At 55.1% G+C, this 56,497-nt stretch carries 51 protein-coding genes and 2 pseudogenes; 31 read left to right on the top strand and 22 right to left on the bottom strand.

Annotated elements, in window-relative coordinates:
• From Cte04_RS20070 to Cte04_RS20060, 3 genes and pseudogenes are all read right to left on the bottom strand, one after another.
• Positions 1-354: pseudogene (locus Cte04_RS20070) on the bottom strand (TolC family protein); the annotation flags it as partial.
• Between the two features lie 76 nt (positions 355-430).
• Positions 431-814: a hypothetical protein gene (locus tag Cte04_RS20065; protein WP_003080383.1), complete on the bottom strand. Its 384-nt coding sequence runs from the start codon at positions 812-814 to the stop codon at positions 431-433.
• Positions 815-1,274: 460 nt separating this feature from the next.
• Positions 1,275-1,619 (bottom strand): DUF4148 domain-containing protein, encoded by a 345-nt coding sequence (locus tag Cte04_RS20060; RefSeq protein WP_012838519.1) that lies wholly within the window; start codon positions 1,617-1,619, stop codon positions 1,275-1,277.
• A 297-nt stretch (positions 1,620-1,916) separates the two neighbouring features.
• Between Cte04_RS20060 and Cte04_RS20055 the strand changes: the two genes are divergently transcribed.
• Complete coding sequence (locus Cte04_RS20055; RefSeq protein WP_003055071.1) at positions 1,917-2,201, top strand: heavy-metal-associated domain-containing protein; 285 nt, start codon at positions 1,917-1,919, stop codon at positions 2,199-2,201.
• Between the two features lie 40 nt (positions 2,202-2,241).
• Here Cte04_RS20055 and Cte04_RS20050 read toward each other — a convergent pair whose 3' ends face one another.
• Positions 2,242-3,645, bottom strand: a complete 1,404-nt coding sequence (locus tag Cte04_RS20050) for a heavy metal sensor histidine kinase (protein WP_066483269.1) — start codon at positions 3,643-3,645, stop codon at positions 2,242-2,244.
• A complete protein-coding gene (locus Cte04_RS20045; protein ID WP_003052290.1) occupies positions 3,646-4,329 on the bottom strand; it encodes a heavy metal response regulator transcription factor in 684 nt (227 codons plus the stop codon).
• A 365-nt stretch (positions 4,330-4,694) separates the two neighbouring features.
• Between Cte04_RS20045 and Cte04_RS20040 the strand changes: the two genes are divergently transcribed.
• From Cte04_RS20040 to Cte04_RS19915, 26 genes are all read left to right on the top strand, one after another.
• Positions 4,695-6,620: a copper resistance system multicopper oxidase gene (locus Cte04_RS20040; RefSeq protein ID WP_057092295.1), complete on the top strand. Its 1,926-nt coding sequence runs from the start codon at positions 4,695-4,697 to the stop codon at positions 6,618-6,620.
• 25 nt (positions 6,621-6,645) lie between these two features.
• Positions 6,646-7,617 (top strand): copper resistance protein B, encoded by a 972-nt coding sequence (locus Cte04_RS20035; protein WP_003055078.1) that lies wholly within the window; start codon positions 6,646-6,648, stop codon positions 7,615-7,617.
• A gap of 110 nt (positions 7,618-7,727) precedes the next feature.
• A complete protein-coding gene (gene copC, locus Cte04_RS20030; RefSeq protein ID WP_003078546.1) occupies positions 7,728-8,114 on the top strand; it encodes a copper homeostasis periplasmic binding protein CopC in 387 nt (128 codons plus the stop codon).
• Positions 8,115-8,118: 4 nt separating this feature from the next.
• On the top strand, positions 8,119-9,045 hold the full coding sequence (gene copD, locus Cte04_RS20025; RefSeq protein ID WP_003071641.1) for a copper homeostasis membrane protein CopD: 927 nt from the start codon (positions 8,119-8,121) through the stop codon (positions 9,043-9,045).
• Between the two features lie 284 nt (positions 9,046-9,329).
• Positions 9,330-11,849 (top strand): heavy metal translocating P-type ATPase, encoded by a 2,520-nt coding sequence (locus Cte04_RS20020; protein WP_083526773.1) that lies wholly within the window; start codon positions 9,330-9,332, stop codon positions 11,847-11,849.
• A gap of 123 nt (positions 11,850-11,972) precedes the next feature.
• The gene (locus Cte04_RS20015) at positions 11,973-12,296 is read left to right on the top strand and encodes an ArsR/SmtB family transcription factor (protein ID WP_029158336.1); all 324 of its coding nucleotides are present in this window, start codon (positions 11,973-11,975) and stop codon (positions 12,294-12,296) included.
• 46 nt (positions 12,297-12,342) lie between these two features.
• Entirely contained in the window at positions 12,343-12,849 is a 507-nt protein-coding gene (locus Cte04_RS20010) for an arsenate reductase ArsC (protein ID WP_019042276.1), read from the top strand.
• A 121-nt stretch (positions 12,850-12,970) separates the two neighbouring features.
• Positions 12,971-14,260 carry an arsenic transporter gene (locus tag Cte04_RS20005; protein WP_019042277.1) on the top strand — a complete coding sequence of 430 codons (1,290 nt, stop codon included), beginning with the start codon at positions 12,971-12,973 and terminating at the stop codon, positions 14,258-14,260.
• A 25-nt stretch (positions 14,261-14,285) separates the two neighbouring features.
• Complete coding sequence (gene arsC / locus Cte04_RS20000) at positions 14,286-14,717, top strand: arsenate reductase (glutaredoxin) (protein WP_019042278.1); 432 nt, start codon at positions 14,286-14,288, stop codon at positions 14,715-14,717.
• The gene (gene arsH / locus Cte04_RS19995; protein WP_019042279.1) at positions 14,704-15,420 is read left to right on the top strand and encodes an arsenical resistance protein ArsH; all 717 of its coding nucleotides are present in this window, start codon (positions 14,704-14,706) and stop codon (positions 15,418-15,420) included. Before arsC ends, arsH begins: the two co-directional genes overlap by 14 nt.
• A gap of 9 nt (positions 15,421-15,429) precedes the next feature.
• Positions 15,430-16,614, top strand: a complete 1,185-nt coding sequence (locus tag Cte04_RS19990; RefSeq protein ID WP_019042280.1) for an MFS transporter — start codon at positions 15,430-15,432, stop codon at positions 16,612-16,614.
• 19 nt (positions 16,615-16,633) lie between these two features.
• The gene (locus Cte04_RS19985; protein WP_019042281.1) at positions 16,634-17,683 is read left to right on the top strand and encodes an ArsO family NAD(P)H-dependent flavin-containing monooxygenase; all 1,050 of its coding nucleotides are present in this window, start codon (positions 16,634-16,636) and stop codon (positions 17,681-17,683) included.
• Between the two features lie 86 nt (positions 17,684-17,769).
• Positions 17,770-18,120 (top strand): ArsR/SmtB family transcription factor, encoded by a 351-nt coding sequence (locus tag Cte04_RS19980; protein ID WP_034359702.1) that lies wholly within the window; start codon positions 17,770-17,772, stop codon positions 18,118-18,120.
• A gap of 33 nt (positions 18,121-18,153) precedes the next feature.
• Entirely contained in the window at positions 18,154-19,218 is a 1,065-nt protein-coding gene (locus tag Cte04_RS19975; RefSeq protein WP_197565159.1) for an NAD(P)-binding domain-containing protein, read from the top strand.
• A gap of 537 nt (positions 19,219-19,755) precedes the next feature.
• A complete protein-coding gene (locus tag Cte04_RS19970) occupies positions 19,756-20,487 on the top strand; it encodes a DUF3577 domain-containing protein (protein WP_080731525.1) in 732 nt (243 codons plus the stop codon).
• 383 nt (positions 20,488-20,870) lie between these two features.
• A complete protein-coding gene (locus tag Cte04_RS19965) occupies positions 20,871-21,545 on the top strand; it encodes a DUF3275 family protein (protein ID WP_019042162.1) in 675 nt (224 codons plus the stop codon).
• A gap of 453 nt (positions 21,546-21,998) precedes the next feature.
• Entirely contained in the window at positions 21,999-22,283 is a 285-nt protein-coding gene (locus Cte04_RS19960) for a hypothetical protein (protein WP_003054979.1), read from the top strand.
• A gap of 214 nt (positions 22,284-22,497) precedes the next feature.
• Positions 22,498-22,731 (top strand): hypothetical protein, encoded by a 234-nt coding sequence (locus Cte04_RS19955; protein ID WP_019042161.1) that lies wholly within the window; start codon positions 22,498-22,500, stop codon positions 22,729-22,731.
• Between the two features lie 101 nt (positions 22,732-22,832).
• Positions 22,833-23,393, top strand: a complete 561-nt coding sequence (locus Cte04_RS19950) for a hypothetical protein (RefSeq protein WP_019042160.1) — start codon at positions 22,833-22,835, stop codon at positions 23,391-23,393.
• 77 nt (positions 23,394-23,470) lie between these two features.
• Positions 23,471-24,598, top strand: a complete 1,128-nt coding sequence (locus Cte04_RS19945; protein ID WP_019042159.1) for a DUF6094 domain-containing protein — start codon at positions 23,471-23,473, stop codon at positions 24,596-24,598.
• Positions 24,599-25,443: 845 nt separating this feature from the next.
• Complete coding sequence (locus Cte04_RS19940; RefSeq protein ID WP_230629851.1) at positions 25,444-25,740, top strand: hypothetical protein; 297 nt, start codon at positions 25,444-25,446, stop codon at positions 25,738-25,740.
• 223 nt (positions 25,741-25,963) lie between these two features.
• Positions 25,964-26,311 (top strand): hypothetical protein, encoded by a 348-nt coding sequence (locus Cte04_RS19935; protein WP_029158312.1) that lies wholly within the window; start codon positions 25,964-25,966, stop codon positions 26,309-26,311.
• A complete protein-coding gene (locus Cte04_RS19930; RefSeq protein ID WP_019042155.1) occupies positions 26,304-26,555 on the top strand; it encodes a hypothetical protein in 252 nt (83 codons plus the stop codon). The genes Cte04_RS19935 and Cte04_RS19930 overlap by 8 nt, the downstream gene beginning before the upstream one ends.
• A 60-nt stretch (positions 26,556-26,615) precedes the next feature.
• A complete protein-coding gene (locus Cte04_RS19925; protein WP_019042154.1) occupies positions 26,616-27,212 on the top strand; it encodes a hypothetical protein in 597 nt (198 codons plus the stop codon).
• 101 nt (positions 27,213-27,313) lie between these two features.
• Positions 27,314-29,707 carry a DEAD/DEAH box helicase family protein gene (locus tag Cte04_RS19920; RefSeq protein WP_034398723.1) on the top strand — a complete coding sequence of 798 codons (2,394 nt, stop codon included), beginning with the start codon at positions 27,314-27,316 and terminating at the stop codon, positions 29,705-29,707.
• Between the two features lie 301 nt (positions 29,708-30,008).
• A complete protein-coding gene (locus Cte04_RS19915) occupies positions 30,009-31,079 on the top strand; it encodes a CAP domain-containing protein (protein WP_157082201.1) in 1,071 nt (356 codons plus the stop codon).
• A 424-nt stretch (positions 31,080-31,503) separates the two neighbouring features.
• Here the strand turns inward: Cte04_RS19915 and Cte04_RS19910 are convergent, their stop codons facing one another.
• The 12 genes from Cte04_RS19910 to Cte04_RS19855 are packed head-to-tail and all read right to left on the bottom strand — an operon-like array spanning position 31,504 to position 43,665.
• The gene (locus tag Cte04_RS19910) at positions 31,504-32,871 is read right to left on the bottom strand and encodes a type II secretion system protein (protein WP_083526772.1); all 1,368 of its coding nucleotides are present in this window, start codon (positions 32,869-32,871) and stop codon (positions 31,504-31,506) included.
• A 43-nt stretch (positions 32,872-32,914) separates the two neighbouring features.
• Positions 32,915-33,496, bottom strand: coding sequence for a prepilin-type N-terminal cleavage/methylation domain-containing protein (locus Cte04_RS19905; RefSeq protein ID WP_019042149.1), 582 nt, complete (start codon positions 33,494-33,496; stop codon positions 32,915-32,917).
• Between the two features lie 36 nt (positions 33,497-33,532).
• On the bottom strand, positions 33,533-34,657 hold the full coding sequence (locus Cte04_RS19900; protein ID WP_066483265.1) for a type II secretion system F family protein: 1,125 nt from the start codon (positions 34,655-34,657) through the stop codon (positions 33,533-33,535).
• Positions 34,657-36,447, bottom strand: a complete 1,791-nt coding sequence (locus Cte04_RS19895; protein WP_066483262.1) for an ATPase, T2SS/T4P/T4SS family — start codon at positions 36,445-36,447, stop codon at positions 34,657-34,659. The genes Cte04_RS19900 and Cte04_RS19895 overlap by 1 nt, the downstream gene beginning before the upstream one ends.
• A gap of 10 nt (positions 36,448-36,457) precedes the next feature.
• A complete protein-coding gene (locus tag Cte04_RS19890; protein WP_029158309.1) occupies positions 36,458-36,910 on the bottom strand; it encodes a hypothetical protein in 453 nt (150 codons plus the stop codon).
• On the bottom strand, positions 36,897-38,240 hold the full coding sequence (gene pilO2 / locus Cte04_RS19885; RefSeq protein WP_019042145.1) for a type 4b pilus protein PilO2: 1,344 nt from the start codon (positions 38,238-38,240) through the stop codon (positions 36,897-36,899). Before pilO2 ends, Cte04_RS19890 begins: the two co-directional genes overlap by 14 nt.
• Positions 38,241-38,247: 7 nt before the next feature.
• Positions 38,248-40,038 (bottom strand): hypothetical protein, encoded by a 1,791-nt coding sequence (locus Cte04_RS19880; RefSeq protein WP_019042144.1) that lies wholly within the window; start codon positions 40,036-40,038, stop codon positions 38,248-38,250.
• The gene (locus Cte04_RS19875; protein WP_230629849.1) at positions 40,035-40,838 is read right to left on the bottom strand and encodes a TcpQ domain-containing protein; all 804 of its coding nucleotides are present in this window, start codon (positions 40,836-40,838) and stop codon (positions 40,035-40,037) included. Before Cte04_RS19875 ends, Cte04_RS19880 begins: the two co-directional genes overlap by 4 nt.
• An 8-nt stretch (positions 40,839-40,846) precedes the next feature.
• Positions 40,847-41,428, bottom strand: coding sequence for a lytic transglycosylase domain-containing protein (locus Cte04_RS19870; RefSeq protein WP_019042142.1), 582 nt, complete (start codon positions 41,426-41,428; stop codon positions 40,847-40,849).
• A gap of 7 nt (positions 41,429-41,435) precedes the next feature.
• The gene (locus tag Cte04_RS19865) at positions 41,436-42,362 is read right to left on the bottom strand and encodes a hypothetical protein (protein WP_029158308.1); all 927 of its coding nucleotides are present in this window, start codon (positions 42,360-42,362) and stop codon (positions 41,436-41,438) included.
• Entirely contained in the window at positions 42,335-42,907 is a 573-nt protein-coding gene (locus Cte04_RS19860) for a hypothetical protein (protein WP_019042140.1), read from the bottom strand. The genes Cte04_RS19865 and Cte04_RS19860 overlap by 28 nt, the downstream gene beginning before the upstream one ends.
• The gene (locus Cte04_RS19855; RefSeq protein ID WP_019042139.1) at positions 42,904-43,665 is read right to left on the bottom strand and encodes a DsbC family protein; all 762 of its coding nucleotides are present in this window, start codon (positions 43,663-43,665) and stop codon (positions 42,904-42,906) included. Before Cte04_RS19855 ends, Cte04_RS19860 begins: the two co-directional genes overlap by 4 nt.
• Positions 43,666-43,880: 215 nt before the next feature.
• Here Cte04_RS19855 and Cte04_RS19850 point away from each other — a divergent pair, with 215 nt between their 5' ends.
• Positions 43,881-44,849 (top strand): tyrosine-type recombinase/integrase, encoded by a 969-nt coding sequence (locus tag Cte04_RS19850; protein ID WP_245633457.1) that lies wholly within the window; start codon positions 43,881-43,883, stop codon positions 44,847-44,849.
• Between the two features lie 629 nt (positions 44,850-45,478).
• On the opposite strand, the gene Cte04_RS19845 is transcribed toward Cte04_RS19850, so the two are convergent.
• The 5 genes from Cte04_RS19845 to Cte04_RS19825 form a co-directional block, all read right to left on the bottom strand.
• A complete protein-coding gene (locus Cte04_RS19845) occupies positions 45,479-47,062 on the bottom strand; it encodes a phosphoethanolamine transferase (protein ID WP_230629845.1) in 1,584 nt (527 codons plus the stop codon).
• A gap of 252 nt (positions 47,063-47,314) precedes the next feature.
• Entirely contained in the window at positions 47,315-47,659 is a 345-nt protein-coding gene (locus Cte04_RS19840) for a DUF4148 domain-containing protein (protein ID WP_019042316.1), read from the bottom strand.
• A gap of 200 nt (positions 47,660-47,859) precedes the next feature.
• Positions 47,860-51,033 (bottom strand): efflux RND transporter permease subunit, encoded by a 3,174-nt coding sequence (locus tag Cte04_RS19835; RefSeq protein WP_054075962.1) that lies wholly within the window; start codon positions 51,031-51,033, stop codon positions 47,860-47,862.
• A gap of 13 nt (positions 51,034-51,046) precedes the next feature.
• A complete protein-coding gene (locus Cte04_RS19830; RefSeq protein ID WP_059441836.1) occupies positions 51,047-52,396 on the bottom strand; it encodes an efflux RND transporter periplasmic adaptor subunit in 1,350 nt (449 codons plus the stop codon).
• A 22-nt stretch (positions 52,397-52,418) separates the two neighbouring features.
• Complete coding sequence (locus Cte04_RS19825) at positions 52,419-53,696, bottom strand: TolC family protein (protein WP_059441837.1); 1,278 nt, start codon at positions 53,694-53,696, stop codon at positions 52,419-52,421.
• 175 nt (positions 53,697-53,871) lie between these two features.
• Between Cte04_RS19825 and Cte04_RS19820 the strand changes: the two genes are divergently transcribed.
• The 3 genes and pseudogenes from Cte04_RS19820 to Cte04_RS22090 all read left to right on the top strand — a co-directional run.
• Complete coding sequence (locus tag Cte04_RS19820) at positions 53,872-54,564, top strand: heavy metal response regulator transcription factor (RefSeq protein ID WP_003062499.1); 693 nt, start codon at positions 53,872-53,874, stop codon at positions 54,562-54,564.
• Positions 54,561-55,955: a heavy metal sensor histidine kinase gene (locus tag Cte04_RS19815; protein ID WP_083526771.1), complete on the top strand. Its 1,395-nt coding sequence runs from the start codon at positions 54,561-54,563 to the stop codon at positions 55,953-55,955. Before Cte04_RS19820 ends, Cte04_RS19815 begins: the two co-directional genes overlap by 4 nt.
• 221 nt (positions 55,956-56,176) lie before the next feature.
• Positions 56,177-56,456 (top strand): annotated as a pseudogene (locus Cte04_RS22090) (transposase); the annotation flags it as partial.
• Positions 56,457-56,497 lie beyond the last annotated feature (41 nt).

Here is a 56,497-nt window from a genome sequence, read left to right as displayed (position 1 = left end):
GCGGTCGGCTCTTGCACGAGCCGCACCTTCGCGCGCGGCTCGTTTATCGGCGGAGAGCCACTCCTGGCTGACACCGATGCGCTTCATTGTCATGGACTCACGGGTACCGCTGAAGCGGTCTGAGCCGGTAACCGGGAAATTGTCGATGCCGGCCCGCAGCATGGGGTCTGGCAGCTGACCCGCAGCCTGGATGGAATGGACAGAGCCTTGCATCGCCGCCTGGGCTGCGCGGGCTGCTTCGGAGCGTTGGACGGCCAAGCTTATTGCCTGGTCGAATGAAATCGATTCTGCAGCAGCAACGGCCGGCAGAAATACGGCAGCCAAGGAGGCTGCTCGCAAAAAAATAGGGGACATGGAAACTCCGTGGACGAACGAGGGCATTGCCGGCGTATGGACAAGCCACGCCAGCACCAGTCAGTCGACGGAGTGATCAGACTCTGAGTCTGAGAGTAGAGAGAAAAAGAGGGTCCGGAGGCGGTCGAACCTCCAAGGTGATGGGCCAGGACACTGCAAGTGCAGCATCAAATTCGAGCACTAGCGGCAGCTCCAACACCTGCACGATGGCAGGTAATGACGCCACGGGCAGTTTGACTGCTTCGAAGGTCACATCCGGGGCATTGGTGTACTGATGACACAGAACCGGTTGCTGTTGGTCCATACCTTCGCATGGTATGCCGGCCTCCATCCTGGCCGTCATTGCATCAACGCCTTCCTCCTGTGGGCAGACGTAACCCGCCAACGCCAGCTGTGCGAACAGCAGCGAAAGCACCACAAGGACTGCGGTGGATAGGCGGTGAATGCGACTTCGTAGCATGGCAGCAGTTAGTGTAGTCAATCTACCAGGGGTACGCGGTGAAGGCCATACGTTGCTACCGATCTTTAAATGCTACAGATCTTCGGCAAGCCAGTGGTTAACTCGCATCCTAGGAGCAAACGCTACAGCTGTGTCTGAAGGAAGCGCGACACCGTATGCACAACTCAGTTCTGAAGAAGGCGGTGTCCTGTCCCATCCTCAAGTTAATGGATGAGGAAACATGCAATGTGATGCTCGGTAGCGATATCCGCCTCGGTGAGTCCGCGCATCGTTGAACCCAGTGTCGCCCCCCTAAGTGATGATTGCGATCATCTGGGCCGAAATTCTTCCGGGAAATTTGTAGTTCGCTCAAGCTGATGTTCTACATGCAGAGGCCTCTGTTGCTTGAGGCCTCTGCGGTAGATCGGAACAAAAATGCAGGAAAGAGCTGCATCCGCGATGCATGCGTCTTTGATGGAGATCAGCCTGCAAATGATTGGAGGCGAGCATCTCGCGCAGCTGGCGATTCATTACGCGTTTCGTTGATCACTTGCTCGCGGGTTTTGCTCGATCCTGTCTCGGGAGTTCCACGTGGGAAATTGCTTTCACCGTAAGAAAGGCGGCCCTGCTTCATGGCGGCTTCAGTCTCTGCCTTGACTTGAGCTCGGGTTTTCTGGCTTTCAAAGTGCTGCGGATGCACGATCACGCCTTGTTCATTGTTGGCTGGATGCTCGTAGGCTGCAGAGGCCATTCCAGGAAGAGCCAGGGTGACAACGGCAGCAACGCTTGCGAGTACGGAGGAAATGGAGATGCGGTTTTGAGACATGGTTGGCTCCTAAGACAGTTGATGAACACATCTCCTGGACCTTGATCAAGGTGAGGAGAAGATGGGTTGATCTTAGGAGTCGGAGCCCAACAAAATCAGGTCTGTCCGGTGACATTGTTGTCAGCTTTTTCGCGGCAGCTCTTACCCCAAATCTGCATACCAATAAACCCAAAGCGAAAAGTGAAGACCAACGTAGTTGACGTACACAGCGTGCTCCAGTGCATGTGCAGACAGATACTTGACATTCACATCATGTGAAGGATGAAACTTTAGCCACAAGCTTTAAAGGAGTACGTAATGGCTATTTTTCGCATCAATGACATGAAATGTGGTGCCTGTGCCGCGCGGATTCAGCGCTCCATTTTGGCGATCGATGATGAAGCAAAGATCGGAGTGAATGCGCGAGATAAAACGGTGCAAGTCTCTGGCGATCTGAGCGACGCCGACTACATGTTGGCCATCCAGACCGCTGGATACACTCCAGAATTATTGGCGTTAGCCGAAGCCGAGCAGGCAAATGCTGAGAAGCCGCAGACGAAATGCTGCGGCTCAACTTCAGCAAAGACATCTTGCTGCGGATAGTGTCTTCTTGCTTTCAAGAAAAGCCTGTTTTCTGATCTGATTAGGAAGTCGGCTGCGGAGTGGGGAATTTCAAGGTGAAGCGAGTTCGTCCATCGGCTGAAGTGGCGGTAATGGAGCCTCCATGAGCTTCGGCAATTGCTCGGGTGATGGCCAAACCCAATCCGCTACCGTCTGAGTCCGGATGAGCCCTGGAAGGGTCAGCTCGGTAGAAGCGGTCAAATAACCTGGGCAGGACTTTGGGATCAATGTCCTGCCCTGTATTTTCCACAGTGACAAGTGTCCAGGAAGCTGCGGTCTCAATGTCGATGGTGACCATGCCTGCATGCGGCGTGTAGCGCAAAGCATTAGATAGCAAATTACTCACAGCACGATGGAACATCAGTCGATCACCATCAACGAGTCCATCGCCTTTTAACTTCAAATGAATTTGCTTTTCTTCAGCGACAGCCTCGTAGAACTCCAGCAATGCATACGATTCTTGCTGTGCCGAAAATTGCTCCTTGCGCGGCAGGCTTACGCCCCGTTCAGTTTTGGCCAGAAAAAGCATGTCTGACACCATACGAGCCAAACGCTGAAACTCTTCGGCATTAGAGGCAAGAATGTCTCGGTATGTCGCGGCGTCACGCTTGGATGCCAGCACAACCTGAGTCTGCGTCAACAGGTTGCTGATGGGCGTGCGTAGTTCATGGGCCAGATCAGACGCGAAATCTGTCAGTCGCTGAAAATCGTCCTGCAACCGATCCAGCATGCGATTGAGCTCATGCGCCAAATCGGCCATTTCTACGGGTACAGCCTCGACCGGCATGCGTTCACTCATCTTCTGTCCCGTCACAACGGCCGCACGTGATTTCATCTCTCGCAGCGGTGCCAGCCCTTGTCGAGCGGCGAGCCAAGACAGAAGTGAGCACAGCAAAATTGCTGCGATCACATAAATGGCAAAGCTTGTGCGAATTCCGTTGAGGAATTGAATGTGATGCTTGGTGTCTGCTGCGATCAGTACCTTTAATGGTGACGGTGCGTAGGCCGGTAGCGTCTCAAAGCTCAAGATGTGGAATTCTGCGTCTGCATGCCGCCACACCCCAAACGATCCTTCCTTGTCGATAGAAGCCGAGTTGCGATCCGGCACTGCAAAGCCGGATGCGGGCGATTGAAATACGGTTTCTCCTTGGGCATCTTTCACCTGGACTTGAAGATCCTCGTGATAGTTCAGTGCCTCATTTAAACGCCAACGAGCATCATCGACCGACTTGGTGTTCTGGAGAATTTTCTCGATCAAATGGCGCTTGTCCTGAAGCGTCATTCGGTCCAATTCCACGAAATGCTTTTCTGTAACGACTAGGAATAGGCCGCCTAGACCTAGCACTACGGCTGCCGCAACAGCCGTGAAAAATAGTGCTAAACGGCTCGTTAAAGAGAGCTTTCCCTTTCGAGTGAGACGCTGCACCTATTCCTCCTCAGGGACTTCAAGCACATAGCCCATGCCCCTTACGGTCTGGATCAGTTTGATCGAGTGGCCTTCGTCAATTTTGACTCGCAGACGGCGCATGGCCACCTCAATGACGTTGGTGTCGCTGTCGAAATTCATGTCCCATACCTGCGATGCGATCAATGAACGTGGCAGCACTTCACCATGTCGGCGCATCAGCAACTCTAAGAGTCCGAACTCTTTGGCTGTGAGGTCAACACGTTTGCCGTTGCGAGATACGCGGCGACGCAGCAGGTCTAGTTCGAGATCTGCAACAGTCAGAGTAGTACCTTCGTTGGCCGGATGTCCACGTCTAAGAATGATGCGAACTCTGGCGAGTAGCTCTGCGAACGAAAACGGCTTTACCAGGTAATCATCTGCGCCGAGCTCTAGACCTTTGACACGGTCCTCGACATGGTCCCGTGCAGTAAGAAACAGGACCGGCATATGTAGTCCTCGATCACGCAAAGACTGGAGCACCTGCCAACCATTGAGGCCCGGCAGCATAACATCCAAGATTACCAAGGAGTACTCCCCTTGCAAAGCCAGATGTAAGCCGTCTGAGCCATTTGGGACGAGGTCAGCAATGTAGCCAGCCTCGGTCAATCCCTGGCGCAGGTACTCACCTGTTTTAGGCTCATCTTCAACAATCAAAATCCTCATGTACTCGCTCCGCTGCAGTGGACGATCAAGAGTGTGCCGAGTTTGAAGCCCTCTGACATGAAGATAAGAAAAATGTAATGTTCCTGAAATCCTGGCGATAGAAAGGCCAACACTGCCTCGTTGTTCCTTCCTGGGAAGTCATCAAGCGTGGCTAGCAGAGTGAACCTTTTGACTGCATCGAAGGCATTTCTGGATAGAAGCCCTCCGTCGCACCAAACATGACGCGAGCATTACATGAATGTAATGAATGAGTCACTCCTCCGAAATTCAGCACGCCCTAGCATACTGAACATATCGAGCGCTCATTGCATCAGGCAAGCGTCGCCGAAAACGAATTTCTTGGAAGCTCTGGAGGATTTCACCTTATGCCGCGTCATTCGCCATTTTTTGTCACTCCCACTCAAGGGTTCTCTCGTCGGCGCTTCGTTCAGGGGCTGGCCGCAGGAGGCGTTCTGGCGGGCCTGTCAACGCAGTCGCTCATGGCATTCGCACAGCAGAGCTCCACAGTCCGCGGGGCCGCTCCGGTGCTGAAGGGTAACGAGTTCGATTTGGTGATCGCCGAGTCCGCCGTGAACTTTACGGGCAAGCCAGGGATGGCGACAACGATCAATGGATCGCTTCCTGCACCAACCCTGCGCTGGCGAGAGGGGGAGACGGTGACGATTCGCGTCACGAACAAGCTGCGCGAGGCCACTTCTATTCATTGGCACGGCATTATCTTGCCCTACCAGATGGACGGAGTTCCAGGCATCAGCTTTGCGGGCATTCCTCCTGGAGAGACGTTTACCTACCGTTTCAAGGTTCAGCAAAGCGGTTCCTACTGGTATCACTCACATTCAGGCATGCAGGAACTCACCGGCATGTATGGAGCGATCATCATTGATCCCGCAGGACCTGAGACTATCCGTGCAGATCGTGATCATGTCGTGCTCTTCTCTGACTGGACTGACGAAGACCCCATGCGCGTTTTCGCAAAGCTCAAGGTTCAGGGCGACTACTACAACTACAACCAGCCCACGGTCTTTGATTTCTTCCGTGATGCATCGCGTGATGGCGTGTCAGCGGCATTAGACAAGCGCAAGATGTGGAACGAGATGCGCATGAATCCAACGGATTTAGCCGACCTCTCTTCTGCGACCCTGACCTACCTCGCAAATGGCGTCACACCTGCAGGCAATTGGACTGCTCTTTTCCGTCCGGGCGAGCGTGTCCGGCTGCGCATGGTCAACGGCGCGGGCAATACCTTCTATGACGTACGTATACCGGGCCTGAAGCTCACGGTGGTTCATGTTGACGGTGTCGACGTAGAGCCTGTGACTGTCGATGAATTCCGATTCGGCCCTGGCGAAACCATAGACGTGATTGTCGAGCCACGTGATGACGCCTATACGATTTTTGCCCAGTCGATGGACCGAACAGGCTACGCACGCGCTACGTTAGCAGTGCGCGAAGGCCTGCAGGCTCCAGTCCCCGCACTCGATCCCGTCGAATGGCTGGGTATGAGCGACATGATGGGCGCCATGAGCCATGGCAGTTCTGGAGCCGACATGGACATGACCGGCATGTCTGGGATGACCGGCATGTCTGGGATGACCGGCATGTCTGGGATGACCGGCATGTCTGGGATGACGGGTATGGCCGGGATGGCTGGTATGTCGGGGGCAATGGCCGGCATGGATCATGGTGCGATGGCCGGCATGAATCACGGTGGTATGGCGATGGACCATAGTCAGCATGCCAAGCCTGCTGGGAGCTTGGCAGTGCCCAGCACCACCGCACGCCATGCTCGCACTGAATATGGCGCAAGAACAGATATGCGAGTCGATATGGCCCGCACCAATCTTGACGATCCCGGTATCGGTCTGCGCAATAACGGCAGACGGGTGCTGACCTTGGCAGATCTGCATACACCTTCAGGTCCGATGGACTCGCGCGGTCCTGGACGAGAGGTGGAGTTGCACCTGACGGGGAATATGGAGCGATATTCCTGGTCTCTTGATGGATTGGAGTTCGGGCAATCAACGCCTGTTCACTTCCGTCACGGCGAGCGTTTGCGAGTCATCCTGCACAACGACACGATGATGACTCACCCTATGCACTTGCATGGGATGTGGAGTGAACTGGAGAGCCCTGATGGTCGATTCCTCGCCCGTCGACACACCTTGCCAGTACAGCCTGCACAACGCATCAGCTTCTTGGTGACGGCAGATGCTCTGGGGCGCTGGGCATGGCATTGCCACCTGATGTTCCACATGGATGCAGGCATGTTCCGCGAAGTCGTAGTGTCTTGAACAAACCTCACAAGGAAGATCAAAAATGTCCAAAGCACTCCCTATTCGTGCATTGTCCACTGCGCTCCTCGCTCTGGTGAGTATTGCGGCCCAGGCGCAAAGCGACCATTCATCGCATGGCCAAGCGAATATGCAAATGGAAGCACCGGCAAGCCCTGCCACAACTGCAGCTGATCCACATGCAGGTCATGGTGCTATGACTGGCAGCGCTGCAAGCGGCCCTGCGATGGATCACGGCAGCATGCAGATGCAAGGGGGATCCGCACCTCCAGATGCTCGCGACCCACATGGGTATTCCAATGGGTTGACCTTGGGATCGGGCGATTACGCGGTGCCTGGCGTCCCGCGCTTGATGCTTGCGGACGAGCATACCTTTGCCTCGCTGCGTGGTGAGACCCTGGAACGCCGTTTTTCACGCAGAGGTGATGATTCAACGGCCTATGACTTGCAAGCATGGTACGGGACCTCATACAACAAAGCTGTCTTGAAGGCAGAAGGTGACGTCGCCAAAGGAAAGCTCGAAGAGTCTCGCACCGAACTGCTTTGGAGCCGTGCTGCCACAACCTATTGGGATACACAGTTGGGTCTGCGCTTAGACAACGGCGTGGGACCTAGCCGTCAATGGCTGGCATTTGGTGTGCAGGGCCTGGCCCCTTACTGGTTCGAGCTGGAGGCCACAGCCTATGTTGGCAGTGGCGGCAGAACTGCGCTTCGCCTAAATGCAAGCTACGAACTATTGCTGACTCAGCGCCTGATCCTTGAGCCAAGAGCTGAAATGCAGTTTTACGGCAAGGATGATCCAGAGCGGCATATCGGCAAGGGCCTAGCCGAAGCATCTGCGGGCCTGCGACTGCGCTACGAGTTCAGCCGTCAATTCGCTCCATATATCGGAGTGGAACGTGCGGGAAGTTTCGGGCGAACCGCTGATCTCGTTCGTGCCGACGGTGGCCGTGCTCAGCAAACACGTTGGGTGGCCGGTGTCCGCTTCTGGTTCTAGCCTGGCCAATGTCCCCTTCCTAGTTGGCGCGTCCTTGGGAGCGCCAACTCTACAGACCTAGATTCGACATCTGTTTTCAAACCACCATCACACTTAGATAGGAGTCTCTCATGAACCGCTCAAACCTGGTCGCTAAGTTCATCGCGCCAATTGCCGCAACACTGTTCGCTTCCGCAGCATTTGCACATCCTTCGTTAGTTTCCTCCTCTCCTGCGGATAAGTCGCAGGTCGCGGCACCTGCCACGATTGAGTTGAAGTTCTCGGAAACGCTGGTTCCTCAGTTCTCGGCAGCGAACTTGATCATGACGGGGATGCCCGGAATGCCGAACCACGGCGCAATGAAGGTCAGCGCAAGCGTCTCTGGCGCTAGCGATGGCAAAACCATGGTCATTACTCCCGCTCAGACGCTTCAACCCGGTGCCTATCGCGTGGATTGGCGTGCAGTGTCGTCAGACACACACCCTATCAATGGCAACGTCACATTCCAGGTGAAGTAAGCAAATGGCCGAGGATTGGTTCACCATCGTATTGCGCCTTGCGCTGTATCTGGACATGGCTGCAGGTTTTGGCGTCGCCATGTTCAGCGTCTATGCCCTTGGCCACGACGAGCGATCCTTGGCAATTGCGCGTCGCTATCGCGTTTGCGTTGGTGTATGTGCAGTAATCGGGATTGGACTGTCAGTGATTGGCATGACAGTCCTTGCCAAGGCCATGTCCGGTGCGCAAACTTACTCCGAGTTGTCAACGCATATCTTCGAGATGCTCATCACCGGCACTCACATGGGCCTTGCTTGGTGCATTCGTATTCTTGCGCTAGCGCTTTGCATCTTGATTGCCCTAGTGAAGTTCAATCCAACGTTTCGCTTCGTTGCCATGTCCGTATCTAGCGGTGTAGCGCTGGCGACACTGGCCTGGGCTGGTCATGGAGCGATGGACGACGGAATGCGTGGATACATCCACCTTGCTTCAGACATCTCCCACCTCTGGGCAGCAGGTGCATGGGTCGGCGCGTTGCTTGCTTTTTTGATCTTAGCCACAAGTAGGGCAAATGCGACACAGGACACCGTAGCCATATTGAGCCGCACATCAAACGGCTTTGCCCATGTCGGAACGCTGATCGTTTTCGTTCTTGCAGCCAGTGGCGTAGTCAACTATGTATTGATCGCAGGGCCTTCGCTTGATCCGCTTGTTTCAACACTCTATGGTCAGTTGCTGCTAGGCAAGCTAATGCTGGTTCTCGGAATGCTTGCATTGGCAGCAGCAAATCGATTCCGGCTTAGTCCAAGTCTGGAGGCATCATTGGGCTCAGGGAATCGTGCGCAAGCAGTCTCTAAGCTACGCCAGAGCCTGTTCATGGAAGCAACACTGGCAGTTCTGGTTTTGGCGAGTGTGGCTTGGTTAGGGATTCTTTCGCCAAAAGGAATTTGAACCTTTAGATCACCCACCGACAGCTGACACGGGGACTGCACACGGAGAGGAAGGGTGCATCGCTTCGGAGGATTCATGCTTGGATGATCTCCGTGCCATGTAGTCATGACAAAGGCCACCTCAACCCCAGAATCATTTCTTGGATTGAGATGGCCACAAGCACCGTACTCAGGTTGCGGTACCTCAGAAGAGGTGGACAGAGTTATTTCTCAAGCAGATTCTGGCTTGACATTCACATGGTGTAAGAGCCAAGAATCGATCCAACATCGCGAAGGGCCATCTGCATGCAACATCATCAGCATCGATCTTCTTCAGAATCAGTAGAGTTGGAAAACACCAAAACTGACGCCGAGCCTTTGCAAGATCCTGTTTGCGGCATGACTGTCTCTCCACAGTCGGCCCATCGGATAGTTCACGAAGGACGGATCTATCGCTTCTGCAGTGACGGTTGCCAGCAAAAATTTGCTCGGGGCCCTGCGCAATTCATATCGAGTAACGAGCAGGCTGATCACGCAGGAGGGGACACAGTCTATGTATGCCCAATGCATCCTGAAGTCCATCAATATCATCCGGGGCGCTGCCCCAAGTGCCAAATGCATTTGGTACCTGAGGCCCAGTTACGCAGCTCGCACGAACATGCTCACGTGGCTGCAAGTCATTCAGATCAGAAATCGTTTGATGACTCGGGCGTGGTTCCGGGCGGAACGATCTATACCTGCCCGATGCATCCGGAGGTTCGGCAAGATCATCCCGGAAACTGCCCCAAGTGCGGAATGACCTTGGAGCCACTGATCCCGGTTGGAGAAGAGGACAACAGTGAGTTGCAAGACTTCCAACGGCGATTCTGGTGGACGCTACCACTCACCCTGATTGTTACCACTCTGGCCATGTTCGGACACAAGTTCGGCTGGTTCACTATGCAGACCCAAACATGGGTCGAGTTGACTCTTTCCCTGCCCGTGGTGCTATGGACGGGCTGGCCCTTTTTTGTTCGAGGCTGGCAGTCAATCATCCACCGCAGTCCGAACATGTGGACGTTGATCAGCTTGGGATCGGGAGCCGCCTTTGTCTACAGCCTCGTAGCGACGCTGGCACCTGGTGTGTTTCCCGACTCGTTCGTATCCATGGGCCGTGTAGCTGTTTATTTCGAGGCAGCGGTGGTCATCATTTCTTTGACCATGTTGGGGCAGATCATTGAGCTGAAGGCTCGTTCTCAGACCTCGGCCGCTATCAAATCATTGCTTAGCCTAGCTCCTAAGACGGCAAGGCGTATCAATGCAGATGGCAGTGAGGAAGATGTTCCCCTCAGCCACGTGCATGTCGGAGACTTGCTGCGCGTACGTCCAGGCGAAAAAGTACCCGTGGATGGCATTGTCACGGAAGGCCAAAGTGCCGTTGATGAATCGATGCTCACAGGCGAGCCAATACCTGTGACAAAGCGCGTTGATGACAAGTTGATCGGCGCCACACTCAATACGAGCGGTGCTCTGGTCATGAGGTCAGAAAAGGTGGGCACTGCCACCATGCTCTCCCAGATAGTTCAGATGGTTGCATCGGCCCAACGGTCTAAGGCACCGATGCAGCGAATGGCCGACGTAGTGGCTGGAAAGTTCGTTCTGGTTGTCGTGCTAGTTGCTGTAGTGACCTTCTTCGTCTGGGGAATTTTTGGCCCAGAGCCCAGTTGGGTGTTTGGGTTGATCAATGCCGTCGCGGTACTCATCATCGCCTGCCCATGTGCGCTAGGTTTGGCCACACCCATGTCAGTAATGGTGGCCACAGGGCGCGCTGCAGAGCAAGGCGTTTTGTTCCGTGACGCGGGCGCCATAGAAAAAATGCGTGAAGTGGATACGCTCATCGTAGATAAAACGGGCACCCTTACAGAAGGTCGGCCTGCGTTCGATAAAGCGATTCCTACTGCAGATTTCACCGCTGACGAAGTTTTGAGGCTTGCCGCTAGCTTGGATCAGGGTAGCGAGCATCCGCTTGCGGATGCCATCGTCCGAGCTGCACGTGAACAAGGCTTGCAACTCGCTAAACCAGTGGACTTCGATTCCGCCAGCGGTATTGGTGTACGTGGAACCGTTGAGGGGCGGCGCTTGGCATTAGGCAACACCACATTGATGGCTCAAGAAGGCGTTTCTGTATCTTCCTTGCAAGCGGACGGAGAACGCCTGCGAGGAGAGGGCGCAAGCATCATGCATTTAGCGGCTGATGGGAAGTTCGCGGGCATTCTGGCGGTAACAGACCCTATCAAAGCTAGCACTCTGGATGCCATCCAAACGCTTCATGCAAGCGGCTTGCGAATTGTCATGGCGACCGGAGATGGCTTGACTACAGCTAGGGCTGTCGGTGCCAAGCTTGGTATTGATGAAGTACATGGCGAAGTGAAGCCCGCTGACAAGCTTGCTCTCGTGGAGCGATTGCAAAGTGAAGGCCATGTGATTGCCATGGCTGGTGACGGTATCAACGATGCGCCGGCCTTGGCAAAAGCTGATGTAGGTGTAGCCATGGGAACAGGGACCGACGTAGCAATGAACAGCGGTCAGATCACGCTGGTCAAGGGTGATTTGCGTGGCATTGCCCAGTCGCGTGAAATCTCAACTGACACAGTGCGCAACATGCGGCAGAACTTACTATTTGCCTTTATATACAACGGAATTGGTGTGCCGATTGCTGCGGGAGTTCTGTACCCGTTCACTGGGTGGCTTCTTTCGCCAATGATCGCAGCGTTAGCAATGAGCTTAAGTTCAGCATCTGTGATCTTCAACGCGCTGCGGTTGAGTAAGTCGAATCGCCTCAACTGAATTAGCGGCCAGTGTCTACGAAATCACTGATTCGGCCCCTTTCGCCATAAGCTGCATTTATGGAGGGGTCGACTTTGCTCATAGCTCTATACATCAATTCAATAATTGATGTATTATCAACTCATGCAAGAAGCAAAAGTCATTCGCTCACTCTCCGCTCTGGCCCATGAGGCCCGATTGCGCGTATTTCGCGCCCTTGTTGTGGCTGGACCTGAAGGCCTGACACCTAGTGCCTTAGCTGAGCGGCTCGGCATCGCGCCGAACGCGCTGTCCTTTCATTTGAAAGAGCTGTTTCATGCCGACCTGGTCACCCAGGAGCGGCAGGGCCGAAACGTGCTCTATCGCGCGGCCTTTCCCGTGATGAACGATCTGTTGGCATATCTCACCGAGAACTGCTGCCAGGGCGCGGTTTGTACCGATGACGCCGTTGCGTCGTGCGAGTGCTAAGCGTCGCTGCAACCTTTTCCCATCCCTAAGTCCCGCTGCTAAAACCATGTCTGACAACAAAGCTCCCCTGAACGTCCTGTTCCTGTGCACCCACAATTCGGCACGCAGCATCTTGGCTGAGGCCTTGCTCAACGATATGGGCCAAGGCCGTTTTAAAGCCTATTCGGCGGGCAGCAGCCCCCGCGAGAATCAGCAACCCAATCCGCTTGGGCTGCAGGTGCTGCAAAAGGCCGGTGTCTCGGTCGAGGGCTTGCGCAGCAAGAGCTGGGACGAATTTGCTGTGCCTGGTGCGCCGCATATGGATCTGATCATCACCGTATGCGACAACGCGGCTGGTGAAGTGTGTCCGTTTTGGCCTGGTCATCCCGCCACAGCGCATTGGGGCTACCCGGACCCCTCGGAAGGCGAGGCCTCTGACGAAGCAAAGCTGGAAGCCTTCCGGCAGACGATGCACATGATTCGTCGTCGCCTGGAGCTATTGGTGAACCTGCCAGCGCAAAAGCTGGAGCAGGCAGTACTCCAGTCCACGGCGCGTGAACTCTCTTCGCACTAAATCCCGTTACTGCAATTGCGATCCAGATCCAGAGTCTGGATTGCAGCACCAGGCTTCACTGACGCCCGCACGCGGTGGGCGACTGATGCCGACTTATAGCTTTTTCTAGGACCTATACGTCATGTTGACGGCCATCCTGATTTTCATTTTCACCTTGACGCTGGTCATCTGGCAGCCGCGCGGCCTTGGCATTGGCTGGAGCGCCTCTATTGGGGCAGGTATCGCACTGTTGCTGGGAGTCGTGCACTTAGCTGATATTCCAGTGGTCTGGCATATCGTCTGGAATGCCACGGCTACCTTTGTCGCCGTCATCATCATCAGCCTTCTGCTCGATGAGGCCGGTTTCTTCGAGTGGGCTGCATTGCACTTTGCCCGCTGGGGTGGCGGCAGCGGAGTCAAACTGTTTGCCTTCATCGTGCTGCTGGGTGCTGCCGTTTCGGCCCTGTTCGCCAATGACGGAGCCGCCTTGATTCTCACGCCCATCGTGATGGCCATGCTGGTGGCACTGGGCTTCTCTACGGCGGCAACGCTAGCGTTCGTAATGGCCGCCGGGTTTATTGCCGACACTGCGAGCTTGCCGCTGATCGTCTCCAATCTGGTGAATATTGTCTCCGCCGATTTTTTCAAGATCGGCTTCAATGACTACGCATCGGTGATGGTTCCCGTCAATATTGCCTCGGTCCTGGCGAGCTTGGGTGTATTGCTGCTGTTTTTCCGACGCGATATTCCTGCCACTTACGACGTGGCCCAGCTCAAGTCGCCATCGGCTGCAATCAAGGATCTGGCCACCTTCCAGGCTGGCTGGGTCGTGTTGGTCTTGCTGCTGGTCGGCTTCTTCGCGCTGGAGCCCCTGGGCGTCCCTGTCAGCGCCGTGGCCGCCGTGGGGGCTGCGATCTTGCTGGCGGTGGCTGCGCGTGGTCATGTCATCAGCACCAGGAAAGTACTTCATGGTGCTCCGTGGCAGATCGTGGTGTTCTCGCTGGGGATGTATCTGGTGGTCTATGGGCTGCGCAACGCGGGCCTTACGGATTACATCGCCATGTTGCTGAACCAGTTTGCAGCCGGTGGCGTGTGGACCGCTTCACTGGGCACAGGCGTGCTGTCTGCGGTGCTGTCTTCCATCATGAACAACATGCCCACGGTCCTGATCGGAGCCTTGTCCATCGATGCATCCACGGCCACAGGGGCAGTCAAGGAAGCCATGGTGTACGCCAATGTGATTGGCTGCGATCTGGGTCCCAAGATCACGCCGATTGGCAGCCTGGCCACGCTCCTTTGGCTGCATGTGCTCGCCAAGAAAGGCACAACGATTGGCTGGGGCTACTACTTCAAAGTCGGTGCGGTGCTGACCATGCCCGTGCTGCTCATTACCCTCGCAGCGCTGGCTTTGCGGCTCAGCGTGGCGTCATGAACCTTTGCAACGGGAATCTAGCGCTATGAGCGACATCACGATCTACCACAACCCTGCTTGCGGTACCTCCCGCAATGTTCTGGCCCTGATCCGCAACAGCGGGGAAGAGCCCAAGGTCATTGAGTACCTCAAGACACCCCCTGATCGCGCCACCCTGGTGGGCCTGATCCAAGCCATGGGCATGCCCGTGCGCGATGTGTTGCGCCAAAAAGGTACGCCGTATGACGAGCTGGGCCTGGGCGAGCCCAAATGGACGGATGAGCAATTGATTGATTTCATGCTCCAGCACCCCATCCTGATCAATCGTCCGATAGTGGTCACCCCTCTGGGAACCCGCCTGTGCCGTCCCTCGGAGGCCGTGCTGGACATCCTGCCGCAGCCTCAACAGGCCGCATTCTCCAAAGAAGACGGGGAAGCCGTCATTGACTCGAAAGGAAATCGAATTGGCAAGCTCTGATCTACCGAACCTCGACGAACAAGTTTTTGAAAAGCCCAGCCTGGAAGGCCTGTTGCCCGCACAGCGTGCTGAGCACGCGCCGCGCATTCTGCTTCTGTATGGCTCGGTTCGTGACCGCTCCTATAGCCGACTGTTGACCGAAGAGGCGGCGCGCCTGCTGCGCAAGATGGGTGCCGAGACCAGGATCTTCGATCCGCGTGGCCTGCCGCAGCCCGATGGTGCCCCTGACGATCACCCGAAGGTCAAGGAACTGCGTGAGCTGGCTGTATGGTCCGAGGGTATGGTCTGGACGTCTCCTGAGCGTCATGGTGCGATGACCAGCATCCTCAAGGCGCAGATAGACTGGATTCCTTTGTCCGCTGGTGCCGTGCGACCGACGCAAGGCAAGACACTGGCGGTGATGCAAGTCTCGGGGGGCTCGCAGTCCTTCAATGCGGTCAACCAGATGCGTGTGCTGGGTCGCTGGATGCGCATGATCACCATCCCGAATCAGTCGTCCGTTGCCAAGGCATTCGCGGAGTTCGATGAGGCTGGCCGGATGAAGCCCTCTTCGTATTACGAACGGGTGGTGGACGTGATGGAAGAGCTGGTCAAGTTCACGCTGTTGACGCGAGACTGTTCGGACTACCTGGTGGATCGCTACAGCGAGCGCCGTGAAAGCGCTGAAGAACTGTCTAAACGGGTCAATCAACGCAGCATTTAAACAATACAGATGGCACTGAACCGCACGCAAGTCACAGTCATGCTCGGGATTGCCCAGACCCTGTCCTGGGCCTCGTCGTACTACTTGCTTGCGGTGCTGGCCACGCCAATCAGTCAGTCGACAAGCACCTCGTACTCTCTGGTGTTCGGCGCGTTCTCGGCAGCCTTGCTTGTGGCTGCAGCGGTAGGACCCATCGCGGGCCGGTTGATTGATCGCTTTGGCGGAAGGTCGGTGCTTCTCGCCAGCAATCTGGTTTTTGCCTGTGGCTTGCTGATGTTGAGCCAGGCCACGCAGACACTGCATATCTTCGTGGCGTGGGCGTTCATGGGCGTGGCAATGGGTAGCGGCCTCTACGAAGCCGCGTTTGCCAGTGTGGTGCACCTGTATGGTCAGGATGCACGCCCAGCCATTACCGGAATCACGCTTTTTGCTGGCTTTGCCAGCACCGTAGGCTGGCCGCTTTCCAGCTATCTGGAAGGCCTGTACGACTGGCGCGTCGTATGCATGTTCTGGGCCGCCTTGCACCTGCTGCTGGGCCTTCCACTCAATGCCTTGTTGTCGCGTGCCAAGCCCACCCCGAGGGAAGTGATCGAAGAGCAAAAGCCGCTTGGAGCTGTGTCCCAGGGCGGAAACAACGTGGGCATCAGTCTTAAGCGCACGGCCTATCTGATGGCCTACGTTTTCGCGGCATCCTGGTTCATCAGCACTGCCATGGCTTCCCACCTGCCTCAGATTCTTCAGGCCAGCGGTGCAACTTTGGCTGCTTCGATTGCTGCTGCTGCATTGGTCGGGCCTGCCCAGGTGGCGGGTAGGGTGTTGGAGTACAGCTTTCTCAAGAAGGCACACCCACTGCTTTCTGCTCGCTTGGCCATCCTTGCCCATCCGCTGGCCGCTGTCTGTCTGGGCCTTGCCGGTGCACCTGCAGCCAGCATTTTTGCCATCCTGCATGGTCTGGGTAACGGCATCTTGACGATTGCCATAGGCACGCTGCCACTCAAGGTGTTTGGCTCTCAAGGATATGGCCAGCGTCAAGGCTGGCTCATGGTGCCTGCACGCATCGTGCAAGCCGGGTCACCGTTTCTTTTCGGACTGGCTGTCGCAAACTGGGGCAGCCAGGCTCTGTGGCTGTCTTCTCTGCTGGCGATCAGTGCATTTGCGGCTCTGTGGTCCATGCGTGTGAGTCCACAGCAATAAAGGCAAAAGGAGGTCAACAATGTCATTTCACGATGTGATCATCGTCGGAGCTGGTCAAGCAGGCCTATCGGTGGCGTACTTCCTGCGTCGCTCCAATCTGTCGGTGCTGCTGCTGGATGCCGAGGAAGCCGGAGGCGGGGCCTGGCAGCATGGATGGGACTCGCTGAGGCTTTTTTCTCCCGCTTCCTGGAGTTCCATCGCGGGATGGCCAATGTCTGCTTCGGGTGAGCAATATCCAAGTCGTGACCATGTGGTTGACTATCTTCGCAAGTACGAAGCACGCTACGAACTCAAGATCGAGAGGCCGGTATGCGTCACAGGCATTGAACCTACTGAGCAAGGCTTCCAGGTCAATGCCGGAGTGAGAAGCTGGCATTCGCGTGCCGTTGTATTTGCCACGGGAACATGGCGAAATCCATTTGTCCCCAACGTTGAGGGTTTGATGTCCTTCAAGGGGCAACAGTTGCACTCAGCTCAGTACGCATCTCCTGAGCCGTTCACAGGCAAGAGGGTGATGGTGGTCGGCGGAGGAAACTCCGGCGCACAGATCCTGGCGGAGGTCTCGCTTGTTGCGCAGTCCACGACCTGGGTCACGCTGGAGCCTCCAGCCTTTTTACCGGACGAGGTCGATGGGCGCGTACTCTTCGAGAGGGCCACTGCGCGCTGGCAGGCCCTGCAGGAGGGTAAAGATCCAGAGAACCTGCCAGGTGGCTTTGGCGATATCGTGATGGTTCCCCCTGTCCTTGAAGCACGCCAGCGCGGCGTGCTGCATTCTGTCGGCTCATTTGAGAAGCTCACGGCGGACGGGGCTCAATGGGGCGACGGAAGTACCAAGCCCTTCGACGCGATCATCTGGTGTACCGGCTTCAGGCCTGCGTTGCAGCCTCTGGAGACTCTTGGCGTTGTCAACGAATCCAGAGTCGCGGTAGACGGCACCCAGGTGCGTGGCGTCTCAGGTTTATGGCTGGTGGGCTACGGAGAGTGGACCGGGCCGGCGTCGGCCACGCTCATTGGTGTCATGCGTACAGCACGTAGCACCGCCGAGGAAGTTGAGCAGTACCTCTCGTAGAGGGTTGTTTGTCCATGCTCTCTGGGGACATACTCGGGTGGGGGCAACCTTTACATGTGCAAACCTATACACATATGATTGCCACTATGTCCTCCGTAGTTTCAATTCGTACTCAGGCGATTGAGGCCGCAATTGCCTCGCTAGACAGCAACTTTTTTCGTGCGTTGTGTGAACCTGCACGAGTCGCTGTGCTCAAGCGTGTCATGCAATTGGGCAGAGCGGATGTGACCGCGATTGCAGCTGACCTTCCTCAAGAGCGATCCGTTGTGTCTCGCCACCTGCAAGTCTTGCTGGATGCACGGATCGTGCGAGCCACCAAAGTTGGTCGCCAAATGTTCTATGAGGTGGATGGTCCAGCCATCATTGCGCGCCTAGAAGGCATTCTTAAACATACTCAAGGCATAGCGGCACACTGCTGTCCCGCCACCTCACTGTAGACCGTGTCCATTTTTTTTCAATGAAATGTGTATATGTGCGCACAAATGAACAGTTTGAGTAAGAGGCACGATGTAATCGTCGTTGGTGGAGGCCAAGCAGGACTGGCCTGCGGCTGGCACGTGAAGCAGCGGGGCTTGGACTTCACAATACTGGACGAGCAGGATAAACCTGGGGGGAACTGGCGCCACTACTACGACAGTCTCACACTGTTTTCCCCTGCTTCGTACTCGTCTCTTCCTGGAATGCCTTTTCCTGGGGCACCCTCAGCGTACCCTCGACGCGACGAAGTAGTGAAGTACTTGGAGCAATACAGCAAGCATTTCGAACTGCCTGTGCAGCCGAACATTCGCATCGTGCGTGTGTACCGGGACAGCGGTGGATTTCGACTTCTCTCGGAAAATGGAACGGAGTTTTCTTCGAGAGCAATTGTTGTGGCGACTGGGGCATTTAGTCGCCCCTTCATTCCCAACATTGCCGGTCTCCACAACTTTGAGGGAACGAAGATTCACAGTTCGTCCTATCGAAATGTGAAGCCTTTTCTAGGGCAGAGGGTGGTAGTCGTTGGAGCCGCAAACTCTGCACTACAAATCGCCTACGAACTTGCGCAAGTAGCCAAAGTAACACTGGCCACACGCGAAAGCGTTCGGTTCTTTCCACAACGGATTTTGGGAGTCGACTTTCATTCTTGGCTCAAATGGACGGGCCTAGAAAGAACACGCTGGCTCAATGATCAAAGTACACCGGTGCTCGATGACGGCACTTACCGAAATGCACTTAAGTCTGGTCTGTTTGCTCACACATCTATGTTTGAGCGAGTAACGTCCAGCGGCGTAGTCTGGCCAGGTGGAGCAGAAGATCAAATTGACGGCATCATCTTCGCAACAGGTTTTCGTCCAAATCTCAAACCGTTTGAGCCACTGGACATCCTGGATTCACAGCAAGGCGTCAAGCAACATCAAGGGGTTTCTACTTCGAACCCAGGCATCTTCTTCGTGGGCTTGCCGAAGCAGCGAAACTTCGCTTCAGCAACGCTCCGCGGTGTTGGTCCTGATTCTGAGCAAATCATGGACTCCCTACACAAGTATCTCAATATCTAAGGCACCATCGGGCTCTACCAAACACCGACCCTATGTAGAGTCGTCCCAGCAATGCTCAAAGAGCGATCATCACTTGTACGTCTAGGTGCCAAGTTCTCCAACGACATGTGAATGGCTGTGGCCGGTGGTTCGCCGCCAACTTATGAGCAATGTGCAATCGACTAAAAATGTGAATCCTCAGTTGAGCGTCCGCTTTTCATACGTATGAACGACCGCTGCGGGTCGATTGCTGCCGGTGGTCAGTACAAGCAGGCCGGTCATCACGTCTCGGAATGATGGTCAATTAAGGCCAGCGCCCGCAAACTCGCCGCGCCAACTGTCAACACTGTTTGACGGGCAGAAATCTACCGTTTATTCTCCTGCACGTGAACGCCCTTGGGCACACATAGACGACTGAGCTTTTGAGAGTCGTCAACCGATCCCCCAAGGATCGGTCAAAGCATTACCTCGCAACCCGGATGGGGATCATCGCCCCATCCAGACCTTGCGGTCAGGTGTGGCTGTGCTCCGTCCAAACATTGGAAATTTGGAGTCATCATGCAGCAACAACAAGCACCTGCTCAACGTGAGTTTTTCAACCTGCACGCTAACGGCATTGGGTATTTGCACCGTGTTCGTTGGGTAACGCCCGCTGGTCGTGGTCGTAAGGCTGAACCGTTTCTCGCTTGCGCCATCAGTGCGCTGCGTGGGGCAACGGATTCTCCCGACTACACATACTTCGATCTGCGCGTGTCCTCTGCCGAGGCCATTGACCTGATCGATAGTCTGCAAAAGGAAGTTGATGAGCGCCGCAAGGTGCTGATCTCTTTCCGTATTGCTGACCTCTACGCTCACTCTTACGAGCGAGATGCGCGAGATCAAGGCGGACGCCCCACCGGGCAGAAGGAACTGGCCGGTCTCATCAAGGGCCGTCTTATTCTGGTTAACTCCGTTAAGGTCGACGGTCAGCTCGTGTATCAACGTGCCGAGTCGAATGCGGATGCTGCTCAGTCGGGCAGTCAACCGCATGGCGATGAGGCGTTTCACGATGAACGTGCTGGCAACTCTGAACAGGGTGGCCAAAATGAGCAAGCGCATGGACCTGCAGCGCAGGAACGTGCACCGGCTCAAGCTCCACGTCAGCAACCTCAGTATCGTGCTCCTGTTCCGCAGGGCCGTACACCTTCGGCGCCTGCGCGCCAGCCAGCTCGCTCAGGCGGGTACGGCATTACGCCTGGCCATCAAAGGCAAGGCGGATATGCTGATCGACGCGAACATGATTACGCGTAATCAGCAGTAGCCACCCACCCCTGAATTGCGAAAGCAATTCAGGGCGTGATTTGTGGCCCGAATACCCTGGAATTGCGCTATGCTCTCAGCCTTTCCAAGTGTTTGCCGGTATCACTCAAACCGGATGCTAGGCAACTAGCGAAGCAGGTGAGCCTCTGAAACTTGCGCGCCCTACGGGCCGAGGCACTTATAGACCGTACACACTTCACTCGTTGACGCACACCTCGAACCGGTGTGTTCTGTCTCATTCCCAAAGGATCGGAAGTCCTTTGGCAATTCCAAACAGCACTCCACAGGCATATGCGTGTGGAGTGTTTTTCTTTCACCCACGCGGGCCTGGCCCCGCGTTGGACTGGTGCTTCGCAATCTGATGGAGCAAAAGCTTGATAAAGCTCGAAAACGTGACGTTGCGTGTCAAACAAATTCGAGGGGGCCGCTACGGCGATTTCTGCGTCGGGGAGCTATTCCACGAGTGCTGCGAACTCAAGGTCAAGGATTCACTCCTGGATCAGTTTGAAGAAGGCGAGTATCACGGTACTGTGTGGATCAGCCGAATCTTCCTGCATCAGTACATTGCGTTTGGAAAAGCCGTCACTGAGATGAGAGCAACGCTGCATGACATGCAGCTCGATAGCGCCTCTGACGCTCCTGTCGAGACCGAATTGGCCGAGCCCGACCCACTGCTTGAATCGCCATCCCTGACGTCTCAAACGCCTGTGTGGTCCGCTCCGCTGCCCGCGCCGAGTACCGAGTCGAAGACCGAGGGGTCCACGCGGTTGGGCGAACAGATGCGAGAGCGCATTGAGAGAATAAAGCGTAACCCTGGGCAACCAACCCAAGCAATTGCACAAGCGTCCTCAGTCGAAGATGTAGGTCAGGTCGATACGCCCGATCTTCCTGAAGTGCTCCGAGAATACTGGGATCAGATCCGCGGTCTTCAACCAGTGAAGCTCGATCCCACTGTCGATCGCTCGATGTTGCGAGAGCAGACCAAGGCCATCGGCCAACTGGGCTCCTATAAATTTGTGTTCCAAGATCAAACTTGGCATCCAAAGTAAAGCCCATCGCCCGCATCAGCGGGCTGATCCATATGCGTGAACGCGCGTATATGGATCAGCCTACTGCCTGGTAGCCAGGCAGCGGGAAGGTGGAAATAGGGTGGCTGCGACCTGATGCGCAGCGGCTTTGCGATAGTGCGTGTCCGGTGAAAGCCAAGCCGGCCTCGTGACCGCGCCGTTCCTTGGCTGTCTGAGCCCGTTGTGACAGCCGGCCAGCCTATAGGCGGCCTGGGTACTGTAATCTGGCAATGCCGGGAGCCCGATGGGTTCCCAGAGTGTCTGCAGCAATTGCGGATCTTCTGGGAAACCATCTGACCATCAATATGGTTTCGCGCACTTTGAGCCCTTGAAAAGTGCTGGCAGCAATGCCCTGGGCATCATTTTTCTATAACCCTCGCGGGCACAACTGTCCGCAAGGGCCGGCGTGCCCGCTCCTTATCGGGAGGAGTCTCCATGGGCACACCTTCCAGCCTTAAGCTCATTGCCTGGTCTGAGGACCAGCGCATGCAAATGCATGACGCCTATCGCAAGTTCGTGGCGATGTGTACCGAGCAGGACTACGAAGCACTGATGCGACTGCGCGAGCAGGTTGCACCAGGGCAGGTTTGTTCGATCGTGACGCTGATCAGTTCGTGCTATCAAAAGCCGGAGCTGCTTGACGGCATGCCGTCGAGCTTGGTTCAACTATTGAAAGAGCGGAATTTGCCGCCGCCGTCTGCTGACGCATCCTCTTTCTAAGAATAGGTAGCGCATCACGCGCATCCATTTCCTCGAAAAGATGCACTAGGTCCAGAGGCTCCTCATGACGAGGAGTCCCTGTTATTACTCTCAACTGGGGACGCTTTTCAGTCATCTGGAAAGTGTCTCACGTTTTCAACCTCTCTCAACCCCGGATGGGCCGTGTCCCATTCGGGCGCGCTCGTCCTTTTCCCCCATCAACAGGAGAAAAGACATGACGCAAATCGTTCAATCGCAAGCAACTACTGGTGTGACTTTCGGCGTTCTCGCTGCTCAATGTGGCGAGGTTCTGCCGATGCAGGTTCTGCGTAGTGGAGGCGGCTTCTACCTCGGTACTTGTACCGAGCGTGGCCCGTTCACTCGTGAATCTCTGGAGACTTGGAATACCCAAGCCAAGGCTGAAAAGGCCTGGGCGAAGGGTCACTGGTCCCAGAAGGACCACCTTTAAACCCGTGCCAGTCCCTGAGAAATCAGGGCTGGCATTTTCTTTCCCTATGGGGCTTTGGCCCCTATGGGCTGGAGTTCCCTGAGCCTAGTTTGGAGGACTCTATGTCCATTAGTGCAAATGAAGCTGCGTTCAAAGAGCTTCTCCTGTGGACTCAGAATGAGCCCGCGCATCGCTATGAGATCTACGACACGCGTATGGAGGTCACCTACCGGCTCTATATCGCGAAGGACGCTATTGCGAAGGCAACTGAGTTGAGCTCGACAGCCTTCCAGTGTCGTCTCATGGACCGCACCGTGGAGCAGATCCGGTATGTCAATGGCATATGGATGCATGAAGGCGGCAGCATGCTGTCGACCGTGCAGAGGCTGTTCGATCATGAGGCGCTCTTTCATATCATGCGTCGCCTAGAGATGCGTGCTGAGATTGACGAGCTGCAGTCGCCAGACGTAGAAGAAGTGATGGCGCTTGCCGATACCGTGGCATTTCGCCGCATTCAAGACTTACCCGCTCAGCAGTCTGCAGCGTCCGTCATCGCGGTGCATGCACGCTCTAACCCTCTCTACCGAGAAGCCTTGAAGCGCGCGTTGCCGCGCCTCGACATTTACGGAAAGGTTCAAGAGCTTACCGGCGTTGGCCTTGATCCAGACGAGATCCCGTTCTAAGCGGTACTGAAGTACCACCTCTTTAACCAAGCCAGCTCTCCACAAGGAGACTGGCTTTTCCATTTCTGGAGCCGCCCATGGCCTTAATGTTCTCGCGCCTGGCGCACAACTATGTCAAAAACGGCTACTACCCCACGGACGAGGAATCCATACGCCGGATCTCAAACCTGCTGCAGATGCCCGAGAAGGGGGGCATACGCATGTTTGACCCTTGCTGCGGCGAGGGCAGCGCGCTCGCCGATTTACGGCAGCTACTGACCGTCGATCGAGGGCGAATCGGCGGTGCCGAGGCCTTCGGCATCGAGCTCGACCGTGACAGAGCGCGTCATGCAAAGGGAATCCTCGACCGTGTGATTCATTCGGACGTGCACGATGTCGTGCTCAAGCCGAGAAGCATGGGCCTGCTGTTTCTAAATCCGCCTTATGGCTTCGGCGTAGCCGATCAATCAGCCCAGCGCTCGCTGTTAGCGGAGGCTGATAAGGCCGAGCGCCTGGAGCGAACCTTTCTTCGCAAAACTGTGCCATATCTCGCCTACGGCGGAGTGCTTGTCTACATCATTCCGCACTACGCGCTCGACGACGAAATACGCAGCTACCTGGTGCGCAACTTTGAGGATCTGCGGATCTTCATGGCGCCAGTGCAGCAGTTTCGACAATGCATAGTGATTGGCAAGCGCTGCCGGGCAACCCATGCCACCAAGGCGGCCCTGCAGCCACTGACTGAGGCCCAAGCCTCGGAAGAGGGCGCCCCTGTCATTCCAGACTCCTGGGAGTTGGAGCCATATGTCATTCCTGCGCTGCAGGTCGATCAGGAGTTCGACTTCCACGCTGTGCAGATCGATGCCGAGCAGCTCGGCGACGAGCTGGACAAGTATGAATCGAGTCTGCTTTGGAGCGGGCTTTCATCGCAGTTCAGCCAGGTCGGCGGCGCTTGTCGACCGCCGTTGCGCGATCTGACGCCATGGCACCTTGCGCTTGCCCTTGCGGCTGGCCAGGTGGTCGGAATGATCCACGGCGCCGGCGGCAGAACTCTCCTGATAAAGGGGGATACCTACAAACGCAAGGAGCGCAAGGTGTCCGTTGACTTTGACGAGAAAGGTCAAGCATCGCAGACCACGGTGATGCTGGACCGGTTCGTCCCCGTCATCAATGCCATCGAGTTCACCCCCGACCACCGGCTGGGTCGGATCGTCGCCATCGCATAGCTTTTCTTTAACCACTGCTGGCCTCGGCCGGCGAACCGCAACCCCCTGGGGACACTTTCCCAGGGAAGGTTGTCCTCGTTCATTCACTTGATTGGAGATGACCTTGAGAAATGCTGTGAAGCCAGCACAACCATCGCAGCGCTATGACACACCGCTGTTTCGACCGGGCCGATGCGTAGCAACGCTGGGCCTAGACAACCTAATTTGCCAGGGGACCATCAATCCCCACGAGCTCCTGCAGCGGCACATCTGTGGCGATCCAGGCGAGCTGGCCAACACGAAGTTGGTCATGTTTGCGCGTGACTTGGAAGCGGCGCGTGGCCAGCGACTATCTGCATTTCTTGTCAACAGCGAGTATGTATGGGTCGTGACAAGTGCTGACTGGTCGGTGACAAAGCTGATGCTTTCATGCGAATGGAGCGCTGAAGCACGCGCAGCGTAGTTCCTTACTGGAAGCACGCTGTAAAGCTAACCACCCTTGGGGGCACTAGCCTCTAGGGCCGGTGGTCCCCGATTTTTTTAACGAGGACCATCATGCAAAAACAACCACCTACTACGGCGGCAGCTCCACTTTTTCAGTTGGGCCGCTGTGTGGCCACAGTTGGAGCCGACGATCTACTTCGTCGTCTCGCCCTCAATCCGTACGACTTGCTCTCTAGGCATGTGCGCGGGGATTGGGGGGACTTAGACGAGTCAGATAAGTCATTGAATCGACGGGCGCTTTTAGACAGAAGCCGTCTCATGTCTTCCTACTCGGTAGGCGATAAGAAGGTATGGGTCATAACCGACGCAGATTGGGCGGTCACGACCATTTTGCTGCCCTCGGAATATTGATGGCGAGCTCGATGAATACCTTCCAGCTGCTTGAACACATCCTCAGCCTCCATCTGCAGGGGCTGACGACGCAGGACGAGCTCATGCTCGAAGCGCTTGCAGAGTTGCCCTCCAAGATCCCCCACATCCTGGATGCGCTCAACAAGGCATGTGATGCATCAGCCAGTCTTGAGAACGTCATGCTTCATCTCGGGGAGCGCATGACGGAATCGGACCGGACGTTTCGCAACCTGGTTGCCCTCGATCTGTCACTGGCGCTTGGCCTGCTTGCTTCCAGCAGCAAGCCATGCATCAGTGATGGATTCTGATAGGACCCATTAAACCCACGAGAACCGGCTACAGCCGGTTTTCCCCAGCCTACCCATAGAGGTGAGCTGCGGAAAACCGTTTGACCTGTCAGAAACGGTTTTAAGGCGCGCTGAGCCATGAAGGCGCACCAGGTCGAGAGACCTTGGCATTTCTTCAACCACCCTTGCGGGCCTGTCCCGCAGGGGAGGGGCTCGCTCTATCCACTTGAACCAGGAGCGATCCATGAATACATCTTTTTCTAACAACATCCGTGATGGCCACCGTGGGAACACCGAGATTGATCTCGGCGACCGGCGCGTGCTCACCGTCTCAACACGTAAGTTGAATAGCTCCCTCGTCACATCGGCCTCTGTGTCATTGGTGGAGGGAGGTTTCAAGCGCTTTGTCATGGGCTTTGGCGGCGATGGCGATTTCAGCAAGACGCTCGTGGCTTCAAAGCCTAAGCGTGTGACTGAGAAGGTTGTCCGCGAACAGCATACGCAGGCGCTGACCCAGATCGAGGACCTCAAACTGCAGGTCGAGATGCACTACGACGCCTTGGAGAAACGCAAGGCGGCTGCCCATGCATGAGCTGGAGGAAGCAGCGCGGGATGTCGTTGACTCCTGGGAGTCGGGCGACCTTGCCGGTGCTGTCACGCAGCTCGGCAGGCTTCTCAACAACCAGGATCTGAATCGCGCTGAGTGCGCCGATGCAATCGCCCGTGCCAGGGAGATCCACGCCAATGACCAATGCGTCATCGATCCCTTGCCGCTGGTAGCGCCGGCGGAAGACGGTACCTACGTCGCCGCCTGGCTCTGGATACCGAATCCATAGTCTTTCATCCACCCACACGGGGCACGCCCCTTGTGGGCTGCTCCATAAAAGGAGCATTTCATGCAAAGAGCGCTTCACCGTATAGAGGGTTTCGCGGATCTATGGGCCGACGCTTGCCTGCGGAACGATGAGGGCGAGCTCATGTTTCTCTCGTTCTATGGGCGCGATGCTTCTGCCATGCAGTTCATCGCGGCTATGGAGCTGGGCAGGACTGAGCACGGAATCACGGATTTCACGTTGGTGAGCCCTGAAGGAACGCGTAACCATGTCCAGGTTGGATCTGCGGAGCGCCTGGGAAAGTTCACCGGCCGTCTACCGCGTCAGAACCTCTTTGGATCTTTGAACCATCTGTTCGTCTACGACAAACGCTTACAGGAGATCGACAAGCCCAACCGCATTGGCTGGGTGGTGTCCAATGTCGACGCCGGCATCGAGGAGAAGGTGTGGGCTCTGGTGAAAACCTTGGCTCCCATTGCGCTGCTCGATCACTGGCAAGGACCCTTGATTGCCTGGTGTCGAGAGAAGGGCGCTGTCCACGAGCTCGGGGGTGGCCTCTATCCGCGCATCGGAAATCTTCACGCGCTGCGTGTAAGTATTTCTGATCACTTCATTCGGCATGTAAGTGAGGGCGTTCGCAACCGCGTTCTCCTTCCTTAACTCCATCAAGGCCTCGCCAGAGGCCTTTCTCACCTTCATTCATCTAACCGTTGGGCGCGCACTCCTTTGTGGGGTGTGTGCTCATTTTTTTGGAGCAAACAATGAACGATTTGGCAATTGCTGAGCCCGCTGTGGCAGAGGCATCCACTACTGCGGCCGAGGCCGCCCCGGTGGTACAGGAAGTCGCTGATGAACTTGGCACGATCGAAGGCGCAGATTTTCTGGCCGAAGTGATTGATGAAACCCTGCCCCTTGGAGATTTCATACGCGAGTTTGGCCAAGGGCTGCTCGATCAGGTCCGGTCACAGAACCCGCCTGTCTATCTACCGCAGCGCGATCAACTGTCCGAGGTCTGGCTGGCCCGCCAGCAGATCCTCGACAATTTGAAGCGCAAGCCATTCAAAGAGCAATCCGAAGCGGTTCAGGCCATCGTAAAGCTCCTGGCTGATCGAGGCGAGCCAGCTGCGGTCTTGAACGCGGAGATGGGCACGGGCAAGACCATGATGGCCATCTGCGTGTCTGTGCTGCTTCAGCAGCTGCAGCGACGCAATCCTCGCACTCTTGTGATCTCACCGCCGCACCTTGTCTACAAGTGGCGGCGCGAGATTCTTGACACGGTACCCGGCGCTCGGGTCTGGATCTTGAATGGCCCGGACACGCTGCGCAAGCTGCTGCAGATGCGTGCCCGCTTGGGCATCACAACGAGCCAGCCGGAGTTCTTCGTGCTGGGCCGTGTGCGGATGCGTATGGGGTTTCATTGGCGTCCGTCCTTTATCGAGCGCACCATCCTCGTTGGTGGCCAGCGTTTCGTGGCTGCATGCTGCCCTTGCTGCATGCGGCCGCTCGAATCGAAGGGCGATGACGACGAGACCTTGCCCATGTCCGTACCCTTGGCCAAGCAGGTCCTCAGTGACCGCCGGCGAAAGTGCGAACACTGCAACTCGACGCTGTGGATGCTGATTCGCAATGGGCGGCCCATCGACTCTATGTCCGACCTGGTGCTCAACGCACTTCAGCAGATGCCAACCATCGGCCCGGTTTCTGCGAAGCGGCTGCTCAGCAAGTTTGGAGAGAAAACACTGGCTGCGATGCTGGAGGACAACGTCTACGAGTTCTTGAACTTGATGGACGAGAACGGGGAGCTGGTATTCAGCGACAAGCAGGCGAAGCGCATGGAGCGAAGCCTGGCCACGTTCGAGTTTTCAATCGGGCAGGGCGGCTATCAGCCCACGGAGTTCATCAAGCGCTATCTGCCGACCAACTACTTTGGTTTGCTGGTGGTCGATGAAGGACACGAGTACAAAAACGAGGGCTCGGCCCAGGGGCAGGCAATGGGCGTGTTGGCCAGCCAGTGCGAAAAGGTGCTTCTGCTGACGGGCACACTCATGGGCGGCTATGCGGATGATCTTTTTCACCTGCTCTGGCGCGTCAATCCCAGGGTGTTGATCGAGGACGGCTTCAAGCCATCCAAGACCGGCTCCATGGCTGCTGCGACCATGGGCTTCATGCGCGTGCATGGAGTGCTCAAGGACATCTACAAAGAGACCTCAACTACTTCCCACCGCACGGCCAAGGGTAAAGGCGTGACTGTTCGCACAAGCAAGGCTCCAGGGTTCGGCCCCGTGGGTATCTTGCGTTACGTGCTTCCCATTACGGTATTCCTAAAGCTGCGGGACATTGGGCAGAAGGTGCTGCCGGCGTATGACGAGTCCTTTGTTGACGTGCAAATGGGCGATGACCAAGCTGAGGCATACGCCGATATGTCGAGGAAACTGGTGCAGATCCTGAAGCAGGCCTTGGCCATGAAGGACAGCACGCTGTTGGGTGTGGTCATGAACGTGTTGCTTGCATGGCCAGAATGCTGCTTTCGTTCGGAAACGGTGAGGCATCCAAGAAGCAAGGAGCTGCTGCACATGCAGCCGGCTCTGTTCGATGATGTTGAATGCACTCCGAAAGAGGCCAAGCTCATTGAGCTCTGCATGGATGAGAAAGCCCTCGGCCGCAAGGTCCTGGTCTATTCAATCTATTCAGGCACCCGCGACACCACGGCCCGGTTGCGCATGCTGCTCGAAGCCAGGGGGTTCAAGGTAGCTGTGCTGCGTGCCAGCGTAGATGCGGCCAAGCGGGAAGACTGGGTAGCGGACCAGGTAGAGCGAGGCATCGATGTGCTCATCACCAATCCCGAGCTTGTGAAGACTGGCCTGGATTTGCTTGAGTTCCCAACGATCGCTTTCATGCAATCGGGATTCAACGTCTACACGATGCTTCAGGCTGCCAGGCGCTCCTGGCGCATTGGTCAGAAGCATGATGTTCGCGTGATCTTCCTTGGCTACGCCGGCACTTCACAAATGGAATGCCTGCGACTCATGGCCAAGAAAATCGCGGTATCGCAGTCCACCTCTGGCGATATGCCTGAGAGTGGACTGGACGTTCTCAACGACAACGAGGGCGAAAGCATTGAGATGGCTCTCGCGAGAGACCTTTTGACGATGTAGCCCATTTTGACCACAAGCTGTTTTCACAGCTTGTGGTCATTTTTTTTTTATTTTCGAGGCACTTGACAGACATACAATTGTCACGCACAGTTACACAAGGCTTCGTTGGAAATCTTCGCGTCACCCCTTGTGAGAAGCCCACAAGATATGTCCCACGCGGAGTACCAATGAAATAACGCCATATCGTTCCCCTGCACAGTCCATACCGACTGTCGCGTCTCTTCCAAATTTCCGTTCAATTTTCGCACTCGACGTTTCATTCGATCGAGCGCAGCTTTCATATTTGAAATAGAGGTTCCAGATGAAGATTTCCAGCACTTTGTCGATTGTTGCAATTGCCTGCGCACTCGCCGCATGCGGAGGCGGCGGTGGCAGCGACTCCGGGAACAGTAATGCTGGTGCCGGTAACGGTGGTGGAACTACCCCGACGCCAGAAACACCGACAGAAACCTATCCTTCTGACGCGCAACCGGGCAACTATGCAGATGTAAACCGGGCCAAGATCTTCGACATCATCAATAAGAACCGCGTTACGTGTGGTTTCGGTGCCTTGAAGCAGAACTCGTTGCTAGACACTGCCTCATCAGGTCATGCGAATTACCTGCGATTGAATGAGACTATCAGTCATACTCAGGTCAATACAAATCCTGGCTTTACTGGTGCGGATTTATTGGCGCGTGCCACGGCGGCAGGCTATCAGGCGACTACACTCGGCGAAATTGTTTCCAACGAGAATTCTGGATCATTATTTGCAGGAACTAGCCCCTCGGGCATTGAGACCTCTCCAAATCTTCCATCCGGTGAAGCAAGGATCAAAGGTCTTTTCTCTTCTGTTTACCATTTGTCGGCAGCCGCGAGTGAATGGGTGGAGATGGGGGTGGGCTTCTCTGTGTCGGGCAACAAGACTCCTATCGCTGGAGAGACTGCCTACTATGGCGTCGCTGTTGTGAATTTTGGCGTGCCAGCTGGGACCTCGACTCCTGTTTACACAGGTGGTAAGGTCCGCAGCTTCCCCTGCAACGGCACAACTGGCGTATCACCTCTCTTCGGTCCCGAGTCCCCAAGCCCCTATCCCAGCCGCGACTTCAACGCGTCTCCCATGGGAACGCCCGTCTATTTCAAGGCTGCCTATGGTGGCTCCATCGAAATCAAGACTGCTGAAATGGTTCAGGTAAGCTCGTCTGCTCCAGTGGCAACTAGAATCCTCAATTCCACGGATGACGTGAATAAGTTGCTTGCAATCGGCGAGGCGTTTGTTATCCCTGATAAGCCTCTGCTTGCGAACACCCAATACCGAATTACCGTAAGCGGCACATCGGATGGAAAACCACTGAATGAGGTGTTTGTGTTCTCCACTGGTACACAAAACTAAATCTTGTGATCATAAAAAAGGCCCTGTAGGGCCTTTTTTATTGCTCAGTCACCGCCACACACCGATCCGGTAGTGGTAGCCTGTGTCCCGGTAATGATTCCGTATGTATTCGAAGGGCAGAGGCTATGCCACCGACCATCAGAGCCGGCAAGCGAATAACCTCCGCCTCCGCTTTTGACCACGCAGACTCCGTATGTCCAAGCTGGAAAGCAGCCGCCTGTAGTCTGAAGGTTAAACGAGTTACTAATGGCTCCCTCTCCCAAGGAGCCATAGCCAGGAACAACAACTGGTAAATTTCCGCCAGGAGGACTCGGAGCCCATAACCGAACGGTGCCAGTAGAATCATAATTCTGTGCAATTCCGTTCACCGAGATTGCTAGCAAGACTGATAATGTGATCAGAGTACGCTTCATATGAACCTGTATTAATAAATGCAGTATGTCTGTGCAATTGCTTCACCAGCTGCTGCTGCGCCGAGGTTATCAACAACTGATACTAGCCACGCCCAGCCGTAGTCAGTGGCGTAATGATTTAGCTTGACTGCATCAGTGCTTTGATTCTTGGGAGTGAGTATGACCATCGAGCCCGCAGTTCCAGAAACACAGGCCGGTTTAGGTATCCAAGTCCCATTGCTAGCTGAGTAAGACTCAATAAATATCTTCTTTCCAAATCGATCTGCTAGCGGTACCCATTGGTTTCCTGAGCAATAGAGGGCAATATCCTGTGCATTCCATGCGACTCCGCCGTTCTGCGGACACCATCCTCCGGCTATAGCATCCTTTTGCGGGGAGATTCCTTTCCAAGTACCTCCAATGCACATGACGAGTCCCTGGCTAGTCGAGTCCTGAGCAATATCGCCTTGCTGGTTGGCTCCAGTACATGAGCTGCCCTTGACTTGAACGCTAGTTGGCTTGATGACCTGGCCATACGTTCGACCAGAGCCGTCGCTCATCGAGATGCCGGCCGTAGGGACACCAGAGCCATTCTTAACCGTCAGGTCGCCGCCGCTGTTGATGCTGGCGGTCTCGGTTGGTCCATTGCTGATCGACAACGACTGAGACACGAGCGAGCCTGACTTCACTTTCCCCACGACGCTCAAGTCGCCTTGCAGATCGGGATCGCGGTCGTCTCGGATGCGTACAAATTGAGAATAGATCGCTGCAGTCCTGGCCGTGCAGACGCCATATGTGGCTGGAGCTGCGCCCCCTGGAGTTGGATAGTTACAGCTGCTCCCGCGCAGGCGAGTGGGCGCAAGCAAGGTCACCGTAGCGCCATAACCCTGGCTAGCGGATCTGATCTCTTCAGCTTGCACATGCCAAATGGAGCCCATCGCAGCCGCGCAGGCTCCATCGGTTGCATATCCATTGCAGCTGGCGGTCAGTGGTAGGTGGCTATACGAATAGGCGGTAAGCGAGCACGTCGATCCTGGGCAGCCAGATCGATCCACCGTGATGAGTTGCCGGCGCCTCATTGGGTCGATGAGAGGAAATGAGGCAGCCAAATACTTGGCAGTGCGCAGCTCGTCGACTGTGGGTGCGAGTGGATCGGAGAAGCCGGCCACAACCGATCCCATGGCAAGGGCCTGGGCATTGAGGTTCAGGAACTTGTCCAGTCCATCCTTGAGCGTCGAGAGGTAGACGCCGGTAGCTTCTGCGCGGCCGCTGTTGATCTTGTCGATTGCCTCCTTGGATGCATAGACGCCGAGTACAGCGGTCAAGCCAAGCACAGCGATGAGCTCAAGCATGAGGAAGCCCGCCTGTTGTTGTTTGCGATGATGGCGCGTGCGCAGCATGGTGTCCTTTTGCCGTGCCTACTTAGGCACGGCGGGAGGGGTGTTATTGGATGGTGTATTCAATGTCGGCGCCTGCGGGAACCGCGCAGGCGCTTTGCAGCGTCGCAATTGCAGGCTGCGCACCAGCGACCTTTACTGGGGTTGTGCCCACCTTGATGCTTTCAGCGACTCGGACCATCTGGGTCAGCATGGGCATACAGGCCTTTTCGTGGACCTTTGAGACTGTGATGACGAGGTTCGCGCCAGGCGTGCCCGTCACGGCAACTGCTTGAGGGGCCAGGCCGGTCGCTTGGATCGAATGGGTGGCCGCTGCGCCGGAGACGCTGAATGCGGTGTCCTTCAGCGCGCTGGCCAGTGTTGCAGTTGTGACGCCGGTGTACGGCGTCGCAGTGGCCACGGTGTTCGCAGCTCCTTGCAGCGTGTTGACTGCCCTGGCCAAGTCGCGCGCAAAGTAGGGCGCGCGGTACTCGCGGTAGAGGCCCTGCAGCACTGGTACAGCAAGCACTGCGAGGATCGCGATGATCGCCGCAACAATCATCAGTTCGATAAACGTGAAGCCGCCTTCATTGTTCTTGCATCGAATCGATTTGCGTGTGCGACGAGTGATATTGATCATGTTTTGCATATTGTTTGCTCCTAGTTAAAGCGGTTTGAAACGGGATCACAGAAAAACCATTTTTGCGGCATCGGTCATTTCATGAATAGCATTAAAGGTATTGAAAACAACCCAGCCGACTATTGCCAACGATACAAATAAAATGCTCCATCGGAGGATAAATGCACGTTTTTTGATGCTCTTTCCCATATCGCGCTCTGTGCGACGGCCTGTTAGTTGGAGACCAGCTTCTAAAAAATTTGCTTCAGAAATATCGAACAAGTAATAAAGAGCATCCGACTCCATCAGGCCCACATCGAATAGCCTACCATCCACAAAGCCGAGCTCAATATTCTCCATGATGCGTTGGCAATACCATTGCAACCAAGGCTCCGCCTGCAATGAGATTGCCTGTATGCCTTCTCGAAGATTGAGACCCGAGCCTCGCTTTACCAGAGTAGATAGGGTCGAAAGAAACATCGCGCCGCGATAGTTCCTGTAGACCCTGTAAACAATGAATTTTTCTGCCCATTGACGAGAACGGCCGCTCCAGCGAGTCAAGGACCAACTAAAGGCGATGCTAAGTATTAGTATCCCGATTGTTAAAGGAATGATATATGAGGCGAACACCCTTGAGAAATGTTCCAGATCAAAAGCATGTGGTCCGTAAAGTGTTTCCGGTACAAAGTCGAAGGTTGTTTTTATTTGCGGCCAGACAAAAGCAGGCACGCTTGTGAGAGTTGCCAGTACAACAATAATTGAGAATATTGCAACAGCAATGATTGAGAGAAACAGACTGCGAGCCTCATCAACTACTCTCACCAAGCGTGCAGCCTCTTTCAATGCATCCGGTACTGATCCAGTGCCTCCGTGGTTAGCTGCTGAAGCAATAATCAGCATGTCTGCATCGGGCAGCGTGCCTCGCCAAGTTGCGCCGATGTCTGTGCCAGTGTCCAGAAACTTGCTTGCCCAGTATTCGGAAAGCACTGCTCGCGGATGGGGGCGGAGCTTCTGCCAGCGGTTCTTTGGTGCGTAGCGTTGAGCATCCTTTACGAATATGTCGTGCATAAGGATTCGCCCATCGGAATCTGAAAGCACGTCAGCGAGATACTCGTAATAGTCGGCACGATGCCTTCTAAATTGTCGTGCTGCGCGTTTTAATGGCGAGAAAAACTCAAGGATGGATCGCATCACACAGCCTGCAGCTTCTTAATTGATTGATGATTCTTTGTGTGAACTGCAGCCATTTCTCGGCGTCTTTCTACTGTGAAAAATGACATAAATCGAGGCTCGATCTCTCTAGGGTCAATTTCACCTTTGCTCATTTTGTAGATGGCACAGTCCATTGCAGATTTTCCAGTCATATCTGGATCGTCATATGGTGCGGTACGCGATGACGCCAGATACTGGCTCAGTTCAATTGTTTTGGCGTCGCGTATACATTCCAGGAAATAGTCATCTGGCTCAACCAACTCAGCGACGACGGTGCGGCCAAGTAAGCCATTCAATTCAGGCAAGCCATCACGCCGGCATTTATCGCATCCCTCGGGGTTTCTGACATATATCGTTTCTTGATCAATATCGTAGAGACGTTTTATGCGTGAGAAGTAATCCTCCCACTCCATTGCATTTTCACCTTGTAGGAGCTTTGTGGCCTTTAGCTTGCAGCCGGGGCAGTTTTTCGGAAGTAGTGCTTGATATCCCAAGAGCTTGAGATTTCCAGGGGTGGAAACGACATCGATGTCAATGCCAATACCTGGCGATATCAAGCGTGCTGGTATACCCATGCAATTACGAGCGTGGACAGTCGTATAGCAGTTCGTGCCCGATTCGATAGCATCTTGAAGCAGGGCGGCAGTTTGCTGGTCACGAATCTCACCGATGAATAGATCGTTAAGTGCGGTTCGCTTTAATGTTCTCTTCTTTGGCTTGAAAGGGTCGTCATCGCTTTCAAGGTCGCGACTCACCGTGTTCTGGTGAAAGTGACTGCCAGGCAAGATGTTTTCTCGCGGGTCTTCCACTGTCATCACTTTGCGCGTGCTTGGAACTCCACTGAGTAGTGTCGATATCGTTGTCGATTTGCCCGAGTCAACGACCCCCGAGAGGACGATTGCACCGCCCTCGGATCGCATGGCCCGCATCAGCATGGAGATCTGTGTGGGGAGGTAGCCAAGTTGCTCCAGCGTCAGCGGTTCTTTCTTGGCATTGATTGGCGTGATCCGCATGGTGATCTGCGGGCCTTCGTCACAGGCCATCGACGCCCAGCGCAGCATGAACTGTCCAAGCTCGGCCAGATCGATGAAGATCCGGCACTGGGATTCGACAGTGCCATTGAAAACGGGGTCTTTGACTCCCTTGGCAGTTTGGTACGCGACTCCAGCGATGGACAGAAGCGTTGCAGTTGGCAAGTGGAAGCGTGGTGGGGCCACGTACTTGCCCTCGATGGTGAACCGGACCTCGCTGCGTGTTTGGGCAGTGAAGATGTTCAGGTGAATGTCAGAGGCGCGGTTGGTTACGCCGTAACGCACCAGTTCCTCGAACGACTGGTAGTAGCCCGCTTTTGCCCTGTCGCCCAAAATGTTGCGAAGGCGCTCCCCCTGGGTCCCGTCGATGTGGCCACGCGAGACGGCATGGATGATGGTTTCGCTCTCGACCAGATAGACGTTGGCGCCTGGTGCGAGACGGTAGTTTTTGGACAGGAGGAGCTCGGTCGTAGCCCGTAGTTCTTGCGAGCTTCGGTGGCGGTTGCTCACGAGCAGAATGAACTGCTTGCTGTCTTTTCGTGTTTCGAGAGGACAGATGTGCTGGGCCAGACTTCCCGCCAGGTTGATGTCCTTGTCCTTCCCGAGTGGGCGATGGAAGCTCACTTCCTTGAGCAGCTCGGTCTCTGTCTTTATGACACGTTGACTGAGGACGAAAGTGGTCGCAGTCGGCGGAGCTGGGACTGTTGAACGTTGGCGTGAGAAGAATGGCCACTGCATCTTTGGTTCCTCAGCGGTCGCTGCAGAGCTTTTGCGGGAACTTGCTGTGCTGCAGTTCGATGCACCGTGCATCAATGCGCTTTGCTGTGTAGCCTGCCTTCGTCTCTGCAGGCGTAAAGGCGTAGATGCGACCGTCGATGGCGACCTCGGCCGTCCAACGGCCTGCGCGTCCATAGATGCCATTGAGGGTAAGAAGTGGGCGAGGCTCCGGCGGTGCTTCTACGGCTGGCTGCACAGTTGGTGCTGCTCCTTGTGGAGCCGCGGCTGCAGTAGTGGAGCCGCCCGTTTGGCCGAGCGCAGCCTCAACGGCTTTATCGGCTTCGAGTTGCAAGAGCTTCTTCACGGTTGGAGCAAAGCCATAGCCTGGCTGTGGCTGCGATGCGGCCGCAGCGAGATCCTGGGCGGCAGCGTGCATAGCGAAGCCAATCAGCGCGGCTGCAACGGCGGGCTTAGTTCTTTGCATAGATTTCTCCGGCCAAGGTGGCCGTCATGAGGCTTTTCTTGAGAGACGCTTCGCCGTTGGCCTGCCAGTCGTTGGGCAGTCGGGCAAAGTCAACCTTGAAAGAGGTCCACGCCACCGGTACCTCTGGAGTTATCAGCAGATCCACGCTGAGCAAGGGGCCGCTCAGGTTTGTCAACGCAGCTCTGTAGATGGCCAGCCCGAGCTCAGCAGGCATGGACACGGGCTCTCCGACCTTGTTGAGCGGTGCTGGAACTGCTTCAGGCTGGAATTGCCCAATGGTTTTTCCGCTGAAAGCGCGCAAGATCAGTTGCAAGGAACTAAGTCCACGTACTTGCTGGATGGCCAGTGGGGTCAGCTCATCGAAGTTGAGGCGACGTGCAGGCGCTGACACTTGCATAACGGCCTCTATTTCATCCACTGTGGAATAGCGGACGGTCCACTCGCGTGGACGCAAATGCTCGAAGTCTTCGTTGGTGGGGTCTAGACCCACATCTGCGGTGCGGTCGAATTTCAGGGTGCAACCCCAAGTGCTGCCAGCGCTTGGCTTACAGTCCGTCTCCTTTAGGCGCCACCCGGCGATGCTGGTGGGTAGTTTTTCGGTGGCTTCGCGCAATGCTCGTAGCGCTTCATGCCCGTAGGTGGACTTCTCCTGTGCATATGCTTGGAAGGCCTGAGTCCATGCTGTCTTGGGGTCCAGCTCATTGGCGTTGGCCAAGAGCTCTGCTTGGCGCCTTTGCTCCAGTTGCCAATAGTCCCAAGCACGTAATCCCCCGAGCAAAAGGATCGCGCCGGCTACGGTGTAGAGCACAGCTGGAGGGATGCTGGTGCCGACCTTGGCCAAGGCCTCACTGGCCTCGTTGCTGGCAGCTGCGCTTATGACCTGACTCAGCGTTACGGGCTGTACCTCTGGTGCGGGGTAAAGTAAATCTGGCTCATTCGTGAACAGTGAGATGGAAGAGGTGGCCAATCGCTCAAATGCAGCCAGCCGCGATCGAGCCGCTTCTTCGTCCGTCACCAGCGCGTCGAAGCCAGTCGCTGGTGCTCCGTCGATTGCGGCGCAAATCCAGATCCCTTGTGGGAGCTTGATGGCTGCAAACACATGGCCATTGGCGAAGGCGGCCACGCCGGTAGCCAAGGCGATGAGCTTTTCCCCCTGGTTGGACACTTTGAGTTTCGCGGTGCCCACGGTGGCTGGAGCTACCGTGCAGTAGTAGTCCGCCTTCCCCTTGCGGGCAAGTTGTTGTGCGTGCTTCTTGAGATTCACGGCTTGGACAGTCTGCTGCCAAGTCACGCCGATCACATAGCGCCGTTCGATGAGGTATGCACTCATGGTGGCCTCAGTTCATGAGCACAGGACGAACCACAACGAGGAATTCCTCACGTTCCAGGCTTTGCGCGTCAGAGCCGCCAGCGAGCAAACTCCAACCTTCAGCCAGACGGCGGCGGTTGTCTTTGGCTTTGTAGCGGGCCATGCCGGTGAGGACCATGACTTGGCCAGCTTTGAGCATGACCGTCGATTGATCGTCGATGCCTGACCTTTCGGGGTTTTGGACCCTTGAGATCGAAGTACCCTGGCCGGAGGTCGTCTCGGTCATCGCCACAAGGTTGGTCATGCTGATGCCGAATCTCAACTGCACTGAGCCGTTGTCCAAGATCGCGGGTTGGATCATGAAGCGATCGCCCGTAGTGACGTTGGCAGTCTTCATGCCCACCGAGCCCGATCCGGCTGCAGTAGAGGTCGATGGCAGCGTCTCAGACACGTAAGAACGGTCGTTGAGGTTGGTCTTGCGTGCCCATTGGCGGTTCATCGCCTGCATCTCTATGGGGCGATGCTGGATGTTGGTGCCATACTCGTTCAGCGCCTGGATCGCCGCTTGTGTGCCACCCCAGCGGGGCACCGTGCCGCTGCTTGGGCTGCCTCCGTTTGCCAGAGAGAGGATCGTCAACCCGATCTGGCCCGCCGTATCACCAACTAGCGAAGTGGGCGAGTCAATGGTTGCGCCCCACTTGGAGGTAAGCGAATTGAGCACCACGCCCCAGTTCACTCCCTTCTCGTCTCCGTCCTTTGTCGTGATGGAGTAGATGTCCATCTGTATGCGGACCTGGCGTGTCAGCGACTCGTTCTCGGACTTGACCACTTGGCGGATGCGCTGCATGGCTTCCTTGGTCGTCGTCACCGCGAACCTACCGGTACCCTGGTTGATAGCGATGGATGATCCGGGCACCGCAGCCACCATCTGCTGCAGGCTATTCATGAATGAATTGAAGATGTCCAGTGATCCAGCTTCGTCGATGCGGAAATTGGACTGGGAATTGCCAGTAGCGCCGGTGGTGCTGCTAGCACCCGATGTTGAGCCACCTTGCAAATTCATAGCAAAGTCCTTGCTTCCTTCAAGAGCGGCGATCTCGAAGGTTTCTGTGACGTAGCGCTCAATAATGATCACGCCATCGCGATACGCATAGGACAGTCCCAGCCTGGCTGTCACGAACTCAGTGATGCCGCGCGGCGTGTTGTTCTTCCAGTCCATCTCAACTGTGTCGAGCATGAGGTTTGGACCAGGGCGTATGGCCTCGACGCTCGGCTGGCCAGCAACGGCCAGAGGTGCAGGCATGCTCATTCCTGCAACTGTGGCGGTCGCGGGCTTGGCCGGCTGAGCGGTGCTTGGGCTAGAGGCGACTGCCGATGACGCGGGGCTGTATACGTCCTGCTTGATGCGAAACGGAACGCCAGTTATGCGAGACATGCGTTCGGCCCAAACCGTAAGGCTGACCTTGCCGCCAGTGCTTTTGTCTTCAAAGCTGATGAGCTTGAAGGTTTCATCGAAGATGGCGGGAAGGGAGTCTTCGGAACTGATCTCGATCATCTCGGAGCCGATCCACGGACGCGAAGCACGGCGCGCAACGATGGGCGAGAGCTGACGGGCGGCCGCTGCATTTGTGGCAGCCTTGTGGCCCTGTGTGGTCTCTTCTACGCGCAGGCTCCGATTCATGACACCTGCAGCCTCCAAGGAGCTGTCAATGTGGCCACGAACTTGCTGGGTGACTGCAGGCGAGACACATCCTGCGAGCAACAGAGCAGAAACGAGAGCAGAGGGTACGACACTGTGCTTTAGGTTGGCCAGAATCATTGGGTGCATTCCTTGTCTTGCTCGCCACGGCGGGTGATACGGGCCAAGGGCGGGTTATTTGGGTAGAAGCAGACATCAAGCGGGTATTCGCTCGCTTGAATGCCTGGTGACGACAGGGCGGCGGTCACGGCCTGCTCGAATGGCATTTCGTAGGTCTCGGGGCTTCCGATCACGACATGCTTGCGCGCATCCCAGCGCACGCGATAGCCGGCTTCTGCGGCCCAGCGTGTGAAGGCCTTGTTCAGCGTTACGTCCTGGAGCTTGAGCTCCCAGCGACGTGCAGGCTGTCCAGAGCCGTCAGTGAAGGAGGCTTTCCAGTGTTGGCGCGCCTGGTCCACCCACGAGCCAGAGCCTGGAACTGTGCTGGTTGTGAACAGTCCCTCAATCTGCGCGCGCGATGGTGCGCTTCCCTGTACCACTGCAGTGGCCACCGCTGTAGTCGGTGCGCTCGCTGCTACTGCTTCCAGCTTCGTGCCAGCAGCAGTTTCCGTGAGCTGAAGCTTGATCCCAGGGGGGAGTTGGCTGTTGACCGTCGAGATCAGATTGGCGACCGTGGAGCCACCTGCCTGTTTGACGGACACCTGAGTGTCCAGTGGTACTGGGCTGGTGAAGGGAACGCCCAGTCGATCTGCCAAGAGTTGAGCCAGGCCTTGCGCCTTGTCCTGCCATGTGACTTCGATTTCTGATTGCAGGAGCGTTGATTTGGCGCTGGTGCCTTCAGCTTCCTGTGCCATGGTCGGCCAGGCAGTAAGCGCAACAGCGACAGCTGCAACGCATCGTCCTAGGTGATGAAATTTCATTGCGTTCCTCATTTGCTTGCTCGGGCCATGGCGTCTGCCCAGGCAAACTCGCGGTACAAAGCGAGAACCATGGGGACGTAGGCTTGTGTTTCGCGGTACGGCGGAATGCCTTTGTGCTTACGCACGGCGCCAGGGCCGGCGTTGTATGCGGCGAGTGCCAGCTCCCAGTCTCTAAACTCGAACCACATCTTTCGCAGGTAAGCTGCGCCGGTGGCCAGCCCAAGCTCGGGCTGATACAAGTTGACCTTTGGGTCCCGCAAGCCTTCGCCACGGGCCGTATCTGGCATGACTTGAGTGAGACCGAGCGCACCTGCAGGCGATCTCGCACGCGAGTTGAATTGGCTCTCGATAGCCACGAGAGCCATTAGCAGCGCTGGTTCCAGTCCGTAGTGAACAGCGATCGCGCGAATGGCCGGCTCGTGCTGCCAATAGTTGCGGAGCAGTTGCTCACAGTGGGCAGACCTGGAATTTCCGCGAAGGCAGTCGTAGGTCGGGAGCTTTTTCGGCGGCAACTGGGCCAGGGACAGGCCAGGTGCAGCGACGAGGGTTGCTAATAGCAGATTGCGAGTGATGTGGGCTAGGCTAAACATCCGCGCCTCACAGCATCGAGAGGGCCAACAGCCCAATGAGCAAGGTTGTTGTGCCTTTCACGAGATAGTGCACTAGCTCGCTCGTGGCAACACGTCCCGAGGTGTAGCGACCGTAAAGGCCGCTGAAGGCACTGGCTGTGACAAGAAAGAAAAACGCGCCGCTTCCTGCAAGCAGCATTTGCTTGAGGCTGGGCATCTGCATCCCGGAGCCCTGCAGGAAGCCTTGCTGCATTGCTGCCGAGACTTCCATGCATGCACCGGTGGCGTCTCGCGGGCAGCTGCTACCCCCCAACCCGGTGCCACCGTTGCCACCCGTGCTTCCAGAGCCGTTTCCGAGCGGGTTGGTGTTGCCTGGGTTGGTAGGTCGTCCATTGGCCATCCTGTCGGCCATGTCGCATATAGATGTGCCATTGCTGTCGGCAAAGCCACGGCAAGACCCCGAGTTAATCATTCGCTGGCAGTTGCCGATGCCAAGCTGCACGCAAGCGAGCACCAGATTCCCGTCAACGGCGCGCCCATCAAAAGTGCCCGAGCCAATCAATTGGCGGACCACGCCGGAACGCATGGCGTCGGCGGTCAGTTGCGACCAAGCATCGATCTGAGCCTGCAGGGGCAGTTGGCGATACTGTTCAGGTGTCACTCCTGCATACTTGGCGATGTTTGTCCTATTCATCTGCAGGACGCCATAGCAGCAGCTGCCGTTGAATGCGCTGGTGTTGCCGCCCGATTCGACGTTGATAGCAAGGTTGGCCACAGCCTGCGCGTTCTGCTTTAGCCAGGCACTCGCATTTGGCGAGTTTTGAATGGCTTGGGTAATGTCTGAAGAGCTGACGATGGCGGCCAAAGCCACGGCTGGCAATAGCCACACAAGCTTGGATAGTCGCGGGAAAATGCGGCAGCTCATGACTAGCTCAGGCGCATAGCGCGATTGCATGCGGGAATGACTTTGCCGAACTGCCATGCCCGGAATCGAATCGTCAGGGCTGGCTGGGTCTGCTCTATGCGGTACTCGACACGGTTCTGTGATCGGTCGGTATTGGCGTACAACATGCAGTAGCCGGGGAGTTCAATGGCGCGCAGTCCAGGCCGAGGCGGCCAAGCGATGACACGCATGGTGCAGACGCTGTAGATGTCCATGGCTGCCGCGCCATTTGGTGCATCCAGGCAAAGTGTGTTGCCCGCAGCGGCGAACATGCTGAAGATGACTTTGCCCTCAGCGGTTGCGGTGTCACCCAGCAGCGCGAACGCAGGCATGCGCTTTCCTGCGCTGCCCAGTCGTGGAGCGGAAAGCTCTGTTGCCCAAACTGTCTTGAGGATCTCCCGGTCCACCGCTGTACCCGTGGACGAAAACACCGAGCTGTCGAAGACGACTTCTCGCATGGTCTCCCAGGACTGCGCGTGAGAGCTTGTCGCCATGGCAATGGCAAGCGCAGGGAATAGGGCAGAAATGAGGGGGCGAACGGAGGCGGGCGCGATCATCGTTGGTCCGCCTTCAAACGACCGCCACGCTCCAACTCCTCCATGAATTGCTCGGGCGGTGTGGCGCCAACCAAGCGCTTGCCGCTTGCCAGCACCACGGTGGGCGTGTTGTTCATGCCATAGCGCTCACCGAGCTTGAGGATCTCGACCAAACCATCGGTGTTGCACGACTCGGGCAATTGCGGCCGTGCGCCGTCCATGATGGCTTTCCACACGCCGGCACGGTCGCGTGAGCACCAGGCCATCCGTGCAAGAGATTGGCTTCGCCGATCAGTGATAGGGAAGATGAAGCGATAGATCGTCACGTTGTCGATCTGGTCGACGAACTTTGTGAAGACTCGGCAGATGGGGCAGAACGGGTCTTCGAAGAGCGCCATCACACGGCTTCCATCTCCGTGCACTTCCTTAATCGCGTGCTGCAGGGGAAGCTTGTTGAATGGAATGACCATCCTCTTGTCTTGTTGCAAGGCGGTCAGGTCTGTTTTGCTCTTCAAATCCATCAACGAGCCGCCCACAAAACTGTAACGACCCGTTTCATTCACATAGAATATCTCCCCTTCGGAAATCACCTCATAAATGTTGGTGAGCGGAGTTGTATTGATTTGCTCTACACGCACCGCTCCGTTCGTGTTTGCGTTGACGCCGGCCTTGATCTGCGCCGCAACCTTCTCTGATACGTCTGCAGCTATTGCTCCAGCCGTCAGGCCAACGAACAAAGCCGCGGCTGCGGCAAGCCTGCCTATCACTATGCGAGGCATTGCTTTGATATGTGATTGCTTTTGCATGGACCGCACTTTAGGGAGCGGTCGGCGTTGCCTCCAGCGGAAACCGTGCGTTACATACATCACGGTTTCCGCTTGACATATCAATTCCGAATTGATCTATATTTGAACTGTCGAGGTGTGTGTCTCGCCAGCCAAAGAAGGCGCCGATGAGGCGGCTTCTTCGTGCGGGCATTCACACGGGTAGATGAATGAATAATTTGATAGTTGCCGGCACGATGGATGTTCCCGCCGGCTGGGATTTCCGTTTTGGAGATTTTCTAACCGATCTATTTTTTCAAGAGGGCCTTGCAGAAAGCACTCTTCAGGTCCTCCAGATCCAGTTGCGAGCTTTCAACGCATGGCTGTTGGAAGCGACCGGTCGCTCGTGGGAACATGCTTCGGTCGACGACCTGCAGGTATTCCTACTTAGCTGGAAAGACACCAGATCTGTTTCGGCACTACGCCTCAAACAATGGATGCTGCAGCGGTTGTACCGCTGGGCGAAAGAGTCCGGCATCGTGGACCTTGGCGTTCACCGCGCACTGCTACCACTTCGCGGGGGCTTGCGTCGCCCGCGTCGCCCACCATCCAGTAACGCGATCGCTAAGCTGATGGAGCTACCGGACACGAAAACGGCCAAAGGCATGCGAGATCGTGCAGCTTTGGAGCTCCTTTATGGATCCGGGCTACGTGCAGGAGAGCTGCTGAACATTACGCTCGATCAGGTCCCCGCCAGCGGCAAGCCCTTGCAGATATGGGGGAAGGGGAGCAAAGAGCGCTTGGTTGTCGTTGGAGAACATGCCAGGTATTGGATTGCGCAGTACAAAACGGCACGACAAGTGATCCTTGCAGCCGGAGGCCATGGCAAAAGATCCACATCCAAACTGTTCGTTAGTAGCGGACGCTATCCAGACTATCGCTACTACCAGTTGCGCAGAATGGTCAGCCGGTACGGTCGCGAATGCGGCCTTCGGTTGACACCCCACGCATTGCGACACGCCTTTGCGTCGCATCTGTACCAGGGAAAGGCGTCTCTGCACACTATCCAGCTACTGCTGGGCCATGAGCATCAAGAGACGACTGCGCACTATGTCTCTATCTTGCATGAGGATATCCGGGCCATGGCGGATCAGCATCATCCACGCAGCGCGAATTTCGAGCGCTATGTGCGTTGGTAATCTTGTACCGTTGAGGCTGAATCGGTAGCATTGCTGCATTTTCTACGCGATTGAGCTTTTGAGAGTAACTGCCGCTTTGTCTGCGCATCAGCCGGCCTAGTGCCATTCTGCATTGCTCCATTAGATCGGTGCAAAGACTCCTAATCCAACCCGGACAGGGAGCTATGTCTCCTTGTCCGGTGTTGTTTGCGCGCAGTAACGACACGGTTCCTCGTCCATTTCCGAGGAAATCCATGAGCTAGATCTTTGCGCAAAGGGAGTGCGTGTTTTCTCACACAAGAACACGTCTGACCAAGAGATCCCAGTCTTCGATATCAAAGTGACCGGGATGCTTCAGCTGTTTGCTGGGCTGACTGCGCAGCAGGTATGCATCGTGATCCTAGCCCTCCATGCAGAGCTAACCACGCAAGAACGCCTGGCTCGCATGAAGGCACCGCTTCAGTCGGGCGAGACGCTCACTATCGGCTCCTTATTTCAGGGCGGAGGGGTACGCTGGTATGCACTGCGTTGGGCATTAGTACCTCCACCTGCGGTAGTCAGCAGTGGTTAAGCCGCTGGCATTCGTGTCAACAATTTAGGCACTAGCCACATAGATAATCAGAAATTATTTATTCAACAATCCGTCATAATCAAGATCGCCTGCATTCTTCAAAAATATCAAGACCAGGATTATAAATTTCAGACTTTACGCTCATTAATCCCAGAACTGAATGGAAATAATTATCATGGCTTATCCTGGCATCAACGTCTAATAGAGCAGCACATCCCTTATCTTCGAATTTTTCGCGCTTAAATGATTCAGAGAACCAAACGATCCAAGGAATGCGTTTCTGAGCATCGGGCGCCAAACTATAAGGAAGACCATGGAGGTATATGTTATTTTCTCCCAAAGACTCGCCATGATCTGAGACATACATCATTGCAGTTGGCCTATCTGGATAGGTCTCCTTAATCCAATCAATTGCTTTCGAAATGAAATAATCAGTTTCTCTTATGCTGTTGTCATATGCATTGACTACTTGTTCTCGACTGCAGGTTTGCAGAGCTGAAGATTCACATTCTGGGAAGTAGGTTTTTCTATCTGGTGAAGAACGCTTGTAATAGGCTGGGCCATGGCTGCCCATTTGGTGAACTAAAACAACGGTTCCTTTAGCTTTACCAAGCTTTGGTAAGTTTTCAATTTTCTTTTGGAGATTGTTCAACACTGCTGCATCAAAGCAACCATCATCTCTGCAATTGATGTCACCTTTGATTATCTCTTGATTTTCAGCAGGTATTCTCGCACATACCCCCTTGCACCCTGATTGATTGTCAACCCAAAGCACATCCAGACCTGCCTTTTTTAGAACATCTAATAAATTTTCGTAATTTTCTCGTCGATCAAAGAACTTCTCCCTCGATAAGTGTGAAAACATGCACGGCAGTGACTCTGCGGTGCTCGTTCCACAAGCCCAGGCATTTTTAAATGACAAGATGTCTTTTCGACTTGATAGCAAAGGTGTGGTATCTCTTGAATAGCCATTCAACCCCAAATGATCTGAACGAGCGGTTTCTCCGACTACAAGAAATACTATAGGGTCTACAGCCCCTTCAATGTATGCTCCTTCTCCTATTTTTACCAAATCTTTTGATTTCCTCTTCTGGGAATCGTCAATTTTCTTGAAGACCGCATATAGTCCATTGTATGGGTTAATCAAATAGCGAATCTCCTTATGGTTCCTCATGGTTGAGGAGAACGCCTGAAAAGAAACGATTAGGCTTACCACTGCTATTGAAATCCCCAGGAGAGCAAGCATCAAACGCTGCAATATCAGTTTGCCAAAAGTAGATTTTGAGAAATTTCTGCGCCATATAAACCACAATGGAGGTAGCGACAGCAGCAAAATCACAAAAATCATCTGCAAATTAATCAAATCAGAGGCTTCTTTGAAGTCTGTTTGCAGCACATTAGTTATCATATTGGAATCAATAACAATCCCGTATGCTTGCATGAAATAGGCAACTGAAGCCGCACTTACGACAAAGATGCTGGCAATTGGCCTTAAAAGCCTCCCCCATCCCAAAACAGAAATCGAAAGAATATTCAAACCAATTAATATAAAAACAAAGGATATTATTAGACTTATATCCGATTCTTCACCTAATTTAGATATTTTCAGCCAAAGATAATAATTAGAAAAAATAGCAATCCATATACTAACTCCAATGATCATGCGTGTTGATTGCATGCCACTAGATAGCAGGAATTCACTTATTTTATTGAAAGTCTTCATTTTACGGAAAGAATTTAATCAAGAACTATTCAGCTTCTCAATGAAACTATTTTTGAATTTACAAAAACCCACAATAGTAGAGATAAAATCTGATCTAAACGATGACATTTAGATTACATTTTTGTCATTTTTTGAGCAAAAAAAAAGCGTGGATCGTGTCACCACGAATCCACGCCAAGAAAATATTACTGATTACCCAGCCATAGCTTGGTTACGAGCATCTCGCTGCGAAGGGGTTTCTTTTGTCAGCTCATCAATAACTTGTTGACGAGTCTTCTCGGGGCCTGTGCTCTTAACCGCAGGGTAATTTCCTGCGCGCATCCGAGTATCCCCACCATCGCGCACTGCATTCGCTGCTTCTGCACGGACTTGGTCACGGGTTTGAGAGCTCTTGAAGTGTCCAGGGTATGCTTTTACACCGGCCTCGTTATTTGTGGGGTGCCAGTACGTATCTGCGACTGCGACGCCAGGCATTGCCAGAACGGTTGCCATTGCGGCTGCGGCGGTGAGAGATGCAAAAATTTTACGGTGAGCCATTTAATACTCCTTAAGTGAATTGATTTTCTTCTCCATCTAAGAAAGTGGTCTATTCAGAGAAGATGGGTCAAGTGTAGAAAATACCCACCGACAGATTGCCAACAGGAATGTGACAATGTTGTCATATTAAGTATTGTTACAAGAAAAAAGCCATGGCCTTAGAGGCCATGGCTTTTACGAGGCGAGTAGAACTACTTGTATCAGGCTGGCTTTTCCTCAGTAGAAGCTAACACCTGCTCATCCTCCGTCTCGGAGAGATCCTTGCGGTGTATCAAGCTATAGAGCAAGGGCAACACGAGAAGGGTCAGCAAAGTCGACGACAAGATCCCACCGATCACCACTGTGGCCAAGGGGCGCTGAACTTCTGCTCCTGTGCCCGTTGCAATGGCCATCGGAACAAAGCCTAGCGATGCAACCAACGCGGTCATCAGAACAGGCCGCAGTCGGGTCAAAGCACCTTCAGTGACTGCTTCATACAGGCGTTTGCCTTCTTCACGCAGCGATCGGATGTAGGCAATCATCACCAAGCCATTGAGCACTGCCACACCTGACAGTGCGATAAACCCGATCGCTGCCGAAATGGATAAAGGAATACCGCGCATCCAGAGCGCCAAGATGCCACCTGTCAGCGCAAACGGAATGCCCGTGAACACGATGAGACCATCACGAACATTGCCAAACATTGCAAACAGCAAGACAAAGACCATCAGCAATGCTGCCGGCACAACAATCGTCAAGCGTTTTCTAGCCGACTCGAGGTTCTCGAAGGTTCCGCCCCATCGGGTCCAGTAGCCGGCAGGCAGTTGCAGCGATTCGAGGCGTTGTTGTGCTTCTGTGACGAAAGATCCAATATCACGTCCGCGCACGTTGGCACTCACCACGATGCGGCGCTTACCATCCTCTCGGCTCACCTGGTTAGGGCCTGGTGCGATATCAAAACTAGCCACGGCCGAAAGCGGAACAAAACCAAGTCGGCCATCCGTACCGCGTGGAAGCGCGATAGGTAGGCGTCCTATCGCTTCCATGTCATTGCGCACTTCGTCCGGCAAGCGAACCTGAATGTCGAATCGCTTGTCGCCTTCGAAAACTGTGCCGGCTTCACGACCGCCCAGTGCCGTACTGATGGTGTCTTGCACGTCACCCATGTTCAAACCATAGCGCGAGGCCTTCTCACGGTCGATTTTCACGGTGAGCATTGGCAAGCCTGTGGTCTGTTCGACCTTGACTTCAGAGGCTCCAGAAATTTGCTGCAACATGCCTGCGACAGCTTGTGCGTTCTTCTCCAGCACGGTCATGTCGTCGCCAAAAATCTTTACAGCGACATCACTACGCACACCCGATATCAACTCATTGAAGCGCAGCTGAATGGGTTGAGAGAACTCGAAATTGTTGCCTGGAACTCGATCTGCGGCGGCCTGAATTGCTGCCAGCAAATCGTCTCGTGTACGTGCCGGATCCGGCCATTCGGACTGCGGCTTAAGCATGATGTAGCCGTCCGAGATGTTCGGTGGCATCGGGTCAGAGGCAATCTCCGCGGTACCTGAACGAGCAAATACCCTGTCGATCTCAGGAAACTCTTTCTTCAAGGTTTTCTCGATCTGCATTTGCATCTCAAGGGACTGGGTCAGGCTGGTTCCTGGAATCCGCAGAGCCTGAATGGCGAAGTCGCCCTCGTTGAGGTTTGGTGCAAATTCACTACCAAGACGCGTTGCCAGCAGCAGGCTTAACACCACCGCCACACCAGCGGCAGTCAGAACAACTGCAGGAGCTCTCATGACGCGATGAAGGGCTGGTGCATAAACGCGACGCGCCCAAACCATGAGGCGATTTTCCTTCTCCGCAACCTTGTTGCCCATGAAAAGAGCAATCGCCGCAGGAATGAAGGTAATGGACAGCAGCATTGCGCCAGCAAGCGCGATCACCACAGTCAGCGCCATGGGATGGAACATCTTGCCCTCTACACCCGTGAGCGCAAAGATTGGCAAATAGACCACCATGATGATCAATTGTCCAAACAACAATGGCCGACGCGCTTCCTTGGCTGCAGCAAATACTTCGTGGAAGCGTTCACTGCGCGTCAAAGAGCGTCCGCGTGCTTCTTGCGCGTGGGCAAGACGACGCACGCAGTTCTCCACAATGACCACCGCGCCATCAATGATGATGCCGAAGTCAAGAGCGCCCAGACTCATCAAGTTGGCACTGACTTTGTATTGCACCATGCCAGTAAAGGTGAACAGCATGGACAACGGAATGATCAGCGCTGTAATCAGGGCCGCGCGGAGGTTGCCTAGGAAAAGGAAGAGGATGACAACAACTAAAGCCGCACCTTCCACCAAATTCTTCTTGACCGTTGCGATGGCTTTATCGACGAGGTTTGTGCGATCGTAGACCGTGATCGCTTTCACGCCTTCAGGAAGACTGCGGTTAATCTGCTCCATACGTGCAGCCACAGCCTGCGAGACCACACGGCTGTTCTCCCCGATCAGCATGAAGACCGTGCCAAGCACGACCTCTCGGCCGTTATCCGTGGCAGCTCCAGTGCGAAGCTCACGACCCAAGCCAACCTCTGCCAAATCACGAATACGTATGGGCTGGCCTTGAGCCGAACCCACGATCACTTCTCGAATGTCAGCAATGCCAGAGACTTGACCTGGGGCACGGATCAAATACTGTTCACCTTGACGCTCAATGTATCCAGCTCCCACATTGGTATTGTTGCGTTCCAACGCAGCAACCAGGTCAGCAAGAGTGAAACCATAGGACGCCAGCTGTTCTGGGCGTGGCGAAACCAGATACTCTTTCGCGAACCCGCCAATAGAGTTGATTTCAGTGACACCAGGCACATTACGCAGTTGCGGTTTGATCACCCAGTCCTGTATCTCGCGCAGATCCATAGGTGTGTAAGGCGTTCCATCTGCCTTCTTTGCACCGTCCTCGGCCTCAACGGTCCAAAGATAGATCTCACCCAAACCTGTAGAGATAGGTCCCAGCGTGGGAGTGACACCAGCGGGAAGATTGTCACGGGCCTGTTGGATGCGTTCGTTGACTAACTGGCGAGCAAAGTAGATGTCAGTGCCATCTTTAAACACTACTGTCACTTGCGACAGGCCGTAGCGCGACAGCGAGCGAGTCTGTTCCAGATTGGGCAGGCCGGCCATCACCGTTTCAATTGGGTAAGTGACTCGCTGCTCAGTCTCAAGCGGTGAGTAGCCGCTGGCCTGCGTATTGATCTGTACCTGAACATTGGTAATGTCAGGTACAGCATCAATAGCGAGGCGTTGATAGTTGTATACGCCAAGAGCCGCTAGGGCCAGAACGGCAACCATGACCAGCCAGCGCTGCTCAATGGCAAATCGGATAATTCGTTCGAACATTTGCAGCCCTTGCTTAGTGTGCGTGCTCGGCTGTAGCCTTGCCCAGTTCGGCCTTAAGCATGAAGCTGCCTTCAGTCACATAGGACTGGCCGGACTTCAGCCCTTCAAGAATTTCTGTTGTCTGGGGATCTGAGCGACCAACGCGTACAGGTTGAGCTCGGAAACCCCCCTTGACGGGCACAAACACAACACTGTTTTGGCCGTCCAGACGCTGGATAGCACTGGAAGCTACCGCCACTGGCACTTGTTGCGAAGAGGCCGTCAACTCCACATTGACGAATAGACCTGGGCGCCACGCACCTTCAGGATTCTCTAGAGTGATTCGAGCAGGAGCGGTACGTGTTTCCTGGCCAATCAGAGCACCCACGTAAGCAACCACCCCAGTCGCAGACGACGAGAATGCTGTCGCCTTGACAGTTGCTTTTTCCCCTACCTTCACAGCGGGCAAGTCAGATGCTGCAACCCTCATTTCAGCCCAAACGGAGCGTAAGTCTGAGATTGTGAAAACTTGAGTAGTGTCCTGAACGGCTTCGCCGGCAGCAATATGTTTCTCGACGATCACTCCATCAAAGGGTGCTCGTAACTCAAATCGGTTTAGCGCACCACTGCCACCTCCTGCGCCGTTAGCCGCCAATTTCTGTTGAGCATTTGAAACGGCAATTTCTGCCTCGCGCAGTGTCTGCCGAGCCTGCAAGTAATCCTGTTCAGCCGATACCTTCTCCTCCCACAGCTTTTGCTCTCTGGCATAGCTTGTACGCGCCAGTGCTAAGCGTTGGCTAGCGGCTTGAAGTTCACTTCGTTGCTCAGAAACAGCCGCACTGCTCAACACAGCCAGCAACTGCCCCTTCTTTACAACCTGCCCGAGATTGGCGGGTACCGAGTCGACGACGCCAGGGACTCGAGGGACAACGTGAGCCGTTTTGTCTTCGTTGAAGCGTATTTCCCCCGGAAGTTGCAGTACTGAGCGAACAGTTGCAGAGCCGACCTCTGCGGTTCGAATGCCTGCAGCCTGCATACGCTGCGAATCCATTTGGATTAGACCTTCATCGTCATCATGAGCACCTTCGGCGCTTTTCTTCTCTGCAGACTTGGCTCCGTCCTTTTGCTCTTTTTCATCATGGTGCTCACCATCTGCATGTCCTTTTTCATCTTTGTGATCACCGCTTTGCTTCTCGCCGTGATGTTCTGTGTCTGCGTGGCTAGCGGCTTCTGAGTGCCCCTGACCTCCGGCACCTTTAGCGCTGCTGCTATCTGGACCACTGCGAAGAATTAGTGCAGCAGAAAGAGCGCCAACTACTAGGATTGCAGCAATTGCAATCTGAGTACGCCGAGTCCCAAATGGAGATGGTTTTGTATCGTTCATGTTGATGATCTGTGCAAAAAACTTACTCGTCTGTTGTGCCCAACAAGCGTTCGATATCGGCCGAAGCACGATGTGTGGCCATTAACTGGTCCAGGTATTGATTACGTACATCAAACAAAGAGCGTTGCGCGTCAAGCACGTCCAGATAACCGAATTTCCCTAGCGCAAATCCTTTGCTTGCCGCCTCATAGGCGACTTGTGCAGTCGGCAGCACGCGTTCAGACAGTTGGATAGCTTGTTTACGACTTGCCTCTAGCGTCTCTCGCGCCGCATAAAGTTGAGACTGAAGTTCCAACCGGGTAGCTAGCAAGCGCTCTTCAGCTTGGTCAGCCAGGCGGAGGGCTTGCAACTGATTTCCTCGATTGGTATCGAGCACAGGCAAAGGAATGGAGACGCCGACTACGAGTTGATTGCCGGTCTCTTGAGCGCGCTTCATACCTAGACTCACCGTTGGGTCAGGAATTCGCTTTGCGCGCTCCAGATCTGCGGTCGCCCGGCTCTGTTCAACAGTGAAGCGAGCTTGCTGAATGGATGGCGACTGCTCCAAGCGGCTTTGAAGAACCCCAATTTCCGGAACAGTAGGCAACGCGTCAAGTTTGCCTTGCGCATCACCAAATACAGGGCCTCCCTCTCCTATAAGGGCCTGTAATTGTTGACGAGCCACTCGTTTTGCGGCCTGAGCTTGGGCTTGCTCCAGCTCTGCACTGGACTCAGCTACGCTGGCCCGGTTGGCCTCTAGGGGCGCTGCCTTGCCCGCTGCTACACGCTTCGATGCAGCCTCACGCGCGCTTCGAGCGATGTCAAGAGTTTGTCCTGCGAGGACTTCACGCTGCTGTGCGACTAACAACCCAAAGAATGCGAGTCGGACATCTGCGACAAGATTAGCTTTGGCGGCATCCAGCTCCGCCTCAGCCACATCTCGGCCACGTGCTGCAGCACGCATGCGCGCATCGCGCTTGCCGCCGATTTCCAGCATTTGGGTCCATTGAACCGTCGTGGTACGTTTATCTCTGCTCGTATCTTCTTGTGAATACGAGAGCGCAGGGTTAGGCCTCGCCTTACTTTGCAGAACGGCTCCATCGCTTGCCTCAAGACCGCGCTGGGCAGCTCGTAAACGAGGGTGTTGGTCGATAGCGCGTGCTACTGCAGTGTCCAGAGTCAGTGGTGCCAGAGACGCCTTATTGGCAGGATTGTCCTGCGCTATGCCTGCCACGCCAGCTAAAGCCAAACTGGTGAACAACAACGCATGACGCAACGCACTAGCTGCTCGGCCAGCACGATGAGACGACGAAGAAATCATTGTTAAAACTCCTACCCGTGCAATCCAAAGTCAGCCGGGCGTTACATTGCCCAGGTGAGGAATAGAAAGCGGGTGGGCGCTGCCACTCTAATAAAGTGCTCCCCTCACCATCGTGACAGCCGGATGACAAATTTGTCATTTTCAAAATGCGTGCGCCTATCTCAGAATAGTCAGCATGAAAATCCTGGTTGTAGAAGATGAGATCAAGCTCGCCGATTACCTAAACAAGGGTCTGGCGGAGGAGGGCTTCACTGTGGATGTCGCCCATAACGGTATTGACGGTCTGCACCTGGCCAGTGAAATGGACTATGACCTGATCGTGCTTGACGGCATGCTTCCGGGCATCGATGGCCTAGCCGTGCTAGCTGCGCTGAGGCAAACGAAACAAACACCTGTACTGATGTTGACTGCCCGCGGCCAGGTTGAGGATCGCGTCAAGGGACTGCAGTGTGGCGCCGATGACTATCTCGTGAAGCCATTTGCATTTTCTGAACTAGTCGCACGCCTGCATGTTCTATTACGGCGCAGTGGCCCCAGCGTTGCCCAAGCCGCCCCCGAAGCGACGACTCTGCGCTTAGCTGACTTAGAGTTAGACCTAATTCGTCGTAGGGCCACGCGGGCGGGCCAGAGAATCGAGCTCACGGCCAAAGAGTTCAATTTGCTTAGCCTTCTATTACGCCGCCAAGGGGAAGTGTTAACACGAACAGAGTTGGCATCTCAGGTTTGGGATATGAATTTCGACAGTGAAACCAACGTGGTAGAGGTCGCTATCCGACGCCTGCGGCTAAAGCTTGATCAGCCTTTTGAGCAACATCTCCTCCACACCGTCCGTGGCATGGGCTATGTGCTCGAATCTCGCACAACATGAGCAAGACCGCTGCACCACATTTAGCTCGACGTTTAGCCCGCGCCTTAGCACTGCAAACCATTGTTGGCTTCGGTTTTGTATGCATTGCTGTCTATTTCGTGATCTCCGTCACGCTGTCGGAACGTCAGCAAGACACCTTAGATCACAAGAAAACAGCAATCGAGCACCTGTTAAGCGAGAGCCGAGGGGTTCACTCCCCGGAGGCCTTGAACCACATGCTTAACGACTTCGTCACGGGGCATGACGAACTGTCTTTACGCCTGGTGCCAACCTCCGGTAAAAGCGCATTTGAACTTTTGCGCCAACCTGAAGATGACGACCGGGTTGCAGTTCGCAAATTTTCAGTGGAAGTTCCGACAGTTAACGACGGCCTGCAGCCAATGCAAGCGGTCCTGTTGCTAGACCGTAGACCAGATGACCGACTGCTTAATCGTCTGGCCTGGACCCTGGGCATTGCCGCCGTGGCGGGTGCATTGCTGGTCTCATTTGCGAGCACATGGCTTGTTCGCATAGGACTCAAGCCTTTACGCCTACTGGTGGATCAAACGCGAAGCCTTTCTGCGCAAGACTTGCATCGCCGTTTAGATGATAGCCATCAACCTCAAGAATTAAGACCATTGATCGCACAGTTCAATGCATTGCTTGACCGACTGGCCATCGCCTATCAACAAATGGAGGCGTTCAATGCTGACGTGGCACACGAACTAAACACACCGTTGACCACCTTGATCAGTAGTTGCGAGTTGGCGCTTCGTAAACCGCGTAGTGCTGTTGAACTACAGGACATCTTGGCCTCCAACCTAGAGGATCTACAGCGCATGGCCGGAATCGTGGCTGACATGCTGTTTCTGTCACACGCAGACCGCGGTACTGAAGCGCGGCGATCCGCCAAAGTGAGTCTTGCAGAGCTTGCCTCAGAAGTGGCCGAGTTCCATGAGGCAGTGCTTCAAGAAGCGCACCTTCAAGTTCTAATCGATGGAGATGCAAGTGTTGCTGTGGATGCGCGTTTGGTTCGCCGTGCACTATCCAATCTTTTAGGCAACGCTTCACGCTATGCAGAACCCGGATCAACGATCACTATCGAGATCTCCCAAAGCGTAGTGGAGACACCCGATGGCAAACGTGACAACGTTAGCATTGCGGTGATCAACCGAGGAGCGGAGATCGATCCCATCCATCTGCCACGCCTGTTTGATCGGTTCTATCGTGCTGATGCGTCCCGCGCACATGCAAATCTCAATCACGGCTTGGGATTGGCCATCGTTGCAGCTATCGCACGGATGCACGGCGGTACCACTTTTGCAATCTCTTCAAGCGGGATCACCAAAATTGGGATTTCCTTACCTGAATCACCTATTGCATCGCCCGATACCTTTAAATCTCCTTCATGAGAGTGCCCCTAGGCAGGTAGACATACCTGGTCAGCCCTTTTGAGCATAGGAGGCATTCCATGAGTGCACAGCGGTTTACGCCGGAATTTAAGAGGGAGGCGGTCATGCAAGTCACGGAGAAGGGGCTCTCGGTGGCTGAAGGTATAAATAGGTTTCGATAGCCTCCTGAATCTCCGGAATGAGTCCATCGCTTATCTTCGAGTAGGCATAGGACTGTGCGTATGACTAGGCATACAGAGACGATTGAGGAGATTCCCCGGGACCAGCGTTGGTCCGCTGCCGAGAAGGCTGCCTTTGTTCGCAAAACGTATGAGCCGAGCATGAGCGCCTCGCTTCTGCCCCGCTAGGAGGGCGCGTCGGCGAGCTTTCTATTCAGTTGGCGGCGGCTGGATCGCGAAGGCTCGCTGGTGGCCGTGAGTGCCGGCGAAGTGGTTGTGGCGGCTTCGAAGCTACCGGCAGCTCGCGCCGACATCGCCAAGCTGCAACGTGTGTAGGGGGACCTAGGAGAACGAGATCCTCAAGGAAGCCGTGGAGCTCGCCGC

This window comes from Comamonas terrae, assembly GCF_001544075.1.
Classification (GTDB): Bacteria; Pseudomonadota; Gammaproteobacteria; order Burkholderiales; family Burkholderiaceae_C; genus Comamonas; species Comamonas terrae.
Note: the sequence above shows the minus strand (reverse complement) of the source record. Positions and strands in the feature narration are given on the sequence as shown.

What these genes read in the sequence shown, in the direction of transcription:
- Cte04_RS20065 (WP_003080383.1), bottom strand. Translation starts at nt 814, where the DNA reads ATGCTACGAAGTCGCATTCACCGCCTATCCACCGCAGTCCTTGTGGTG.
- Cte04_RS20060 (WP_012838519.1), bottom strand. Translation starts at nt 1,619, where the DNA reads ATGTCTCAAAACCGCATCTCCATTTCCTCCGTACTCGCAAGCGTTGCT.
- Cte04_RS20055 (WP_003055071.1), top strand. Translation starts at nt 1,917, where the DNA reads ATGGCTATTTTTCGCATCAATGACATGAAATGTGGTGCCTGTGCCGCG.
- Cte04_RS20045 (WP_003052290.1), bottom strand. Translation starts at nt 4,329, where the DNA reads ATGAGGATTTTGATTGTTGAAGATGAGCCTAAAACAGGTGAGTACCTG.
- Cte04_RS20040 (WP_057092295.1), top strand. Translation starts at nt 4,695, where the DNA reads ATGCCGCGTCATTCGCCATTTTTTGTCACTCCCACTCAAGGGTTCTCT.
- Cte04_RS20035 (WP_003055078.1), top strand. Translation starts at nt 6,646, where the DNA reads ATGTCCAAAGCACTCCCTATTCGTGCATTGTCCACTGCGCTCCTCGCT.
- copC (WP_003078546.1), top strand. Translation starts at nt 7,728, where the DNA reads ATGAACCGCTCAAACCTGGTCGCTAAGTTCATCGCGCCAATTGCCGCA.
- copD (WP_003071641.1), top strand. Translation starts at nt 8,119, where the DNA reads ATGGCCGAGGATTGGTTCACCATCGTATTGCGCCTTGCGCTGTATCTG.
- Cte04_RS20020 (WP_083526773.1), top strand. Translation starts at nt 9,330, where the DNA reads ATGCAACATCATCAGCATCGATCTTCTTCAGAATCAGTAGAGTTGGAA.
- Cte04_RS20015 (WP_029158336.1), top strand. Translation starts at nt 11,973, where the DNA reads ATGCAAGAAGCAAAAGTCATTCGCTCACTCTCCGCTCTGGCCCATGAG.
- Cte04_RS20010 (WP_019042276.1), top strand. Translation starts at nt 12,343, where the DNA reads ATGTCTGACAACAAAGCTCCCCTGAACGTCCTGTTCCTGTGCACCCAC.
- Cte04_RS20005 (WP_019042277.1), top strand. Translation starts at nt 12,971, where the DNA reads ATGTTGACGGCCATCCTGATTTTCATTTTCACCTTGACGCTGGTCATC.
- arsC (WP_019042278.1), top strand. Translation starts at nt 14,286, where the DNA reads ATGAGCGACATCACGATCTACCACAACCCTGCTTGCGGTACCTCCCGC.
- Cte04_RS19990 (WP_019042280.1), top strand. Translation starts at nt 15,430, where the DNA reads ATGGCACTGAACCGCACGCAAGTCACAGTCATGCTCGGGATTGCCCAG.
- Cte04_RS19985 (WP_019042281.1), top strand. Translation starts at nt 16,634, where the DNA reads ATGTCATTTCACGATGTGATCATCGTCGGAGCTGGTCAAGCAGGCCTA.
- Cte04_RS19980 (WP_034359702.1), top strand. Translation starts at nt 17,770, where the DNA reads ATGTCCTCCGTAGTTTCAATTCGTACTCAGGCGATTGAGGCCGCAATT.
- Cte04_RS19975 (WP_197565159.1), top strand. Translation starts at nt 18,154, where the DNA reads ATGTGCGCACAAATGAACAGTTTGAGTAAGAGGCACGATGTAATCGTC.
- Cte04_RS19970 (WP_080731525.1), top strand. Translation starts at nt 19,756, where the DNA reads ATGCAGCAACAACAAGCACCTGCTCAACGTGAGTTTTTCAACCTGCAC.
- Cte04_RS19960 (WP_003054979.1), top strand. Translation starts at nt 21,999, where the DNA reads ATGGGCACACCTTCCAGCCTTAAGCTCATTGCCTGGTCTGAGGACCAG.
- Cte04_RS19955 (WP_019042161.1), top strand. Translation starts at nt 22,498, where the DNA reads ATGACGCAAATCGTTCAATCGCAAGCAACTACTGGTGTGACTTTCGGC.
- Cte04_RS19950 (WP_019042160.1), top strand. Translation starts at nt 22,833, where the DNA reads ATGTCCATTAGTGCAAATGAAGCTGCGTTCAAAGAGCTTCTCCTGTGG.
- Cte04_RS19945 (WP_019042159.1), top strand. Translation starts at nt 23,471, where the DNA reads ATGGCCTTAATGTTCTCGCGCCTGGCGCACAACTATGTCAAAAACGGC.
- Cte04_RS19940 (WP_230629851.1), top strand. Translation starts at nt 25,444, where the DNA reads ATGAATACCTTCCAGCTGCTTGAACACATCCTCAGCCTCCATCTGCAG.
- Cte04_RS19935 (WP_029158312.1), top strand. Translation starts at nt 25,964, where the DNA reads ATGAATACATCTTTTTCTAACAACATCCGTGATGGCCACCGTGGGAAC.
- Cte04_RS19930 (WP_019042155.1), top strand. Translation starts at nt 26,304, where the DNA reads ATGCATGAGCTGGAGGAAGCAGCGCGGGATGTCGTTGACTCCTGGGAG.
- Cte04_RS19925 (WP_019042154.1), top strand. Translation starts at nt 26,616, where the DNA reads ATGCAAAGAGCGCTTCACCGTATAGAGGGTTTCGCGGATCTATGGGCC.
- Cte04_RS19920 (WP_034398723.1), top strand. Translation starts at nt 27,314, where the DNA reads ATGAACGATTTGGCAATTGCTGAGCCCGCTGTGGCAGAGGCATCCACT.
- Cte04_RS19915 (WP_157082201.1), top strand. Translation starts at nt 30,009, where the DNA reads ATGAAGATTTCCAGCACTTTGTCGATTGTTGCAATTGCCTGCGCACTC.
- Cte04_RS19910 (WP_083526772.1), bottom strand. Translation starts at nt 32,871, where the DNA reads ATGCTGCGCACGCGCCATCATCGCAAACAACAACAGGCGGGCTTCCTC.
- Cte04_RS19905 (WP_019042149.1), bottom strand. Translation starts at nt 33,496, where the DNA reads ATGCAAAACATGATCAATATCACTCGTCGCACACGCAAATCGATTCGA.
- Cte04_RS19900 (WP_066483265.1), bottom strand. Translation starts at nt 34,657, where the DNA reads ATGCGATCCATCCTTGAGTTTTTCTCGCCATTAAAACGCGCAGCACGA.
- Cte04_RS19895 (WP_066483262.1), bottom strand. Translation starts at nt 36,447, where the DNA reads ATGCAGTGGCCATTCTTCTCACGCCAACGTTCAACAGTCCCAGCTCCG.
- Cte04_RS19890 (WP_029158309.1), bottom strand. Translation starts at nt 36,910, where the DNA reads ATGCAAAGAACTAAGCCCGCCGTTGCAGCCGCGCTGATTGGCTTCGCT.
- pilO2 (WP_019042145.1), bottom strand. Translation starts at nt 38,240, where the DNA reads ATGAGTGCATACCTCATCGAACGGCGCTATGTGATCGGCGTGACTTGG.
- Cte04_RS19880 (WP_019042144.1), bottom strand. Translation starts at nt 40,038, where the DNA reads ATGATTCTGGCCAACCTAAAGCACAGTGTCGTACCCTCTGCTCTCGTT.
- Cte04_RS19875 (WP_230629849.1), bottom strand. Translation starts at nt 40,838, where the DNA reads ATGAAATTTCATCACCTAGGACGATGCGTTGCAGCTGTCGCTGTTGCG.
- Cte04_RS19870 (WP_019042142.1), bottom strand. Translation starts at nt 41,428, where the DNA reads ATGTTTAGCCTAGCCCACATCACTCGCAATCTGCTATTAGCAACCCTC.
- Cte04_RS19865 (WP_029158308.1), bottom strand. Translation starts at nt 42,362, where the DNA reads ATGCAATCGCGCTATGCGCCTGAGCTAGTCATGAGCTGCCGCATTTTC.
- Cte04_RS19860 (WP_019042140.1), bottom strand. Translation starts at nt 42,907, where the DNA reads ATGATCGCGCCCGCCTCCGTTCGCCCCCTCATTTCTGCCCTATTCCCT.
- Cte04_RS19855 (WP_019042139.1), bottom strand. Translation starts at nt 43,665, where the DNA reads ATGCCTCGCATAGTGATAGGCAGGCTTGCCGCAGCCGCGGCTTTGTTC.
- Cte04_RS19850 (WP_245633457.1), top strand. Translation starts at nt 43,881, where the DNA reads ATGAATAATTTGATAGTTGCCGGCACGATGGATGTTCCCGCCGGCTGG.
- Cte04_RS19845 (WP_230629845.1), bottom strand. Translation starts at nt 47,062, where the DNA reads ATGATCATTGGAGTTAGTATATGGATTGCTATTTTTTCTAATTATTAT.
- Cte04_RS19840 (WP_019042316.1), bottom strand. Translation starts at nt 47,659, where the DNA reads ATGGCTCACCGTAAAATTTTTGCATCTCTCACCGCCGCAGCCGCAATG.
- Cte04_RS19835 (WP_054075962.1), bottom strand. Translation starts at nt 51,033, where the DNA reads ATGTTCGAACGAATTATCCGATTTGCCATTGAGCAGCGCTGGCTGGTC.
- Cte04_RS19830 (WP_059441836.1), bottom strand. Translation starts at nt 52,396, where the DNA reads ATGAACGATACAAAACCATCTCCATTTGGGACTCGGCGTACTCAGATT.
- Cte04_RS19825 (WP_059441837.1), bottom strand. Translation starts at nt 53,696, where the DNA reads ATGATTTCTTCGTCGTCTCATCGTGCTGGCCGAGCAGCTAGTGCGTTG.
- Cte04_RS19820 (WP_003062499.1), top strand. Translation starts at nt 53,872, where the DNA reads ATGAAAATCCTGGTTGTAGAAGATGAGATCAAGCTCGCCGATTACCTA.
- Cte04_RS19815 (WP_083526771.1), top strand. Translation starts at nt 54,561, where the DNA reads ATGAGCAAGACCGCTGCACCACATTTAGCTCGACGTTTAGCCCGCGCC.